The sequence below is a fragment of the Algoriphagus sp. genome (assembly GCF_029254265.1).
In the GTDB taxonomy this organism is placed as follows: Bacteria; Bacteroidota; Bacteroidia; order Cytophagales; family Cyclobacteriaceae; genus Algoriphagus.
Genome location: NZ_JAQWXX010000082.1, coordinates 57,672 through 115,342, shown reverse-complemented (window position 1 = coordinate 115,342; position 57,671 = coordinate 57,672). Strand labels below are relative to the sequence as shown.

The 57,671-nt window shown below is 40.3% G+C and carries 49 protein-coding genes (2 of these 49 cut by a window edge); 17 read left to right on the top strand and 32 right to left on the bottom strand.

Annotation, left to right across the window (positions count from 1 at the left end):
• From P8O16_RS12645 to P8O16_RS12620, 6 genes are all read right to left on the bottom strand, one after another.
• Nucleotides 1-8,584, bottom strand: partial view of a PKD-like domain-containing protein gene (locus P8O16_RS12645; RefSeq protein WP_300315450.1) — the 5' portion only. Its footprint begins 4,142 nt before the window's first position; 8,584 of the gene's 12,726 nt are visible here — the first part of the coding sequence; the start codon lies at nucleotides 8,582-8,584; its stop codon lies beyond the left edge, outside the window.
• 962 nt (nucleotides 8,585-9,546) lie between these two features.
• Nucleotides 9,547-12,471, bottom strand: a complete 2,925-nt coding sequence (locus P8O16_RS12640) for a glycine-rich domain-containing protein (RefSeq protein WP_300315447.1) — start codon at nucleotides 12,469-12,471, stop codon at nucleotides 9,547-9,549.
• A gap of 487 nt (nucleotides 12,472-12,958) precedes the next feature.
• Complete coding sequence (rho, locus tag P8O16_RS12635) at nucleotides 12,959-14,755, bottom strand: transcription termination factor Rho (RefSeq protein ID WP_300315445.1); 1,797 nt, start codon at nucleotides 14,753-14,755, stop codon at nucleotides 12,959-12,961.
• Nucleotides 14,756-14,947: 192 nt separating this feature from the next.
• Nucleotides 14,948-15,637 (bottom strand): DNA repair protein RecO, encoded by a 690-nt coding sequence (gene recO, locus P8O16_RS12630; RefSeq protein WP_300315442.1) that lies wholly within the window; start codon nucleotides 15,635-15,637, stop codon nucleotides 14,948-14,950.
• Nucleotides 15,638-15,676: 39 nt separating this feature from the next.
• On the bottom strand, nucleotides 15,677-16,261 hold the full coding sequence (locus P8O16_RS12625; protein ID WP_300315439.1) for a thymidine kinase: 585 nt from the start codon (nucleotides 16,259-16,261) through the stop codon (nucleotides 15,677-15,679).
• A 9-nt stretch (nucleotides 16,262-16,270) separates the two neighbouring features.
• The gene (locus P8O16_RS12620) at nucleotides 16,271-16,597 is read right to left on the bottom strand and encodes a 2Fe-2S iron-sulfur cluster-binding protein (RefSeq protein WP_300315436.1); all 327 of its coding nucleotides are present in this window, start codon (nucleotides 16,595-16,597) and stop codon (nucleotides 16,271-16,273) included.
• Between the two features lie 33 nt (nucleotides 16,598-16,630).
• Between P8O16_RS12620 and P8O16_RS12615 the strand changes: the two genes are divergently transcribed.
• Nucleotides 16,631-17,710 carry a hypothetical protein gene (locus P8O16_RS12615; protein ID WP_300315433.1) on the top strand — a complete coding sequence of 360 codons (1,080 nt, stop codon included), beginning with the start codon at nucleotides 16,631-16,633 and terminating at the stop codon, nucleotides 17,708-17,710.
• Nucleotides 17,711-18,011: 301 nt separating this feature from the next.
• A complete protein-coding gene (locus tag P8O16_RS12610; protein WP_300315430.1) occupies nucleotides 18,012-18,587 on the top strand; it encodes an HD domain-containing protein in 576 nt (191 codons plus the stop codon).
• Here P8O16_RS12610 and rodA read toward each other — a convergent pair.
• From rodA to P8O16_RS12585, 5 genes are read right to left on the bottom strand one after another with little or no spacing between them, the layout of a single operon-like run.
• A complete protein-coding gene (gene rodA, locus P8O16_RS12605; protein WP_300315427.1) occupies nucleotides 18,584-19,861 on the bottom strand; it encodes a rod shape-determining protein RodA in 1,278 nt (425 codons plus the stop codon). The two genes, P8O16_RS12610 and rodA, sit on opposite strands and share 4 nt — an antisense overlap.
• Nucleotides 19,861-21,663, bottom strand: a complete 1,803-nt coding sequence (gene mrdA / locus P8O16_RS12600; protein WP_300315424.1) for a penicillin-binding protein 2 — start codon at nucleotides 21,661-21,663, stop codon at nucleotides 19,861-19,863. Before mrdA ends, rodA begins: the two co-directional genes overlap by 1 nt.
• Nucleotides 21,663-22,184 (bottom strand): rod shape-determining protein MreD, encoded by a 522-nt coding sequence (locus P8O16_RS12595; protein ID WP_300315421.1) that lies wholly within the window; start codon nucleotides 22,182-22,184, stop codon nucleotides 21,663-21,665. The genes mrdA and P8O16_RS12595 overlap by 1 nt, the downstream gene beginning before the upstream one ends.
• Complete coding sequence (gene mreC, locus P8O16_RS12590) at nucleotides 22,174-23,010, bottom strand: rod shape-determining protein MreC (protein WP_300315418.1); 837 nt, start codon at nucleotides 23,008-23,010, stop codon at nucleotides 22,174-22,176. Before mreC ends, P8O16_RS12595 begins: the two co-directional genes overlap by 11 nt.
• A gap of 7 nt (nucleotides 23,011-23,017) precedes the next feature.
• On the bottom strand, nucleotides 23,018-24,046 hold the full coding sequence (locus tag P8O16_RS12585) for a rod shape-determining protein (RefSeq protein ID WP_075349030.1): 1,029 nt from the start codon (nucleotides 24,044-24,046) through the stop codon (nucleotides 23,018-23,020).
• Between the two features lie 307 nt (nucleotides 24,047-24,353).
• On the opposite strand from P8O16_RS12585, the gene rimP reads away from it, so the two are divergent.
• The 4 genes from rimP to P8O16_RS12565 all read left to right on the top strand — a co-directional run bounded on the left by rimP (nucleotide 24,354) and on the right by P8O16_RS12565 (nucleotide 29,257).
• Nucleotides 24,354-24,827, top strand: coding sequence for a ribosome maturation factor RimP (rimP, locus tag P8O16_RS12580; protein WP_300315412.1), 474 nt, complete (start codon nucleotides 24,354-24,356; stop codon nucleotides 24,825-24,827).
• 5 nt (nucleotides 24,828-24,832) lie between these two features.
• Complete coding sequence (gene nusA / locus P8O16_RS12575) at nucleotides 24,833-26,077, top strand: transcription termination factor NusA (protein ID WP_075349032.1); 1,245 nt, start codon at nucleotides 24,833-24,835, stop codon at nucleotides 26,075-26,077.
• 63 nt (nucleotides 26,078-26,140) lie between these two features.
• Nucleotides 26,141-29,002 carry a translation initiation factor IF-2 gene (gene infB / locus P8O16_RS12570; protein WP_300315408.1) on the top strand — a complete coding sequence of 954 codons (2,862 nt, stop codon included), beginning with the start codon at nucleotides 26,141-26,143 and terminating at the stop codon, nucleotides 29,000-29,002.
• Nucleotides 29,003-29,065: 63 nt separating this feature from the next.
• Nucleotides 29,066-29,257, top strand: coding sequence for a hypothetical protein (locus tag P8O16_RS12565; protein ID WP_300315405.1), 192 nt, complete (start codon nucleotides 29,066-29,068; stop codon nucleotides 29,255-29,257).
• Nucleotides 29,258-29,265: 8 nt separating this feature from the next.
• Here the strand turns inward: P8O16_RS12565 and P8O16_RS12560 are convergent, their stop codons facing one another.
• The gene (locus P8O16_RS12560; RefSeq protein ID WP_300315402.1) at nucleotides 29,266-30,903 is read right to left on the bottom strand and encodes a carbon starvation protein A; all 1,638 of its coding nucleotides are present in this window, start codon (nucleotides 30,901-30,903) and stop codon (nucleotides 29,266-29,268) included.
• 120 nt (nucleotides 30,904-31,023) lie between these two features.
• On the opposite strand from P8O16_RS12560, the gene P8O16_RS12555 reads away from it, so the two are divergent.
• From P8O16_RS12555 to P8O16_RS12520, 8 genes are all read left to right on the top strand, one after another.
• Nucleotides 31,024-31,665, top strand: coding sequence for a hypothetical protein (locus P8O16_RS12555; RefSeq protein ID WP_300315399.1), 642 nt, complete (start codon nucleotides 31,024-31,026; stop codon nucleotides 31,663-31,665).
• 209 nt (nucleotides 31,666-31,874) lie between these two features.
• Nucleotides 31,875-32,717 carry an acetyl-CoA carboxylase, carboxyltransferase subunit beta gene (gene accD, locus P8O16_RS12550; RefSeq protein ID WP_075349038.1) on the top strand — a complete coding sequence of 281 codons (843 nt, stop codon included), beginning with the start codon at nucleotides 31,875-31,877 and terminating at the stop codon, nucleotides 32,715-32,717.
• Between the two features lie 133 nt (nucleotides 32,718-32,850).
• Nucleotides 32,851-34,155, top strand: a complete 1,305-nt coding sequence (gene nqrF / locus P8O16_RS12545; RefSeq protein WP_300315395.1) for an NADH:ubiquinone reductase (Na(+)-transporting) subunit F — start codon at nucleotides 32,851-32,853, stop codon at nucleotides 34,153-34,155.
• 82 nt (nucleotides 34,156-34,237) lie between these two features.
• A complete protein-coding gene (locus P8O16_RS12540) occupies nucleotides 34,238-35,389 on the top strand; it encodes a formimidoylglutamase (protein WP_300315393.1) in 1,152 nt (383 codons plus the stop codon).
• A complete protein-coding gene (locus P8O16_RS12535) occupies nucleotides 35,389-35,616 on the top strand; it encodes a cytochrome b5 domain-containing protein (RefSeq protein WP_075349041.1) in 228 nt (75 codons plus the stop codon). Before P8O16_RS12540 ends, P8O16_RS12535 begins: the two co-directional genes overlap by 1 nt.
• On the top strand, nucleotides 35,613-36,455 hold the full coding sequence (locus tag P8O16_RS12530) for an N-acetylglucosamine kinase (RefSeq protein ID WP_300315388.1): 843 nt from the start codon (nucleotides 35,613-35,615) through the stop codon (nucleotides 36,453-36,455). Before P8O16_RS12535 ends, P8O16_RS12530 begins: the two co-directional genes overlap by 4 nt.
• Complete coding sequence (gene murQ / locus P8O16_RS12525) at nucleotides 36,452-37,264, top strand: N-acetylmuramic acid 6-phosphate etherase (protein ID WP_300315386.1); 813 nt, start codon at nucleotides 36,452-36,454, stop codon at nucleotides 37,262-37,264. Before P8O16_RS12530 ends, murQ begins: the two co-directional genes overlap by 4 nt.
• A gap of 124 nt (nucleotides 37,265-37,388) precedes the next feature.
• The gene (locus P8O16_RS12520; protein ID WP_300315381.1) at nucleotides 37,389-38,699 is read left to right on the top strand and encodes a pseudouridine synthase; all 1,311 of its coding nucleotides are present in this window, start codon (nucleotides 37,389-37,391) and stop codon (nucleotides 38,697-38,699) included.
• Between the two features lie 24 nt (nucleotides 38,700-38,723).
• On the opposite strand, the gene trxA is transcribed toward P8O16_RS12520, so the two are convergent.
• The 10 genes from trxA to P8O16_RS12470 all read right to left on the bottom strand — a co-directional run bounded on the left by trxA (nucleotide 38,724) and on the right by P8O16_RS12470 (nucleotide 48,465).
• Nucleotides 38,724-39,029: a thioredoxin gene (gene trxA / locus P8O16_RS12515; RefSeq protein WP_300315378.1), complete on the bottom strand. Its 306-nt coding sequence runs from the start codon at nucleotides 39,027-39,029 to the stop codon at nucleotides 38,724-38,726.
• 58 nt (nucleotides 39,030-39,087) lie between these two features.
• Nucleotides 39,088-39,633: an OmpH family outer membrane protein gene (locus P8O16_RS12510; protein ID WP_075349046.1), complete on the bottom strand. Its 546-nt coding sequence runs from the start codon at nucleotides 39,631-39,633 to the stop codon at nucleotides 39,088-39,090.
• Nucleotides 39,634-39,646: 13 nt separating this feature from the next.
• A complete protein-coding gene (locus tag P8O16_RS12505) occupies nucleotides 39,647-40,177 on the bottom strand; it encodes an OmpH family outer membrane protein (protein ID WP_300315374.1) in 531 nt (176 codons plus the stop codon).
• Between the two features lie 90 nt (nucleotides 40,178-40,267).
• Entirely contained in the window at nucleotides 40,268-42,964 is a 2,697-nt protein-coding gene (locus tag P8O16_RS12500) for a POTRA domain-containing protein (protein ID WP_300315369.1), read from the bottom strand.
• 7 nt (nucleotides 42,965-42,971) lie between these two features.
• Nucleotides 42,972-43,709 (bottom strand): isoprenyl transferase, encoded by a 738-nt coding sequence (locus tag P8O16_RS12495; protein WP_300315366.1) that lies wholly within the window; start codon nucleotides 43,707-43,709, stop codon nucleotides 42,972-42,974.
• 84 nt (nucleotides 43,710-43,793) lie between these two features.
• On the bottom strand, nucleotides 43,794-44,543 hold the full coding sequence (locus tag P8O16_RS12490) for a DUF6089 family protein (RefSeq protein WP_300315363.1): 750 nt from the start codon (nucleotides 44,541-44,543) through the stop codon (nucleotides 43,794-43,796).
• A gap of 105 nt (nucleotides 44,544-44,648) precedes the next feature.
• Nucleotides 44,649-45,524, bottom strand: coding sequence for an NAD kinase (locus tag P8O16_RS12485; protein WP_300315360.1), 876 nt, complete (start codon nucleotides 45,522-45,524; stop codon nucleotides 44,649-44,651).
• A 3-nt stretch (nucleotides 45,525-45,527) separates the two neighbouring features.
• Nucleotides 45,528-46,193, bottom strand: coding sequence for a CBS domain-containing protein (locus tag P8O16_RS12480; protein WP_300315357.1), 666 nt, complete (start codon nucleotides 46,191-46,193; stop codon nucleotides 45,528-45,530).
• Between the two features lie 94 nt (nucleotides 46,194-46,287).
• Nucleotides 46,288-47,484 carry a chromate efflux transporter gene (gene chrA, locus P8O16_RS12475; protein ID WP_300315354.1) on the bottom strand — a complete coding sequence of 399 codons (1,197 nt, stop codon included), beginning with the start codon at nucleotides 47,482-47,484 and terminating at the stop codon, nucleotides 46,288-46,290.
• A 3-nt stretch (nucleotides 47,485-47,487) separates the two neighbouring features.
• Nucleotides 47,488-48,465 (bottom strand): 2-oxoglutarate and iron-dependent oxygenase domain-containing protein, encoded by a 978-nt coding sequence (locus P8O16_RS12470; protein WP_300315351.1) that lies wholly within the window; start codon nucleotides 48,463-48,465, stop codon nucleotides 47,488-47,490.
• A gap of 71 nt (nucleotides 48,466-48,536) precedes the next feature.
• On the opposite strand from P8O16_RS12470, the gene P8O16_RS12465 reads away from it, so the two are divergent.
• Both P8O16_RS12465 and serS read left to right on the top strand, forming a co-directional pair.
• On the top strand, nucleotides 48,537-49,304 hold the full coding sequence (locus P8O16_RS12465) for a hypothetical protein (protein WP_300315349.1): 768 nt from the start codon (nucleotides 48,537-48,539) through the stop codon (nucleotides 49,302-49,304).
• Nucleotides 49,305-49,343: 39 nt separating this feature from the next.
• Nucleotides 49,344-50,615, top strand: a complete 1,272-nt coding sequence (gene serS, locus P8O16_RS12460) for a serine--tRNA ligase (protein WP_300315344.1) — start codon at nucleotides 49,344-49,346, stop codon at nucleotides 50,613-50,615.
• Between the two features lie 51 nt (nucleotides 50,616-50,666).
• Here serS and P8O16_RS12455 read toward each other — a convergent pair whose 3' ends face one another.
• Together P8O16_RS12455 and P8O16_RS12450 are read right to left on the bottom strand one after the other, a co-directional pair.
• On the bottom strand, nucleotides 50,667-51,050 hold the full coding sequence (locus P8O16_RS12455) for a DUF3037 domain-containing protein (protein WP_300315341.1): 384 nt from the start codon (nucleotides 51,048-51,050) through the stop codon (nucleotides 50,667-50,669).
• Nucleotides 51,028-51,822 carry a HipA family kinase gene (locus tag P8O16_RS12450; RefSeq protein WP_300315338.1) on the bottom strand — a complete coding sequence of 265 codons (795 nt, stop codon included), beginning with the start codon at nucleotides 51,820-51,822 and terminating at the stop codon, nucleotides 51,028-51,030. Before P8O16_RS12450 ends, P8O16_RS12455 begins: the two co-directional genes overlap by 23 nt.
• Nucleotides 51,823-51,969: 147 nt before the next feature.
• Here P8O16_RS12450 and P8O16_RS12445 point away from each other — a divergent pair, with 147 nt between their 5' ends.
• Nucleotides 51,970-52,395, top strand: a complete 426-nt coding sequence (locus P8O16_RS12445) for a nuclear transport factor 2 family protein (RefSeq protein WP_300315335.1) — start codon at nucleotides 51,970-51,972, stop codon at nucleotides 52,393-52,395.
• Nucleotides 52,396-52,406: 11 nt separating this feature from the next.
• On the opposite strand, the gene P8O16_RS12440 is transcribed toward P8O16_RS12445, so the two are convergent.
• The 8 genes from P8O16_RS12440 to P8O16_RS12405 form a co-directional block, all read right to left on the bottom strand.
• On the bottom strand, nucleotides 52,407-53,135 hold the full coding sequence (locus P8O16_RS12440; RefSeq protein ID WP_300315332.1) for a methyltransferase domain-containing protein: 729 nt from the start codon (nucleotides 53,133-53,135) through the stop codon (nucleotides 52,407-52,409).
• 90 nt (nucleotides 53,136-53,225) lie between these two features.
• Entirely contained in the window at nucleotides 53,226-53,831 is a 606-nt protein-coding gene (gene coaE / locus P8O16_RS12435) for a dephospho-CoA kinase (RefSeq protein WP_300315329.1), read from the bottom strand.
• The gene (locus tag P8O16_RS12430; protein WP_300315326.1) at nucleotides 53,821-54,789 is read right to left on the bottom strand and encodes a YbbR-like domain-containing protein; all 969 of its coding nucleotides are present in this window, start codon (nucleotides 54,787-54,789) and stop codon (nucleotides 53,821-53,823) included. The genes coaE and P8O16_RS12430 overlap by 11 nt, the downstream gene beginning before the upstream one ends.
• A gap of 8 nt (nucleotides 54,790-54,797) precedes the next feature.
• Complete coding sequence (yajC, locus tag P8O16_RS12425; RefSeq protein ID WP_300315323.1) at nucleotides 54,798-55,115, bottom strand: preprotein translocase subunit YajC; 318 nt, start codon at nucleotides 55,113-55,115, stop codon at nucleotides 54,798-54,800.
• 2 nt (nucleotides 55,116-55,117) lie between these two features.
• Complete coding sequence (locus tag P8O16_RS12420; RefSeq protein ID WP_300315320.1) at nucleotides 55,118-55,657, bottom strand: DUF1573 domain-containing protein; 540 nt, start codon at nucleotides 55,655-55,657, stop codon at nucleotides 55,118-55,120.
• A gap of 5 nt (nucleotides 55,658-55,662) precedes the next feature.
• Entirely contained in the window at nucleotides 55,663-55,965 is a 303-nt protein-coding gene (locus P8O16_RS12415; protein WP_075349063.1) for a YtxH domain-containing protein, read from the bottom strand.
• Between the two features lie 7 nt (nucleotides 55,966-55,972).
• A complete protein-coding gene (gene nusB, locus P8O16_RS12410) occupies nucleotides 55,973-57,157 on the bottom strand; it encodes a transcription antitermination factor NusB (RefSeq protein ID WP_300315315.1) in 1,185 nt (394 codons plus the stop codon).
• A gap of 116 nt (nucleotides 57,158-57,273) precedes the next feature.
• A protein-coding gene (locus tag P8O16_RS12405; protein ID WP_300315312.1) for a Glu/Leu/Phe/Val dehydrogenase dimerization domain-containing protein crosses the window boundary here: on the bottom strand, nucleotides 57,274-57,671 show its 3' end. 703 nt of this gene lie beyond the right edge of the window; 398 of the gene's 1,101 nt are visible here — the last part of the coding sequence; its start codon lies beyond the right edge, outside the window — the gene reads right to left on this strand; its stop codon occupies nucleotides 57,274-57,276.

The window sequence follows — 57,671 nt, the reverse complement described above, 5'->3', positions numbered from 1 at the left end:
TTACTGTTGGCGTCACAGTAATGGTTGCCGTGATCGGTCTAGCGCTCGTATTTTGAGTTACAAATGAAGGAATATTTCCAGTGCCGGATGCGGCCAATCCAATGGATGGATGACTATTTGTCCAATTATAGACTACTCCCGCAACTCCATTTCCTGTAAAATTCACAGCTGTAGTAGACTGGCCGGAACAGCCGATATCCTGATCGCTTGGGTCATTTACCGTTGGCATTGGCCGTACCAGTACATCAACTTGGAAAGTATTCCCAACACATCCCTCTGGTGAGGTAGGAGTAACAGTATAGGTCACCGTTTGATCCACCAGAGAAGTATTGTTTAAGAGTTGTGAAATACTGGTTTGAGGTGTAACCACATCAGATTCTCCGGTTACATTTCCATTAGGAGATACAGTCCAAGTGTAGGTTGTGCCCGTAGGAACTGAACCATTTGTTACATTTAGAGGGGATACATTAAAGGTAGCTCCACTGCAGATTATGGTTCCCGTAATGTTTGAGATCACAGGCGTTACATTGATATCTGTACTATTAGTAATTGCTGATACTGCAGTACATCCGCCTGCATTGCTGTAATTTACAGATACGTTCTTTGTACCACTAGTTAACCACGTTAGGGTTACAGTATGGCTGGTAGATCCTATTCCTCCACCTGTAATGGTATAATCAATTCCAGAAGTACCAGGCACTGTCCAGATATAGTTTACTTGCCCAGGTTGAGTGGTATAGGTGACCGGAGCTCCTACGCAGATATCTGTTGTAGGAGCATCTGTAAATGTTGGAACTGGGAGTTGATTGACTTCAATGGTATTGGTTAGGGCCGATACTGCTGTACAATTATTCGAGTTGCTATAATTTACCGAGACAACTTTGGTACCATTTGTCAGCCATCTTAGGGTCGCTGAGTTATCAAAAGGACCAGTTCCACCAGCAGTGATGGTATAGTCAGTTCCGGCAGTACCAGGTACCGTCCAAATGTAACTGTCCTGACCGGGTTGGGTAGTATAAGTCACTGTGGCTCCAACACAAACTTCTGCAGGTATGGAAGAAGTGAACGTTGGAGTTGGAAGTGCATTGACTATTGTAGAATTTACTACCGCAGCTACAGCCGTACAATTTGTGGCATTGGTATAATTGATAGATACATTCTTTGTGCCTGCTGTTAACCAAGTAAGCGTAACCGTATTGCTTGTAGTCGCAACGCTTCCGCCTGTAATCGTATAATCAGTTCCGGCAGTACCGGGTAACGTCCAGATATAATTCGATTGACCCGGCTGGGTGGTGTAGGTCACTGATTCACCCACGCAAACTTCACTAGGAGGTGCAGAAGTGAATGTTGGTACTGGCAGGGCGTTAACTATCGTTGAATTGACTACTGCTGCTGGCGCTGAACAATTATTCGAGTTTCTGTAATTAACTGTCACGTTTTTTGTACCAGCGGTCAACCACCTAAGCGTAACCGTATTACTGGATGTTCCAATTCCTCCTGATGTAATGGTGTAGTCAGTTCCTGCGATTCCCGGTACTGTCCAGATATAATTGGATTGACCAGGTTGAGTTGTATAGGTTACTGGAGTGCCTACGCAAACCTCAGAAGGAGGAGGAGATATGAAAGTTGGTGTAGGAAGAGCATTTACGACTGTAGAATTAATTGTTGCAGTAGCAGCTGTACAATTGTTAGCATTGGTATAATTAACCGAGACGTTTTTTGTACCATCAGTTAGCCAAGTTAGCGTTACCGAATTGTTAGTCGCACTAATTCCACCTGCCGTGATAGTATAATCTGTTCCGGCAGTTCCAGGTATAGTCCATACATAATTGGACTGACCTGTTTCGGTAGTATAGGTCACTGAGGTTCCCACACAGACTTGAGCAGGGGGAGCGGTGGTAAAGGTCGGAACCGGAAGCGCATTTACAATTGTAGAATTAACAGTTGCAGTGGATGCTGCACAATTGTTTGAGTTGTTGTAATTAATTGATACACTCTTGGTTCCGGATGTCAACCAAGTCAAGGTTACCGTATGATCAGTAGCTCCAATTCCCCCTGATGAGATGGTGTAATCAGTTCCCGCTACACCTGCCACATTCCAAACATAATTAGATTGACCTGACTCAGTCGAGTAGGTTACTGAAGTGCCTACGCAAACCTCACCTACGGGAGCAGGGGTTAATGTTGGTATTGGCAATTCGTTTACCACAAAGCCACCTGAAATACTGGAGGTTTGATCCGGTCCGCATCCTCCAGAACTGGAGACTACGACGTAATAGTATCTTGGAATACCATCAGCGATATTTGAGGGAGGTGAAAATGTATCCGAGTTGGTTCCAACCTGAGTGTCAACTCCTGTATCAATTATTCCAGTGGTATTGCTGTACCATTGGTATGACAAGGTTCCAGTTCCGGAAGCGCTAGCAGAAATAGAATTAAATGGACCTTGACCTTCACAAATTGTAGCGCTAGACAGATTCTCTGAATCAATAGACGTTAATGGATTGACTATGAAAGCCCCAGAAACCGAAGAAGTAACTGTACCGCAGCTTGGGCTGGTAGCAGTTGCATAATAATACCTAGGTAATCCATCTGCTAGACTTGCATCTGATGGAGGAGTGAAAGTAGAATTGGTTTCTCCGGTGAGTAATATACCCCCTGTATTATTAGGAGTTGTATTTTGATACCATTGGTAGTCGGCCGATATTCCACCATCACCAGTGGCAGCTATTTCAAGTTGAGAGAAAGTACCAGCTCCAAAACAGAATTCTTCATCAGGAGCCGTAGGGTCTAGGTCTAGATTAATGGAAGTACCTGATGGAGAAACGATATATGCACCTGTAAGCTCGGAAGCTTCTGAGGCCCCACAAATACCTGATACCACCACATAATAATAGGAAATACCCTCAGGAGAGGAAGGAGGAGTAAAGGTAGCTGAAGTAGCTCCAGATACTGCAGTACCCGGATTAGTACTGATGTCTGAATTATCAGGTTTGCGATACCATTGGAAAGTTAAAGCTGAGCCTGTAGCAGTAATTGTGATCGGGTCAAATCCATCACCAAAACATTCAGTATCACCCAACTGACCTGGATCAATCACAGGATCAATAGATACGGGAGTGCTTATTTCAATCGTATTCGAAGCAGGGCTGGCTATTGAACATCCATTTGCATCTGTATAATTGACCGTCACAGTTTTCGCACCAGGAGTCAGCCATTCAATGGTGACGGTATTGCTACCTGTACCAATGCCTCCTCCGGTGATGTTGTAATCAGTACCTTCCACTCCTGGAACTGTCCAGTCATAGTCAAATTGACCAACCTCTGTGGTATAGGTTACCACATCATTTAGACACACCGGATTAGATGGTTCCACCGTAAAGCTTGGATTGGGAAGTGGATCCAAATTAATGGTATTGGAAGCTGGCGAGATACCTGTACATCCATTTGCATCGGTATAATTTACTGTGACGGTTTTGGTGCCATCAGTTAACCACTGAATAGTCACCGTATTGCTACTAGTACCAATACCTCCAGCGGTAATATTGTAATCATTCCCTACTGTACCAGAAACGGTCCATATATAGTTGGATTGCCCGGATTCTGTAGTGTAAGTGACATCACTTCCAATACAAACCGGATCTGAAGGTTCAGAAGTGAAGGTAGGTACTGGAAGAGGGTCAAGATTAATTGTATTTGAAACCGGGGTTGAATTAGTACATCCGTTTGCATTAGAATAATTAACCGTTACAGTTTTATCTCCATCGGTTAACCATTCTATTGTGACGGTATTGCTACTTGTACCTATACTTCCAGCTGTGATGTTGTAATCAGTTCCTGAAACCCCCGTAACTGTCCAGATATAATTTGATTGACCCGACTCAGTAGTATATGTCACCTCATCTCCTATACAAACTGGATTTGATGGCTCAGTAGTGAAGGTAGGAACTGGGAGCGGATCTAGATTTATGGTACTAATCGCTGGTGAAACTCCTTCACAACCGCTTGAGTTTTCATAATTTACTGTTACGGTTTTTTGCCCATCAGTCAACCAAATAATGCTGATTGTTTCATCGTTACCACCTGCTGTGATGGTATAATCTACCCCTTCATCACCGGAAATTGTCCAGTCATAATCTGAAATATCTGAGCTAGACTGGGTTGTATACGTGACTTCTTGGCCTATACAAACTGGACCTGAAGGCGCCGCAGTGAATGTTGGTACTGGCAGTGAATTAATATCAATTGAATTTGAAGCAGGAGCCACTCCTGAACAACCGCTGGCGTTGTCATAATTTACAGAGACAGTTTTTGAACCTGTGGTCAACCATGCAATAGAAATTGTATTAGTGGTAGATTCACCAGCGACAATAGTGTAGTCCGTTCCTTGGACTCCCGAAATATTCCAAGTGTAGTTGGCACGGCCAGATTGGGTAGTATAGGTTACCGTCTCATTTAAACAATAATCACCGGATGGCTCAACGATAAAGGTTGGAGTTGGTAGAGGACTGACCGAAATGGGGCTACTGATAAATGAAGCGGCTTGACAGCCACTGGAATTGGAATAGCGAAGGAATACCTGTTTTGTACCCTGAGTTAACCAAGTTAGCGTAAGTGAATTATTCGTACTGCTTCCACCGGAAGTTATGGTGTAGTCCGTTCCGGCGCTTCCTGAGATCTGCCAATCGTAGTCAAATTGACCTGATTGGGTGGAATAGGTTACCTCTTCTCCAATACATACCACACCGGTAGGCGCTGAGGTAAAGTTTGGGCTGGGAAGTGGATTGATGGTAATGTTTCGGGTAGCAGTGTCATCCGTACAGCTTCCTGAACCTGCCACCGTATAGCTTATGGTAGCAGTACCGCTGGAAAGTGCGTTTACCACACCCGTTGAGCTATTTATAGAAGCCACAGCCGGGTTGCTTGAAGACCAAGTTCCTCCTAGAGTGGTAGAGCTAAAAGTGCTGCTTTCATTAACACAAAGTTCATCAGCCCCACTCAATGTTCCTGCATCTGCTAATGCCGTCACAGTAATTGAGCGAGTTTCAAAATCATCCGGACAGCCTCCTGAACCAGAAACAGTATAAGTAAGGATTGCGGAACCTGCAGATATTCCAGTTACAATTCCAGTCGATGGATCTATCGTAGCAACAGCTGGATTGCCGGATGACCAAGTACCGCCAGAAATAGTGGAAGAGAAAGTGCGGGTTCCACCCTCACAAACTTCTTGTATTCCACTCAAGGTTCCTGCATCTGGTGGTGAACTGACATTAATACTGATACTCGTTTCTGGGGCAGGACATCCTCCGCTGGCGGGAAGCCTGTAAATAATATCCACGGTACCCACAGAAACTCCTGTCACCAAGCCTGTACTTGAAACTGTGGCAACGGAAGGATTTGCTGAAGACCAGGTACCGAAGGCTGTAGAAGATAAAAGCTGGGTATCTCCTCCGATACAGATGTCCTGATTTCCACTAAGGGTACCTGGACTAATGGGCGAGTTTACAAAGATAGTTCTGGAAGAGGTGGCTACGGTACAGCCCGTTATGGTATAGCGAATAGTCGCTGCACCTGCACTTATTCCGGTAATCACTCCGGTGGAGGGATTGACTGTGGCAATAGAAGGATCAGCTGATGACCAGACTCCACCTGCCATGGTAGAGGTAAAGGTGGTGCTTCCTCCTATACAGATGGATTGAGGGCCATTAACAATACCTGCTGTTAAAGTATAGGAAATTCTGATTCGACCGGCACCACCTTCACCGCCAGTGTAATAAGTAGTACCATTCCGAGGAGATCCACCACCACCACCACCACCAGGAACTTGCCCAGGTTGTCCTATAGTATTTGAAGTATTTATTCCAGGTCCACCATTTCCTCCGTCACTTCCGGCCGGAATTGTGCCCGGTGTTAACACGCCACCGTTGTTACCATCAGAATTAGCAAAGCCGGAGGATCCACCCCCTCCGCTATTTGAATTGTTAGAATTACCTCCATTTCCTCCACGGCGGGAATCGTCATTCCCTGTACCTAATGCAGCTCCAGCGCCACCGTTTGTACTATTCTCAACACCTGATCCTCCATTAGCGAGTAAACCTCCTCCAAAAGTTGTGCTTCCTCCATTGATATTTGAGTCATTTCCGCCAGCTCCTACAGCATAACCAAAACTATCTCCAGGATTTACGGAAAGAATTGATCGGGAATAACCTCCACCTCCGCCCCCAGCAGCTGCCCAGCTTCCAGAGGTTCTTCTACCGCCTCTTCCTCCGCCTCCCCAGCCTTCGACTATAACCTCAGTAACTCCATTAGGAACAACCCAAGTGCCTGATGGATTCGTAGCATAATCAAGGGTTGCGATACAGCCACAATCTTCCACAATGATGGTTCCCGTCGCAGAGGCAACTCCGCAAGTGCCCAGTAATTCTATGCTGTAGTTGAAGGTTCCCAGCTCGGTAGCATTACCGATAATGCTAATTTGTCCCGTAGCCGAGTTAAAAGTAGCACTCACGCCAGCGGGTAGTCCATTGGCTCCGTCTACTCCATCTCCTGAGATTCCTGTAACTCCGGTTGTGGCATGGGTAAGATTAACGCTTCCAGTAAAAAAGCAAACGGTTTCTGTGGATACAGGAGTTACAGTTTTGCCCGAATTTACTCGTATGGTTTTGGTAACTACAACATTGCTACAAGATCCACCGCTCGCTGTAAGTTGTAAGGTAATGAGGCCCAAAGCACTATCATTAGGTCCTGCAGTGTAGGTAGCAGTGGCAGGATTATTGGCATTGGTCCAGGTACCTGTTCCATTTAAATTGGTCCAGACACCGCTGGTGGCTGCACCTCCTATGCTACCTCCCATAGGAGCTGAGGTATCCCCATCACAAATCTCGACTAAAGTTCCTCCTGCGTCAGCTGTTGGGCTCGTGGTGATTGTAAGCGTTTTAGTGTCTGTAGCTACTCCACAACTTCCACCAACTGTTGTTAAGGTTAAGGTAATTGTTCCTGTTTCTGTTAGTCCGGCAGTGTAGGTAGCATTTGCAGGATCTGTGGGGTTGTTCCATGTTCCGGCCCCTCCGCTCCAGATTCCTCCAGAAACCGAGCCTCCAACTGATCCACCAATGGCCAGGGTCGTTTGCCCTTGACAAATTCCAGCTAAGGCCGGACCGGCATTGGCTGTTGGAAGTTGATCAACAGTTAGCTGTACTGGAACAGTTGGGTTTTCACAACCAGCAGAACTAATGGAAACTCTTCTAAATTGGGTTGTAGAAGTCAAGCCAGCAGGGGGATCATAACTTGCTGCTGTGGCCCCGGAAATATTGGTCCAAGTCGTGAAAGGACTTACTGCACTTTCCCACCGATATGAAACTCCGCTTCCTGCTGAACTATTTGAAATAATTCCAGGATCTCCTCCACTACAGATGGTTTGCGTACCAGCTATGGAACCCGAATTAGGAGGACTTTCTACAGTAATTTGTACTGGGGTAGAGGCTGTTTCACAGCCAGCCGTGGCAATTGAGACCCTTCGATATTGAGTGGTGACTGTTAATCCAGCTGGTGGATTATACGTGGCCGAGGTAGCTCCACCAATCGGAATCCAATTAGTAAAAGGGCTTACCGCTCTTTCCCAACGGTAGGAGGTGCCAGTTCCAGCTGCTGTATTCGTTAAAACAGCAGGATCTCCTCCCTCGCAAATCGATTGTGCCCCTGAGATGGAACCAGCGTTGGGAGGTGCGATATTGTATGATATTCTTACCTCACCTCGAGCTCCATCCCCTCCAGCCCTATTTCCTCCTGATCTTTCTCCACCACCGCCACCGCCACCAGGTGCCGTACCGGATTCACCTGCGCCATTAGTCCCTCCATTTCCACCATCTCCGCCACCTGTAGGTGCAACCCCTCCTGCAGTACTGCTATTAGATCCATTAGTGCCATTTGCACCAGTACCGGCAGATGAACCACCGCCTCCCCGGCTACCACTATTTGCTCCATCTGCACCAGATCCGCCATTATACGTCCCTCCAGTACCTCCAGCACCACCATCTCCATTTCCCCCGTTTGCTCTAGTTCCCCCTGCTCCGCCATTTGCAGTAATTGTTGTGGCCCCAAAAGTTGCTGAAGAAGTGCCACCATCTTCTCCATCTCCATTTGAACCACCTCCACCTGCACCAACGGTAATTGTATAAGTGGTTCCAGGGACTACAGTAACATTTACCGCCCTGCGAAAGGCACCTCCACCTCCACCTCCCCCTTGGCGATTATTAGTTCTGGAACCTCCTCCAGCCCCTCCAGCTCCCCACATTTCTACTGTGATTGAAGTTACCCCGGCAGGAGCTGTCCATGTATCGTTACCAGCAGAGTTAAAAGTTATGGTATTGCTACACTGCCCCCTCACTTCTCCAACTCCAAAAAGCATCATGCTTAACAAAAAAACTGATAGGATAAATAGTTTGGCTTTTTCAAAAAAATCAGAAGATGCAGAAAGCCTAGGAGTACTTAAGAAAAACGAATTCTCTCCGGAAAACTTACTTTCAAGCCCGTCAGTCCAAATCCTAAAAATGACCTTTTTGAAAAGGTGTAATTGTGATCTCATAATCACTTCTTAATTTTTCAAGTTTACTAAAAGCCAGGCATTTAATTTGATTTTGACTATAAAAAAAACCATTTGAACACGTAAAAATGAATTTGATATCAAATTCAATTGGTGGACAGTTGAATATCATGTTTGGGATTTATTTATAGCAAACCTTTCTTTTTGCAACAATTTTTATTTTTCTAATTCCTTGATTAAATAAGCTTCAGAATAGTGGTAGTGATTCCTTTCAATTGTCGGGCCAAAAAATGGCCCTTTTAACTTGGGTTCAAGTTGATTTTCATTGATTTTAAGACCGGAAATTTTCAGCCTTCTTCTGCTTGAATGGAAATTCAAAATCCTGAAAATTCACCTTTTTGAAAACTTAAACTCATATTATAGATACGAGGAGCTATTGCCCCTTTCTTATTTCCCCTTTTCATAGCATATAATTAGTATTCCAAAGTAAAGAAGTGTAAAAGCAGGATCTAGATGAAATTAGCTTGTGGTAACTTAGTAAAAGTAAAGTTTATTCATAGCATAGTTTTTTGTTGAGAATTTATAGTAAATCCTGTTTATTGGTAACAGCGATAATTTATTTATCTTTTTATACAGAAAGATATATTGTATATAAATAAAAAACAAAATAATATTTTGAACCTAATAAAAAACACTTGATCCTTCTTTTTTTGAAATTCAGAACCTTGGTTACCCAAATAATTAGGTTAAAATAATCCAATTCATTAAAATAGAGATCTGTCTAGATTTAGCTTTGCTCTTTGTTAAAGCTGTAATAAAAGGAAGAAAAATTTGTGTAAGCTTCCAAGCTTTGACCAAATATGATTACTGGTTTTATCCTCCTATTCAGCAAAAAAATAAGCTAGGAGTCCACCGCCTTATAATCTGGAATTTCGCCCTAGCCTGTGAGATTTTACCCTATACAATTTGGGGTCAACCAGAATTTTTGGAAGGATTGCTGCTATTTACCTCTTCAAAATCACCTTATGGTATTCCCGCTTAGCTCCCCAAGCTATCTCAATTGTATACACTCCAGAAGCTTTTTGCTCAAAGTAGTTACTGACTTGAGCTCCCATTTCCCGGATATCATCTACTTGAATAAATTCGTATTGACCAGTAGGGGAAATCGCTCGTAAGGTAACAGGCTCATCCCGATAAGCAGATGGGTCGAGTATTTCTATATTGAATGGATATCCTGTGGTAGGATTAGGAAAGATTCTCCACTGTGTTGTACCGGGAAGTGCTTCGACTTTAATCGATTTGGTATCTGAAAAAGAAAATTCTCCATCGAAGTCGACTTGCTTCAATCTATAGAAGATATTCCCTCCAGCAACTGGAAGTTTTAAATCTTGATAATCATAATCAATTGGTCCATCGGAATAACCGGCACCATCAATTACGCCAATTTTCTCCCAAGCAGTAACATTGTTTACAGATCGCTCCACCTCAAATCGATCATTTTCCCATTCTTTGGCCGTAGCCCAAGTAAGATCACCAGAACGCAAGAAAGAATTGTACTTGGCATTGAAGTAGAGGTATTCAACTGGGAGGATTCTTGCAATTTCATAGCGCACAATAACAACACCTTTTGCACCATTGCCACCAGATAATCCATCTACATCCTCTTCGTCTCCATCACCAGTGCCTCCACCTCCAGATCCTGGACTTTGACCAGCTTGCCCTGAGGTTGCATCCTCTTCATCTCCATCACCACCATCACCTCCCCCATTTGGGGAGCTTCCTCCATCGCCTCCGTTACCGTTCCTGCCACCTCCACCTCCTCCAGCAGCATAAATTCTATTATCAAAATCAAGAATTGATAGCCCATCACCACCATCGCCACCATTTTCATTATTAGGTGCATTCTCACCATTACCATCTGCACCTCCGCCGCCACCTCCTGAATGGCTGTCTCCATTACCACCATTTGATCCATCCGGATTATCTTCATTGTGAGCAGCCCCACCATCAGAACCATTCAAAAGCATAGAATTTACAGGCTCCAAACCAGTAGTAGTTGCAATGGAAGAATTATCTCCAGGGGCACCTTCATCAATATTTCCTGAGCCATCTGAACCACCACCACCACCACCACCAGCGATGATTTCGTAGCTTTCGCCTAAGTCAAATGAAGAACGAGTTCCGTTTTCTCCTCTATTATCTCGATCTGTGGAACCATTACCTCCATCACCGACTAAAATGCTGAAGACAGAATTTGCTGGAAGACCTTCACTAAGAGTTTCTTCTACTAACGCTCGAGCATGAACAAGACCGCCACCGCCGCCACCGCCGCCAGCCTTAAGACCGCCACCGCCACCGCCGCCAACAACCAACACCTCGAATTCCAATAAGCCTTCCGGAGCTTCCCAGGTACAGTCATCGAAAAATTCTATAATTACTACTCCTGAAACAGACCCGTCATCAATATATCTCCAGCAACCACTTGGAGGAGGATTGGAATTATCGCAGGAATAAGTGATTTTAATCAAACCATTACCTCCGTTGCCACCTTGTTCTGTTTTATCGTTCTCTCCTGTTTTAGCACCACCACCACCTCCTCCAGGTGATTCGCCATCTTCTCCAGGGATTTCTTCACTATTCCCTCCATTTCCACCTAAGCCACCATTTCCACCATTCGGAGAATCGCCTCCGTCTCCACCATCTCCATTGTTTCCGTTGCCTGCATTATCTCCATTGCCTCCATCTATCTTGGTAACTCCTACTCCATCAACCGCTAGTCCTCCAGCCGCCCCTGAAGTAATATTATTTCCAGAAATAGAAGCACCTCCTTTTGCTAAAATTAATGGACTACTACCATCAGAATTTCTAGATAACCATGAATCTTGCCCAGGAGAAGCAGACGATAAACTTCCAGCGCCTGTCCGGTAGTAGAGAATTTCTCCAGGTGTTACACTTATTGCGGTGCTAGCAGAATATGCGCCAGCACCACCTCCACCAGCACCACCATCATTGCCGCTTCGGGTTCCACCTCTTCCTCCGCCTCCCCATGCTTCTGCTGAGATAGAAGTTATACCGGCAGGGACAGTGAACTGTTGTACAACTGAGGAATATGAAATACTGGGGCCACATGTAGGGCAGACATAAGATATAATTACCTGACCATCTCCTCCTGCTCCTCCAGTGTAGGTTTGATTATTATTCCTTCTTGTAGCACCGCCACCACCACCACCAGGATTTTGTCCATTAAAACCATTGCCGTCATTCGACTCTTGTCCATTTCCTCCATCACCTCCATCACCATTTGCTTGACCCCCATCAGAACCATCGTCCCCGTCTTCTCCATCTTCTCCGTCATCACTTGGGCTTCCAGAGGATCCTCCTCCTCCTCCGTCATTTCCATCCCCATCACCTCCGTCACCACCTGAAAATCGGATATCTCCTATACCATCATTTCTATTTCCTCCCTCAGCACCATCATCATCATTATTTTCTGCGGATTCGCCACCTGTTGCCAAGACTAGTGCGCCAGAAATGTTATTATTAGTTGAAAACCAAGAGTTTCCACCCCGCGACTCAGATGTGCTTCCTGCTCCTACAGAATAAAAATATGTATCACCCGAGGAAACACTAAGTGTGCTTTCGGAATAGGCACCGCCACCACCTCCACCACCTTCACCATCACTACTTCTGGTTCCTCCCCTTCCTCCAGCTCCCCAAACCTGAACCCGTACGGAAGTTACACCTGAAGGAATGATAAATGTGCCATTTCCAATAGAAGAATAGGTAACAGTTACTGTCTCTCCTGGAACGCACTGCCCATACCCTTCCACCTGGCTCAAAAAAAAGGAGCAGAATGTCAAAAAAGCGATTAAAGCAAAATTGACTTTTGACGAAAAAAGGTGAATACTTTTGAAAATAGGGTTGGGCATTAATAAACTATCAAACTTAAACCGATTTAAGGCCTTAAGGTTCAAATCATTCTCGTAAAAATAAGTCAAAAAGAATAAAGTGGCTCAAAAAAATTGGAAATAATACAATTTAATACATCGTCCATCTTTTGAAATAGGACACTGTTTTTGGATTAAACAATTTTTACACATTAATTCTATTTATAGATCAACTAGCTATTCTAATTTTATTTCCAACAGCAATTGTTTTTACTTGATAAGTTATGATCTAGGTCTAACGGCTTATAGCATCTATATGGCTCTTAGGAGAAAGTCTTATAAATTACCTTGATATTCTATTGCTCTTTTGACTTATTTATCAAAACTCGACTGATTATTTCTTCTTCATTTATCAAGGTTTAGAGTCTGTCATTTAGCAGCTCGTGGTTTACCGTCCCGAGTTGGAAATACAAAAAAATAACCCCGACTTTTCAGCCGGGGTATATATTTTTATTTCCTGAAGGAAATATTACCCATTCATGCTAATCAAAAACTCAGCATTGTCGCGGGTTCCTTTCATACGATTCAGTAAGAATTCCATAGACTCCTGAGAGTTCATGTCGCTCATCAGCTTACGAAGGATCCATACTCGCTGCATTTCTTCCTTATCCATCAAGAGATCCTCACGACGAGTACCTGAGTTAAGCACATCGATAGCAGGATAGATTCTTCTGTTGGAAAGCTTACGATCCAGAGCAAGTTCCATGTTACCAGTTCCTTTGAATTCCTCAAAGATTACTTCGTCCATTTTAGAACCTGTTTCTACAAGCGCAGTAGCGATGATAGTCAAAGAACCGCCATTCTCCACGTTACGTGCTGCACCGAAGAACCGCTTTGGCTTGTGAAGTGCATTGGCATCCACACCACCGGAAAGAATCTTTCCAGAGCTTGGTACCACGGTATTGTGTGCTCTTGCAAGTCTGGTGATAGAATCCAAAAGGATCACCACATCATGACCTACTTCTACCATACGCTTTGCTTTTTCTAAAACGATGTTAGAAACTTTCACATGTCTGTCGGCAGTCTCGTCAAATGTGGAGGAGATTACCTCTGCATTTACCGATCGAGCCATATCCGTCACTTCCTCAGGTCGCTCATCGATCAATAAGATCATCAAGTGAACTTCAGGGTGGTTTTTAGTAATTGCATTCGCAATCTGCTGAAGCAATACGGTCTTACCGGTTTTTGGCTGAGCTACAATCATTCCTCGCTGACCTTTTCCGATAGGAGCAAATAAATCGACAATTCTCGTAGAGTACTTATCTCCTGTGGTAGAGAGATTTAATCTTTCTTCTGGGAAAAGTGGAGTTAAATATTCAAAAGGAACCCGATCTCTGATTTCGTCAGTGGTTTTACCATTTACAGTGGCAATTTTCAATAGGGCAAAGTACTTCTCACCTTCTTTTGGAGGGCGAATCGAGCCTTTGATATGATCACCGGTTTTAAGTCCAAATAATTTCACCTGACTAGGCGACACATAAATATCATCTGGAGAAGCAAGGTAATTGTAATCCAATGAACGGAGGAAACCGTAACCCTCTTGCATCATTTCCAAGACGCCTTCATTTTCTATTACCCCATCAAATTCTCTTGGGTGTACAAAAGATTTTTTTCGATTGGCCTGAGGTACAACTTCAGCAGCCGGTGCCAATACCTCATCCTGTGATTTGAAATTCTTTCGTTTTGGAAGTTCAACTTCCTGCTCTGTTTTGGAATTGTTGAAATCAGGCTGAGCATCTTGAGGAGTAGCTGAAGTAGCTTCTTCTTCAAATACTTTTTTTCGAGGTCTAAAAAGTTTTGGTTCCTCTGTGGATGCTTCGGTACTGGCTTTTCGTGCTGGTCGCTCCTGAGTTTGTTCTCGTTTTGGCTTCCATTCTTTTGCTTCCTTTGGTTCTACCTCGGCTTTAGGAGCTGGATTTTCGCTAGGAGTAGGAGATGGTATCTCCGTTACATTTTGCCGCTTGAATTTTGGCTTGTATTCTGGTTCTTCGGTAGCAGCGGGTGCGGGAGCTGGTTTTTTTGGTTCTTCAGCCCTAGGTTTTGATTCTTCAGTTTTCGGTTTTGATACTTCCGGCTCAGGGCTGTTTTCTACGATGGAAGGCTTCTTTTTTGGAAGTGCTTGCTCTGGGGTGATGGCTTGCTGATCAAGAATCGCATAGACGAGGTCGTCTTTTTTGAGTGATTTATGGTTTTTTACACCTAATTCCTCAGCGATTTCCTTCAGCTCAGACAGTAGTCTGATTCTGAGTTCTTCTATGTTGTACATAAAGAGGGTATGAAATAAATAGTAATATGAAATGCTGTTTTTGGGATCGTGAATGATTTTCTGAGCAAAAAAGATCTGCAGGAAATAATCAAACCAAAGCGGGCTGGTCTGCTCATGCACGGTGATGTCACAATATTAACCTATGCTTTTGGATTTAGCAAATTTTTATTTTGTGAGAATAAAATCCACCCTTTATGCTAACACCTGTCGCAGAATACTCATCGATTTCCATTCTCCGGGATTTTCCAAATGTTGGCTGTAAAAATCAAGTAGATGGTCGAGGAGCTTTCTGCGCAAACTCAATGTCACTTTTTGTTTGCAATGAAAAGACTCAGACATCAGCGACTCCAAGTAAGATTTTGCTTCTAAGAGTTCTATTGGTGAAAAAGGCTGAGATCTACTTTCATCCAAATAACCTATGGCCTGATCTGGAGCGAATCCCAGGAAAACTGCTTTTTCTAACAAAAAGACGATTGGAAACTGGCTTAATTTTGCATTGGGGCTGTCTAATTCCAAAATCGATTCGTCCAGAAAATCAAACAAATGTTCGTTTTGATAATTTTCAAAAATTGATTTTGTAATGACTTCCGTGATAAAAAGTGCAATTCCTGTTCTGGCAAAATCGAACGAAATTAACTGATTGGCCCGCAAAAGGCGAACCTCTGAGATTCGATTTAGGCTGGCATTTGATTTATCATAAACCACAAGATCCAGCATTGTCAAAGGTTGATAGAATGCCATTTTGGAATTTTTGCTATTCACCCGAACGCCATTTACCAGATAGGACTTTAGCCCTAGCTCTCGGGTAAAAATTTTCACAATAATGCTCGTCTCTTTAAACTTCAGGGTATTTAAAACAATGCCGGTCGTTTTCTTCAACATTTTCCTTCCAGATCCAAGAGCATATTTTCAATCAACATTTCAAATCTTGTCTTCATAAAAGCACTTTCGGCATCTGGCTTCGTACGTTTCCTTTTCACCCAATACAACTTTTGTTTTGGTATCACTTAAACGAAAAGAAAAGGCTGCCAAATCCCCACATTTCATACAGATTGCATTCACCTTCGTAACGTACTCTGCAATGGCCATCAACTGCGGCATAGGCTCGAATGGGTTTCCTTCGAAATCCATATCCAATCCAGCTAAGATTACCCGCTTTCCAGAATTAGCAAGTTTACGGACCACCGAAATAATCTGCTCATCAAAAAACTGAACCTCATCGATCCCAATCACATCACAGTCACCGCTCATTAATAAGATGTCATCAGCAAAATTAACGGGAGTGGAGCGAATGGAGCTTTCATTGTGGGATACCACATCGGAATCATGATATCTTGTATCCACTTTGGGTTTGAAAATTTCAACTTTTTGCTTGGCAATCAAGGCACGGTTTAATCTCCGAATCAATTCCTCAGTTTTGCCAGAAAACATAGAGCCACAGATGACTTCAATCTGCCCTTTTCTTTCCGGATTCCTACTTCTGCCAATGGATGGTTCTATAAACATGTGATACCCTTATTCGCTGTATTTTATATGTGGAAACTTATTGACATCCGCTACTCGCCCAACTAGTTTCCCTTCTATGATTTGCACCTGGCAAGCGAGCCTTTCATTGGGCTTCAATCTTCCTTGTGTTCTAAACAGTATTTCTCGATCTGTAGGCTCAGTGAGGTTTTCAATTCCTTCCTTAATTATGATTTTACAGGTTGTACACCGACCTTTTTTGCCACAGGCATGCATCCAGTCAATGCCATTTTGATGAATTATTTCGATAACTTTACCTCCATCACGAGGCACATCAATCGTAAGATTAAATAGATTCTCTATGACGATTTGTGGCATTTGTTCGTTGACCTTTGGAAACCATATAACTCTATGACAATTCAAATTAACAGCAATTATTTAGAAAAATACGCTCAAGACTATGCCGAACTGGTCTGTGAAAAGGTTTTTGCCTCCAAACAGTTTGTCACAGGACAGGATATTATTGGGATGACAAATAGCACCCAAGTCAATTTTTTTGTAATCAAAAGACTATTTGAGCTCTGGCAATTGGAGCTAGAAAAATTAAAAAGTAATCCTTATTTCGATTATAGGGACATTACTGTGCATGAAGCCTTGACTCAATTTATGAATGCCCTCTCCCGAAGAATCAAAGTTGAGCGGACATATCTTGAGCCTTTGGTAAAAAGTTCAGTGATGAATTCCATCATCCTTGCGATTGATCCAGTTTCGTTTTACCAAGAAGAAATTGGTAAGGCGGAGGAGACAATGATCAACGAGTATTTAAAAGAAAATCGTAAATATTATAAGTGGCACCTCCCAGTAGTTTCCTTTCTGATTGACAAGGCTGGTTTTGGTCACGATCGGCAGGCCTATTTGAAAGCTGTCTCAGCTAATTTCCAAGTGATCAAGGATTCTCTTGAATCAAGTAATTTACTTTTGGCAACATTAGGTGAAATCAAAGCATTCGATTTAGATGCGCTTTTGTTGAAAAATGATACCGTAGAGGTTGAAAGTCCAAGTCCAGAAGAAAAGTCAAAAGAACCAGAAAAATCATTTTTTGAAGAAATCCCAAATCAAGAGGAACAGGAAGTTGAAAAGCTCACTCAGCCTGACCCTATGATAAAGGAGGCCTTAAATTCGGATGGAAAACTAAACGCTAAACGAATAAAAGCAAAGTTTGAAAGAGAATCTTATCGTGGGATGAAAGGGATGATCGGCGAGCTATCTGAAAGTCTGGCAATCAATCAACGGATTATGTTCAGCAAGGAATTGTTTGAAGGGAATGCAGACCTCTTGAAACATGCACTAAAGTCCATTGATGAAGCAGGAAGTTTTGTGGCAGCAATAGACTTATTAAACTCAAGATTTGTGAATGAATTGAATTGGGAAGTAGATTCTGAAGTAGTAGAGGAATTTTTGGTTTTGGTATATCGGAAGTTTGATTTGTAAAAAAGAAGCAGTTAAAGTAATCCCTTTAAAATTTCACTCCTATAAACTAAAAAATGGAATCCTCTTTAAAGGAGTAAATATTGAAATGTGAATAAAAAATATTAATTAATCAATAACTTGGCGAAGTTTTGAAATTTTAAGAAAGACTGAAATGCATTTACTTAAACGCAAAAAGAGTGGAAATACTCCTAATCGTAGGTAATTGATAGTTCAAATTCGACTTATCTTGGTCATTTGTTTATATTTATTTTGTAATCTTAAATCAGAAACCCATATTTAGGTTTCAAGCCCAGTTTACTGAATGCAAGGATATTTAAAGCTTAGAAGACATGTGTTAGCCAGATTGAAGAGCGAACTGCCTCAATACCTTGCCTATCACGGAATGAATCATACACTGGATGTGCTCAATGTTTGTGAGCAGTACATCAGAAGGGAAAATCTTTCGGAAGAAGACAGATATCTTTTAAGAATGGGTGCTATCGTTCACGATATGGGTTTTTTGATTGGTCCGGCAAACCATGAAGCAGTTGGAGCTGAGATGGCTGGGGTATTGATGAAAGATCTTGGAATGGAACAGCGAATAATTGATCAAGTAAAAGGCTTGGTCATGGCTACCAAAATTCCACAAACACCTTTAAACTATCTCCAAAAAATCATTTGTGATGCAGATTTAGACTACTTGGGGAGAGATGACTATCCTACGATTAGTGTTAAACTTTTTGCTGAATTAAAGCACATGAATATTATCACCACTGATCAGCAATGGAAAGATCTACAGATTAATTTTTTAAAGTCACATCATTTTCAGACGCCTTTTGCAATCAAAAACAGAGAGCCTAAGAAGCAATATTGGCTTAAAAAACTTTTAGATTCTTAACCTAATCTACCCAATTGGAGTGCTCTCGAACTATCCATCTTGATAAAGATAAATAGGAGCATTGTAAAAGACCACAAAGAAGAGCCTCCATAACTAAAAAACGGTAATGGTATACCTACTACTGGAAATAGTCCAATAGTCATGGCTATATTGATCATGAAATGAAATAAGAGAATGGAAACTACGCAGTAACCATAAATTCTCGAAAATCTATTTTTTTGTCGCTCGGCCATGATCACTAATCGGTAGAGTAGGCCTACGAAAAGGGAGATTACTACCAAACTTCCAAGCCAACCAAATTCTTCTCCAAGAGTGCAAAAGATAAAATCGGTGTGTTGCTCTGGTACAAAATCAAATTTTGTCTGAGTCCCCTGCAGATAGCCCTTGCCAGCTAACCCACCAGAACCAATGGCTATTTTGGATTGAGTCACATTCCATCCCACACCGAGTGGGTCGATATTCGGATCAAACAAAACCATGATCCTATTCTGCTGGTGTTCTGGTAGTTTGGAGATCACAAAATCTAAACTGTATGTATATATGATAAGTCCAATTCCGATTAGGCTAAAAGCAATGATTCGCTGAGGAGTCCTTTTCCCAAGAAAAATCAAAATAATTGTAATTAAGCTTATTCCAATGACTAGATAAATGTTGTTTTCAATGCCAAGGGCCAACAGAGTCAGAGCAATCATACCAAATCCTAAGATAAAATAGTGCTGTGGTAAGCCCTCCCGGTAAAACATAAGAAGCAATGAAAAATAGACCATTGCTGTACCCGTATCTGGCTGCAGAATAATCAAGGCAACTGGTAAAAGTAATACACCGAAAGCCTGAAGCTGGTAGTTGGATTTAGAGAGATCAAAGGTTGGCCTCTCCATGACTTTAGCAAGTGCAAGAGCGGTTGCAAATTTGGCAAATTCCCCAGCTTGGATACGGACTGAGCCAACTCCAATCGAAAGCACCTGGCCATTTACTTCTTTTCCTAAGAAAGGAGTCAGTAGCAATAATACTATGAATATCAGATAAATGGGAATGGCTAGATTTTCAAAAAGTCTATGATCAGCCGCCATGATCACGATAATGATTCCTATAGCTGTTCCAATCCAAACTAATTGCTTCCCGGAATTAATCGCAAAATCAAAAATACTTTTCTCCGCCTGACCATCGTAAACTGCAGCATAGATATTAAACCAGCCCACCATGACCAGTGAAAAGTAAATAATTACCGTTGCCCAATCGACTCGATTGATATTAATATCAGCTTCCCCTCTCATTAATAAATGAAGTTTCCTGCAAGGACGTAATCTTGAAGATCCAGTCGCTTCACTTCTCCTTGAATATATTTCTCGATCATCAATGAGGCTGTACTTGCTGCAGCTCGACCGCCCCATCCTGCATTTTCTACATAGACTGCAATTGCGATCTTGGGATCATCTTTAGGTGCAAATGCTATGAAAACGGAGTGATCCTCTCCATGATGATTTTGGGCGGTTCCAGTTTTACCTGCGATGACCAAATCTTTCATGACAGCTCTATTTGCGGTACCGTAAAGTGCCGCCGCCATTGCTTCTTGGATTAGGTCAAAATGCTTTGCATCAATGCCAACTTCATTTTTCACTAAGTACTCCTGTGGAATCAATGATTTGTCCCCATTAATAGATTTTACAAGGTGAGGAGTATAATAATAGCCTTTATTTGCAAAAATTGCTGCGAGATTAGCCATTTGCAACGGAGTCACCTGCATTTCGCCCTGACCTATCGATAAGGAATAGATGGTAGAATATTTCCATCTTCCTTCGCCATATACTTTGTCATAGTAGGCGCCAGAGGGAATTGAGCCTCCTTTTTCTCCTCTCATATCGATTCCTAACGCGGAACCAAGACCAAATTTTGCTACTTTCTCTCTCCAGTCTGTAAGACCTATTTTAGTATCTGTAAAAGTGTTTGAAGAAACTTCACGATTGATAATCTGACGAAATGCTTGATGATAATAAGGATTGCATGAGTTTCGGATTGCACCAAATAAATCGACTGGTGAAGGGTGATTGTGACATGCTACAAGTGACTTATTACAAGCAAAAGTCGTTGAGGGTAACAAGATTCCATCTTGAAGTCCAATCAAACTTTGAACGATTTTAAAAATAGACCCTGGAGGATAAGTCGCCATAATTGGTCTATTAAATAGAGGCTTACTGATATCAGAATTCAATACTCTATAATTTTTACTGAATTCCGCTCCAGTGAGGCTATTTGGATCATAAAAAGGAGCAGAAATCATGGCAAGGATTTCTCCTGTTTTAGGTTCTATTGCTACTACAGATCCTGTTTTCCCTTGCATAAGAAATTCTCCATACTTCTGGAGTTCCATGTCTAAGGTCGAGGTGATATTATTTCCTGCAACTGATGCAGTATCATATTCTCCATCCTTAAAAGGACCCTTGTCTATTCCTCGGACATTCACCATTTTATATTTCACTCCTTTGGTGCCCCGAAGATCCTTTTCGTAATAGCTTTCAAGCCCACTTAATCCCACATAATCTCCCTGAACATAATAATGGGAACTGTCTCTTTCGAGTTGTCTTCCACTAATTTCCCCAATATATCCCATGGCATGAGAAGCAATAGGGGATGGGTAAGATCGTATGGACCTAGTCATAATGAAAAGACCAGGGTAGTCGATCAGAAAATCTTGAATTCGGGCAAAGTCTTCTGTGGAAATCTGCTTAATGAAAGTAGAAGGCTTTACCCAAGAATATTTTCGAGCAGCTGTATAGGACTCGATTAAAGTTTCTTTGGAGATTTTGAAAAGTTCCAGAAATCGTGTGGTATCGCTGACCTCAAATTCTTTTGGAACGATCATTAGATCGAAAATGGGATTATTGTAAACCAGCAATTTTCCATTTCTATCATATACCAATCCTCTGTAGGGATGATCAACAACACGTTGAATCGCATTTCGCTCAGCTTTTTTCATAAAGCTGTCGTCAAGAACTTGGATGGTAAAAAGCTTAGTCAAAAGCACCGCACCAACCAAGAATATAAAAATTAGAATTACTAGTGGTCTTTGGTCGTTCATCAGATTCCTCTCCTTCTTTTGAAGAATAGAAGTTGCACAAAAATAGCCAAAATGACTGTAAAAATCGATGAGAAGAGGCTTTTGTTTAGGACATTTAAGATCCCGCCGGTGCCCCACTGATCAGCTAAAAAGAAAACCAGGCAAAAGGCAAAAACTAATGGTAGGGAGTAAGTCAAAAACCAACCTAATCCCATTTCAGAGATGGTTGGATCAATTGTATCATCGTATCCTCCTGTTGGAGAAATGATTTTCAGCCAAAAGGGTCTTATAAAAGCAAGAAATGTAGCTGCGAGTGCATGCATTCCAAGTGTATCGTAAAATACATCAATCAATAAACCAATGCCAAAGCTGACAAGAAGTAGGGGGATATTTGGGATCGTGATCGGTAAACTTAAGATAGCCAGGAGGTAAAGAAAGCAGAATGCAATACCAAAAAGAGCTAGATTCTTGAGTAGCAGTATCTGAACTAACCCGAGAATGAATACTAAAAATGAATAGGTGATTAATCTTTTAAAATTCATCCTGAATTTTTGATTGCTGATTTAAAGAATCTCGCTCACTGATTTCCGTGTTTTCTACCAAGTAGACATATTTGACTGTGCTAAAATCCGTGCTGAGATCAATTAAAATATCTAGGTAATTTGGATCACCAGTTTGATCTATACTTGAGATAGTACCTATTAATATACCTTCTGGGAATACAGCGTTAAACCCTGATGTAACTACTGTATCACCGGCTTGAGCCTTTACGTGCCTTGGCACATATAGCATTTTAGCCTGTCGTGAGTTTTTACCGTCCCAATTTATCGTCCCAAATTCACCATTTGATTTGATTTTTGAGGAAGTAAGCGATCCGGTGTTAAGTAATGAAATAACGACCGCGAAATTTGTGGATACAGACTTAACTCTCCCTACAACACCCTCCTGATTAAAGACTCCCATTCCAGGCTTGATGCCATCTTTTTCACCTTTATTGATGGTTAAATGATTCTGAGAAAAGCGAAGTGAATTACTGACAACCCTTGCGCCTTTAAATTTAAAAGTAGCACTTAAAGCAGAGTCTAATTCAATTTTAACACTATCTGGAGTAATTCTGATTGCTTTTAGCTCTTCGGTGAGTCTGGCGTTTTCTGCCAGTAGTATCTCATTTTCTTCGGCTAAAGAAAAGAAATCTACTACATCCGATTGGGTTTTGAGAACTGAGCCAATGACTGCTGAAGAACTATTAAAGAAAGCGGCACCCTGGGGAGAATTGTTTGCGACTATTAACCAGATCGCCAACACTTCGAGTAATGCGAATAAAAGAAAAGACCTTAAGCCGTAAAGGAATTGTAGGATGCGTAGCATTCAGGGTTTATGTCATCAATACTGTTCTGAAATTTTGTATGTTTTTCAAGGCAGTTCCAGTACCTCGAACAACTGCCCGAAGTGGATCTTCCGCAATGTGAATTGGTAATTTAGTCTTCTGATGAAGTCTTTTGTCCAATCCTTTCAGCAAAGCTCCACCGCCTGTCAAATGAATTCCATTGTCATAAATATCTGCAGAAAGTTCAGGAGGAGCAATTTCCAACGCTTTCAAAACTGCTTCTTCAATTTTTGAAACAGACTTGTCCAATGCAAAAGCAATCTCTGAGTAAGAAACCTTAATTACTTTAGGGATACCTGTCATCAAATCACGACCTCTAATCTCATAATCCTCTGGAGGCTCATCCAATTCAGTAAGAGCAGAACCGATTGCGATTTTTACTTTTTCAGCGGATCGCTCCCCAATCAACAAATTGTGCTGACGGCGCATATAGTCCAGAATATCTTTAGTGAAAGTATCACCAGCAACTCGAATCGATTGATCTGCAACTATACCCGATAGAGCGATCAAAGCAATTTCAGTTGTACCTCCTCCAATGTCAACGATCATGGATCCCATAGGCTTTTCGATATCAATGCCAATACCAATAGCCGCAGCAATGGGCTCAAAAATCATATAGACTTCTTTTGCGCCAGCATGCTCTGCAGAGTCTCTAACAGCTCTTTTTTCCACTTCCGTTATCCCGGAAGGGATACAAATTACCATTCGGTGAGATTGGGGGAACATTCCTTTCTTCTGGCCAGGGATCATTTTGATCAATCCTCTTATCATTTGCTCAGCAGCGTAGAAGTCGGCAATTACTCCATCTTTTAGAGGGCGGATTGTCTTGATATTTTCATGCGTTTTTTCATGCATGTTCATTGCCTCGCGTCCAACTGCGAGAACCCGATTATTGGTTTTATCAATTGCTATAATTGAAGGTTCATCTACCACTATTTTATCCTTGTGGATAATCAGCGTATTTGCTGTGCCTAAATCTATTGCGATATCACTAGAGAAAAAATCGAAGAATCCCATTTTGGAGTGTTAGTTGACTGGTATTTTGGAGTTGAATGCTTAATATACTGTCTAGAGACGTATTATTAACGGAGGTCGGCAAAATTATTATGTTATGCTGACAAATCTGAAAGAATCGGATTTTTTTTTCACTATTTAATCTTTAATAATAGAAGTTGAGATTTCGATTGTTGGTTTTGGATGGTATTTGCAATTAAATGTATGATTTTTCGCCTCCATTGTTTTTACTACAAAAATATTTTACCTTTGTCCCGTATTCGAAAGTTTCTGGAGGGGACCAAATGTCCCCTCTTTCATTATACCAATCATGACTGAGCTAAAAAGATCGATTCAAGAGATTGTTGAAAAGCATCTTCCAGATGAGAATCATTTCATTGTAGATGTAAATCTGTCTGAAAAATCTGGAAAAACATTCCTTGGTATTTTGATAGACTCTGATTCAGGGGTAACGATACAAGCATGTGCAAAACTCAGTAGAGCAGTTTCTGAGGAATTGGAAGCTAAAGAAATGATGCCGGATGCCTATGTTCTGGAAGTGTCTTCTCCGGGGGTGGATTATCCGCTGAATAGTAGAAGGCAATATCAGAAAAATATAAACCGAGAGTTAAAAATCACACTAACTAACGGTGAGGAAGTTACAGGAAAATTGCTTGAAGTAGGTGATGCCGAGATTAAACTTTCGGTAAAAAATAAAGAAAAAGGCAAAAAAGCCTCGGAAGAAGAACTTCAGATTCCTTTCGAAAAAATGAAGAAATCAATTGTACAAGTATCTTTTAAATAATTCAAATGGATGCCAAAGTCTTAATAGAATCCTTCGCAGAATTTGCGAGATCTAAAAATGTGGATCGCCCTACGATGATCCGTATCTTGGAAGATGTGTTCAGAGCGATGATTCGCAAGAAGTTTGAAACAGATGAAAACTTCGATGTGACTATTAATGCTGACCAAGGTGACTTGGAGATATTCCGTATCAGAGAGATTGTCGATGACAACTCCGAGGATATTTGGGATTTTGATAAAATCAGTTTCACTGAAGCCCGAAAAATCGAACCTGATTTTGAAATCGGAGAAGAAGTTTATGAGAAAATCGAACTGGAGGAATTTGGTAGAAGAGCTGTTCAAATGGCTCGTCAGACGCTTATTCAGCGAATCAAAGATTTAGAGAAAGATATTCTCTATAGTAAATATGAGGAACTTGTAGGAGAAATTATCACTGCCGAAGTATACCAGATTCTAGGAAGAGAGATACTATTGATGGATCAGGACGGGAATGAATTGATCTTGCCTAAGGGCGAACAGATTCCGAAAGATCGATTCCGAAAAGGCGATAGTGTTAAAGCCATCGTACACAGAGTGGACATGACAAATGGAAATCCTAAAATTATCCTTTCCAGGACTTCCCCGGTTTTCCTTGAAAGATTATTTGAGAATGAGGTTCCTGAAGTATATGATGGATTGATAACAATCATCAAGATTGTAAGAGAACCAGGAGAGCGAGCTAAGGTCGCTGTAGAATCATATGATGATCGAATTGATCCGGTAGGAGCTTGTGTTGGAATGAAAGGTTCTCGAATTCATGCAGTCGTAAGAGAATTGCAAAATGAGAATATTGATGTGATCAATTATACCGAGAACTTAGATTTGTACGTGACTCGGGCACTAAGTCCTGCAAAAGTTTCGTCCATTACGGTGAATCAGGAGACTAAGCGTATTTCAGTATTCTTGAAACCAGATCAGGTTTCATTAGCAATCGGAAAAGGTGGTTATAATATAAAACTGGCAAGCCGATTGGTTGGTTTTGAAATAGATGTTTTCCGTGAGTTGAATGAATACGAGGAGGAAGATGTGGATCTCTTGGAATTCGTAGATGAAATTGATGGTTGGATCATAGACGAATTGAAGAAAACAGGATTGGATACTGCTAGGAGTGTTTTGACTCTTACAAAAGAAGATTTAACAAGAAGAACAGAATTGGAAGAGGAAACTGTAGAAGAGATTTTCAGAATCCTCAGACAAGAATTTGAACAATAAATCGGGCTAAGGCTTCGATAATTACCTATATTTTACTTAAGATTTCGAAAGAGGTTTTTGCTTATGTCAGAAGAAAAAATGATGCGATTAGGCCAAGTAGCCAGAAAGCTCAACGTGGGTACCGCTACCATCGTGGAGACTTTGGCCAAAAAAGGCTATGAGGCGGAGAATAATCCGAATTTCAAAATAAATATGGAGCAAGTAGAGCTGCTCAATAAGGAATTCAAATCTTCTGCACTGGATAAGGAAGAGGCATCTCACCTCTCGATAGGCAAGCGGCATGAGCCGATTTCGATAGAATCTGAGACTCCAAAAGAGGAACCTAAACCTGAGCCCAAGCCAGAGCCGAAGCCTGTTGTACCTGCGGTTACTGCAAAATCAGAGCCTGCTCCAGTTCCAGCTCCTGCTCCAAAGCCTACCCCAACTCCCGTGCCTATCCCGGCTCCTGTAGCAAAAGAAGAACCTAAGGTGTCTCCTGAAGCGGAAAAAGTATCCCCTGAAGCTCCAAAATTGGAAGGGATTAAAGTCTTGGGTAAAATCGATTTGAGCAAAAATGTCGCTCCGTCACAAAAGAAAAAGTACGGGAATCAATCCCAAGGTCATAGAAAGCAAGAAAGACCAGAGCAGCCGAGAAAACAGGAAACAAAATCACCAACTCCTGCTCCTAAGCCTGTAGAGGCACAAAAGCCTCAAGAGCAAAAAGCCAAACCAGCTCCACAAATTCAAAAAGAAGCACCGACTCCAACTGCACCCGTGCAGGACCAAGTGATTTCTGCGAAAGCAGATTCGCTGAAAGGACTTACTGTACTTGGGAAAATTGAATTACCTGCCGACAGACCAAAGAAAAAAGGAGGTCCAGTAGCATCTTCTGATGAGCGAGGTAGAGATAAAAAACGTCCTAGAAAAAGAATTGATAAACCTGGATCCCCAGGGGGAAATCGTCCTGGTGGCCAAGGCCAAGGAAATCGTCCTCAGGGAGGAAGCCCAAGACCTGCTCAACAGCGAGGAGGGCAGCCTGTTAGGGTTCAAAAAGCTGAGCCTACACAGAAAGAAATTCAAGATCAAATCAAACAGACTCTTGCAAGACTTCAGGGTAAATCAGGAGGAAAAGGTAAGAGCAGAAGAGATAAAAAGACAGAACGGGTAAGAGATCCTGAGATGGAGTCTGAAGAGGCAAAAATCTTAAAGGTGACCGAATTCATCTCTGCAAATGACCTTGCTGCATTGATGGATGTTTCAGTCAACCAAATTATCTCTGCATGCATGTCTCTTGGTATGTTCGTTTCGATCAACCAACGATTGGATGCAGAAGCAATTACAATCATTGCTGATGAATTTGGATATGACGTTGAATTTACCAAATCAATTGAGGACGAATTGGAAGTTGAAGCTGAAGATTTGCCAGAAGATTTGGTCGAGCGAGCTCCAATTGTAACAATTATGGGTCACGTAGATCACGGTAAGACATCCTTACTTGATTATATTAGAATGTCCAAAGTGACGGCAGATGAGGCTGGTGGAATTACACAGCACATCGGCGCCTATGATGTGACTACCAAAACTGGTCATAAAATCGCATTTCTGGATACTCCCGGTCACGAGGCTTTTACTGCGATGAGAGCTCGTGGTGCTAAAATCACAGACGTTGCAATTATTGTGATAGCAGCAGATGACAGCATCATGCCTCAGACTAAAGAAGCGATTAATCACGCTCAAGTTGCAGGTGTACCTATGATCTTTGCGATCAACAAAATAGATAGACCAAATGCAAATCCTGCGAAGATCAAGGAAGAGCTAGCTAACATGAACCTCTTGATTGAAGAGTGGGGAGGAAAATATCAGTCACAGGATGTCTCAGCCAAAACCGGTGAAGGTGTAGACGAACTTTTAGAAAAAGTTTTGCTGGAATCTGAAGTTTTAGAACTTACAGCTAATCCTGATAAAAATGCAGCTGGAACCGTAATTGAAGCTTCTTTGGATAAAGGAAGAGGATATGTATCTACCATTATGGTTCAGGCAGGTACTTTGAAAATTGGAGATATAATTCTTGCTGGCAAGCATTACGGTAGAGTAAAGGCAATGTTTGACCATAAGGGTAAGAAGCTTAAAGAAGCTGGTCCATCTACTCCAGTTCAAGTATTAGGTCTTAGTGGTGCCCCTCAGGCAGGTGATACGATTAAGGTTTATGATACGGAAAGGGAAGCAAGAGACATTGCTAACTCAAGAGAGCAAATCCAAAGAGAACAGAGTATACGTACCAAGAAGCATATTACGCTGGATGAAATCGGACGTAGATTGGCGATCGGATCGTTTAAGGAATTGAATATCATCATCAAGGGTGACGTGGATGGATCTGTTGAAGCACTTTCCGATTCATTATTGAAACTATCTAAGGATGAGGTTAAAGTAAGTATTATTCACAAGGGAGTGGGTCAAATTTCAGAATCTGATGTCCTTTTGGCTTCAGCTTCCGATGCGATTATCATTGGTTTCCAAGTGAGACCTTCTTCGAATGCGAAGAAACTTGCTGAGCAGGAAGAGATTGAAATTCGTCATTACTCTATTATCTACGATGCGATTAACCAAATCAAGGATGCTATCGAGGGAATGCTTGAGCCAGAATTTGAAGAAGTTATCACTGGTAATATCCAAGTTAGAGAGGTCTTCAAAATCACCAAAGTGGGTACTGTTGCAGGTTCATATGTTACAGATGGCTTTATCACCAGAAAGAACAAGATTCGTGTGATCCGAGACGGTATTGTAATACATGAGGGTGAGATCGATCAATTGAAGCGATTCAAAGACGATGTGGCTGAAGTGAAAGCTGGATATGAGTGTGGTATCTCAATCAAAAACTTCAATAATATTGAAGTGGATGATACGATCGAAGGTTACGAAATGAAAGAAATTAAGCGTAAAAAGTAATAAAGCTTAAAATATACTATGAAAAAAGGAACTGAATTTCAGTTCCTTTTTTAGTTTTAACCCATGTTAGAGGCAATTCTAATTTTCTTCAAAATCACTTTTTTGATCTCACTTTTGAGTTTGATTACCGGTCTTTTTAAACCAGTTTATGTACTCTGGTTTTTGGATCGGATGAATCGACTTAAGGTAATCAAAGTCTATGGAAGCATTTGTTTGATTCTCCTCTTTTTGATCTTTGGGTTTTCTTTGTTTTGAAATAGTTTTTAAATCGTCTTTGGAGTTGTGACAGCAGCTTCCTTTTTTAAACTTTTTGTCGCTAATACCATTAATGAAATTGCTAGAACAAAGAGAAGAGCGGCGATAATTGAAAGGACATATACTTCATCTTGGAAGTTTTTCCAGGCAAATAACCCAAGCGAGGCCAGTGTCACTGTGAACATGAAAAACATGGGAATCGTCACGAAGAGCGCATTAACCTTTTTCTTGATCAACCATACTGCTATAGTGAGCAATGCTAGTGCTGCCAGCAATTGGTTTGCCGAACCAAAGATTGGCCAAAGGGTGGTGAATTCTCCAGAAAGCAAAAGAAGAATCGAAAAAACAACTACGACTCCTGTGGAAAAAAATCTGTTTTTGGCAACAAACTGAGCCGCCGGCTGGGGTACATCTTCAAAATATTCCTGAAGGGTAAACCGGGCAAGACGGGTACAGGTGTCAAGCGTTGTCAAAGCAAAAGCAGAAACTGTCAAAGCGACAAAGCCTACAGCAAAATTTTCTGAAACTCCCAAAGTGGAAATCATCCCTCCTAAACCGGTTGAAAACAATGATACTGGTCCCTCACCCGCAAGGCGGGCAGTATATTCACCTTTAGTCAAAACTATTACAGCGCCCACTGAAATGATTGCCAGGAATGATTCAATCAACATTCCCCCAAACCCAACAACTTTTGCATCACTTTCCTTATCCAGTTGCTTGGAAGTGGTACCTGAGGCAACCAATGAATGAAAACCGCTAATCGCACCACAGGCAATGGTCACAAACAGCACAGGAAAAATATAACCAAGATTCTCATTGGAAACGGTAATTTCATTGGACATTTGAATATCAGGGTTCGACACAAATACCCCTAAAACTGCGGCGATGATCATCCCGTAAAGTAAAAAGCTGTTCAAATAGTCCCTTGGTTGAAGCAACATACTGACAGGAGTGACCGAAGCCAAAAAGGCATATCCCAACAGGGCAAGAATCCAGATTTTGTAATCTAGAACAAAAGGAAGCTGCATCCCGAGATAGACAAAATAGTACATTAAGATAACTCCAACAGCAGTTAAGATGATGAATGCTACTTTTCTATTTCCCACTAATCTATTTACTACTCCGAAAGCAATCGCCAGCAAAATGAAAAGAATAGAAGCGGATGCCACACCCGGATTGCTCACAAATGTTTTAGCAATAATGTCTGAAAAAACCCCAATGACTAGAATTAATGTAGAGAAACTAAAAATGATGAAGAGCTGCTTTCCTTTTATTCCGATTTGGTTTCTTATGATTACTCCTATGGATTTACCATCTGATTTCAATGAGGAAGCCATACTTCCAAGATCGTGAACAGCACCAAAAAAAATTCCCCCAACCAAAATCCAAATTACTGCTGGAATCCAACCAAATGTCACCGCAATGATTGGTCCTACAATTGGTCCGGCCCCTGCGATGGATGCAAAGTGATGGCCGAGAACGACTATCGGTTTACTTGGTTCATAATCAATTCCATCACGATGGGTATGGGATGGCGCAGGATGATCATCATTCAATCCAAACTTTTTATATACATACTTTCCGTAAAAGCGATAGGCTAAAAGCAGGATTACTGCTGAAAGAATAAGAAGAACTGATAAATTCATGGGTTTTCCTGGGGCTATTGGGGAGTTGTGACTGATTTTCTCCAGAATCAAGATTTAATTCAAGATAAGGAAATCTAATTGTTGAAATCTCAAGTAAAAGGAATATGCTCCTCTCAATCTTTGATCACAGCCCTAAATTCAGATTTTTATCGAATCAAACAAACTATTATCCTTTGCTCGAGTTCTTTCCCTTTTTACTATGGTACATTTGCAGGACTGATGGAAATAAAAGAATTCAACTATTCCGCGAATTTTTGCGAAGAAAATATCTGGCATTTATGCCAAAATCAAGAGTTGGAAGGCTTCTCCAAAAAAGTACTTATCGTTTCCAATGCCAAAAGGAATTGCCCTTTTAAATTTCAAAAATCAATCAATGGAGATGAGGTAGTTTGGTGGAATTATCATGTGATTCTGTTGGCGGCTAATAGTGATTCAGCCTTTATTTACGATTTTGATTCAACCCTGCCGGTACCTTCAACCGCACAAGAATATTTATCTAGAACTTTTGAATTTAGCATAAATGAAGGGGTGATAGATTCTCCATATTTCAAGATTATAGATTCTGTTACTTATCTGGATTCATTTAATTCGGATAGAAGTCATATGAAAGATTCTTTTGGGAAATGGCTTTCGGATCCACCGAAATGGCAAATTATTGGCGGGGGCGGGGAACTACCACTGCCCGAATTATTGGATTTTACAGAAAGCAGTAAACACCAGATTTATAGTCTTGATGAGATTTGGTCTCATGAACTGTCTTAATCCAAAGAATTTTATCTAAGTACAAATAGTTAAAATCTGGCAACTACTTGACATAAATTCTATTGTGAGGAACTCTCAATGCTCCTATCCAAATCCACCTAAAAACTAGTTTAGAATATTTTCCAGGCTAATTTTTAGTGGATTTTATTTACCAGATATAAGGGCTAAATTTGTAACCTTTGATTTTTCAAACAAAATAAAAACTCAATATGGCTTGGTTTAAAAGAACTGATAAAGGAATTAAAACTTCGACCGCAGAGAAAAAAGACGCCCCAGATGGTCTTTGGTTTAAGACCCCAAACGGAAATATTATCCATACTCGAGAACTCAAAAACAATTCTTATGTATGCCCAGACGATGATTTTCACGTCAAAATAGGCTCCAAAGAATACTTTGAAATTCTCTTTGATGGGAACAAATTCAAAGAATTGGATCTGAATATGAAATCTGGGGATCCATTGAAATTTGTAGATACCAAACCATATGGTTCTAGAATTGAAGCGACTATCACTAAAACTGAGCTAAACGACGCAGTGAGAACAGCTGTGGGAAAGATGAATGGATTAGATTTAGTTGTGGCCTGTATGGATTTCAACTTTATAGGTGGATCAATGGGATCTGTTGTTGGAGAGAAAATCGCTCGAGCTATTGATCATTCTTTGAAAAATAAAATTCCATTCTTAATGATCTCAAAGTCAGGTGGGGCAAGAATGATGGAAGCTGGTTTTTCTTTAATGCAAATGGCAAAAACCTCCGCTAAGCTTGCGTTACTGGATCAAGCAGGAATCCCTTATATTTCTTTGCTTACAGATCCTACGACTGGTGGAGTTACAGCATCTTACGCAATGCTGGGTGATTTTAACATTGCAGAACCTGGTGCATTAATTGGCTTTGCTGGTCCTCGAGTGATTCGTGAAACTATCGGGAAAGATCTTCCAAAAGGTTTCCAGAGCTCAGAGTTTGTTTTAGAACACGGATTCCTTGATTTCATCATCGATCGGAGGCAGTTGAAATCAAGACTTACAACTTTATTAAACCTCTTGAACAATTAATCAGTTATAATTTTCAATAGTCTTAAAAATCAGGTCAAATTTGAATGATAATTTGGCCTGTATTAGTGATTAATAAATATATTTGTGCTCCCATATCGGGGTCAATCCATAAGAAAAATTAAACCAAAATTTCATGGGTTCTGTAATTATTACTTCCATTGTAGCTTTTACTGTTATCATATTGCTACTGGTTTTTATTCTCCTTTTCGCTCAGTCTAAGCTTGTAGCTTCTGGAGATGTCAACATTATTATCAATGGAGACACAAGTTCACCGATCGTTACTTCGGCTGGCACAACGCTTTTATCCACTTTAGGTGGGCAGAAGATTTTCCTTCCTTCCGCTTGTGGAGGTGGAGGTACTTGTGCAATGTGTAAGTGTATCGTTGAAGAAGGAGGAGGAGAAGTCCTTCCTACTGAAGTCGGTCACCTCAGTCGAGCTGAACAACAAAGTAATGTTCGTCTAGCTTGCCAAGTCAAGGTTAAAAGTGACATGAAGATTCGTGTTCCTGAGGAGATCTTCGGAATTAAAAAGTGGGAATGCGAGGTAGTTACAAACTACAACGTCTCTACATTTATTAAAGAATTCAAAGTGAAATTGCCTGAAGGTGAGACGCTTGATTTCGAATCAGGAGGATACATTCAGATAGATGTGCCTGCGATTACGGTCAATTTCAAAGGCATGGATATCACTCCTCATCCAGATTTGGGTCACCCAGCGGATGTATATCAGAGTGATTGGGATAAATTTGGATTGTGGGATCTGGTCATGAAAAATGATGAGGAACTCTTCAGAGCATATTCCATGGCTAATCACCCAGCAGAAGGTAATATTGTCATGTTGACGATTCGTATTGCAACTCCACCTTGGGATCGTGCTAATAACAGATGGATGGATGTGAATCCAGGAGTTTGTTCTTCATATGTATTCTCAAGAAAGCCTGGTGATAAAGTGATGATCTCTGGTCCTTATGGAGAATTCCATATCAATCCAACTCAGAGAGAAATGATCTATATTGGAGGAGGAGCAGGAATGGCACCTTTAAGATCTCATATTTTCCATCTTTTCCACACGGAAAAAACAGACAGAAAAGTGTCTTATTGGTACGGTGGAAGATCTAAAAAAGAATTATTCTACACACCTCAGTTCAGAGATATTGAGAAGGATTTCCCTAATTTCCAATTTAATATTGGTCTTTCAGAACCCCTTCCAGAGGACAATTGGAAAATAAAGAAATCACTTGACGATAAAGAAGCTGATGGTTACGTAGGCTTTATTCACCAAGTTCTTTATGATAACTATTTGAAAAATCATCCTGAGCCAGATGAGGTAGAATATTACCTTTGCGGTCCTCCTTTGATGAATGCTGCGGTATTAAAACTGTTAGATGATCTAGGAATTCCACAGGAAAACATCAGATTTGATGATTTCGGAGGTTAATAAAAATTTAAAATCCCGCTTCGGCGGGATTTTTTATTTAAGAACCATTTTTGATTATTTTTACCTCACACCATAGCCTAGTATGACAATTCAATCCTATTTTGATCCTGTAGCGGAATTCCTTTGGCAAAAAAAATATCCTGACAGCTCGTTCTTTAAACAAATCCATTTCTACGGAGAAGAATTTCCCGATCTAAAGGGAGTACAAATTGCCCTTGTCGGTTTAAAGGAAAATCGTGGAGCGCTGAAAGTAGAAAGTGCGAATCGTGGCAGCACAGAAATCCGTGAAAAACTTTATGAATTAAAGCGTGGTCTTGGATCCTATCGGGTAGCAGATTTGGGGGATTTGATTTCTGGCGAGACAATCCAGGAAACCTACTCAAAAATGCAAGAAGTAGGAGAGTACTTAATGAAGAATCAGATTCTTCCAGTCTATTTTGGTGGTTCACATGATATGGACTATGGGCAATATTTGTCCTACGAGAAGATGAAGAAACTGGTCAGCCTCTTGACAGTAGATGCCAAAATTGATATGGAGGAAGAAGGTCCTAAGGTAGATCAGCATACTCAAGACATCATATTACATCAGCCAAATTTCCTCTTTTCTTATTCTCATCTCGGTTATCAGAGTTTTCTGGTTGATCCTACTCTGATTAATGTTTTGGAGAAACTGTATTTTGAGCATGTGCGATTAGGAGCTTTGCGGTCTGAGTTTAAAGAAGTAGAGCCACTGATTCGAAATGCTGATTTGATGAGTTTTGATATCAGCGCTATCCAATCTGCAGATGCTCCTGGGGCATTGGATGCTCAGCCTTTTGGTCTTACAGGAGAGGAGGCATGTCAGATTTGTTGGTTTGCAGGCACGAATGAAAAGCTTTCCTCCATAGGTATTTATGGCTACGAGCCTTATTACGATGATGCGCCTAATAAAACCGCTAAAGTAATTGCTGTGATGATTTGGTATTTTCTTGAGGGATTTTATTCAAGAAAAGACAGCCTTTCATTTAAAAGTAGTGATTATATTAAATACACGGTCTCTCTCGATACAAAACCAAACAATCTAGTCTTCTATAAAAGCAAACGAAGTGGCAAATGGTGGTTGGAAATTCCGGTTAGCGATACAGAAAAATTTGATCGAATGAGCATCGTGCCTTGTAGCTATGCTGATTATCAACTCGCTCAAAAAGGAGAGATTCCAGAGCGATGGATCAATGCCCAGATTAAATTGCTTTGATGAAAGTCTTTAGTAAGCAGCAACTGGCTTTGAGAAATGGGCAAGACAAACCTGAGATTTGGGTGGCTTACAAAGGAATAATCTACGATGTTTCTGACTCAAGACTCTGGCGAAATGGAAAACATTATGAGCATTGGGCTGGTCAGGATTTGACCGAGGAACTTTCAGATGCTCCTCACACAGAAAAAGTTTTTGAAAAATTTGAGCCCATTGGGCAATTAGCATGATATTAATAGCAGATAGTGGCTCTAGTAAAACAGATTGGAGAGTTATCCATCAAGATGGGCGAGTAAGCCAACATAGAGGTGTCGGTTTTAATCCCTATTATCAAACCTCGGAGGAAATGGCTATTCAAATGCGGCATGATTTCCTTGTTAACCTGGAAAGTGAGATTAAGGAAATTTATTATTACGGAGCTGGATGCTCTAGTCCTAACCGAAAGGCTGAAGTTGTAGCCGCTTTGAGGACTATTTTTCCAAATTCAATGATATTAGTAGATCATGATCTAGCAGCCGCAGCCAAAGCTACTTGTGGTCATCAGCCCGGGATTGCATGTATTCTGGGTACGGGTTCAAATAGCTGTGACTACGACGGGAAATCCATCATAGATACCAAACCAGCACCGGGATATATACTTGGGGATGAAGGAGGAGGAGGATATGTGGGAAGAAAATTTCTAAGTGATTTTATTCATGATGAAATGCCAATTCACATCAAAGATGAGCTTTTAGATAAATTCTCTCTCACTGCCACAACGATTCAAGAGCATGTGTATCAGAAACCTTTTCCAAATCGATACATGGCTAGCTTTTGTAGATTTATTTCTGAACATAAATCTGATCCTTATTGCTATATGCTTTACTATAATTCCTTTCAGGATTTTTTCAAAAAGCATGTTATGAAATATTCAAACTATCAGGAGAAGCCCGTAAATTTTGTAGGATCGATAGCTTATTATAATAGTGACATTCTCCGCAAAGCTGCATTTGATGCTAAGATTTCAGTCAATTTAATCATTGAAAGCCCAATTGCAGGTTTGACACTTTACCATCAAGAAGCCCTATGAAAGTAACTGAAAGTACCTCTCTTTATGATAACCTTGAGCTTATGGAAGTAATTGAACTGCTTCAAAATATCAATCAGGAAGATCAAAAAGTGCCTTTGGCGGTAAAGGAAGTTATTCCAGTCATCGCAAAATTGGTTGAAGCTATTGTTCCTCGAATGGAGCGAGGTGGAAGATTGATTTATATCGGAGCGGGGACGAGTGGCAGACTAGGTATTTTAGATGCCTCTGAATGTCCCCCTACTTACGGAGTACCATTTGACTGGGTGATAGGTTTGATCGCTGGAGGAGATAAGGCTATTCGAAAAGCTGTTGAAAATGCCGAGGATGATTCAGAACAAGCCTGGAAGGATATTTTAGAATATGGTTTCAATGTAGATGATACGATTATCGGAATTGCAGCTTCTGGATCAACTCCCTATGTAATCGGCGGTGTGAAAACTGCAAGGAAAAATGGACTTCTGACCGCAAGTATCACCTGTAACCCAAATTCGCTTTTATCTAAAGAAGTGGATTATGCAATCGAAGCCGTGGTTGGACCTGAATTTGTTACAGGAAGCACGCGAATGAAAGCAGGAACTGCTCAAAAGCTTGTTTTGAATATGATCTCCACAACTGTCATGATTAAGCTTGGACGGGTTAAAGGAAATAAAATGGTGGATATGCAGCTTTCAAATGCCAAACTAGTTCAGCGTGGAACAAATATGATCATGGAAGCTACTGGAGTGGATGAAGCTACCGCCAAAAGCCTTTTGCTAAGCGAAGGGTCTGTCAGAAAAGCAACGGCCTATTTTTACAGTAAAAAGCACTAATTGAATTTTTGTAAGCCATAGTATTTTATCTGATGATTGAGTGTATCTTTGCAGCCCAATTAAGGGGTTGAAAACCAATCCTTTATTAATTCACTATTAAATCCAGCAGTGATGCTGCAATTCCATGAAAAAGAACAATTCTAAAAAACCATTTTTCAACGAGGATAAGAAAGATTCCAAATCATTTAAAGGAGGTTTTAAGAAAAAAGCCACAGATTCTGATTTTGATAAATCCGGATCAAATCGTAAATCATTTGGTAAAAAGGACGACTCATTTGACAAACCTGCATTTGGAAAGAAGGCAGGTTTTGGGGCCAAAAAAGCGAGTTTTAAGCCCAAGTTTGAGCGAAATGATTCTGAAAAGAAATTCAATAAAACTGAAGATTCAACTACAGGAAAGAAAAAATTCTTTCAGAAGAAAGATGAATCTGGATCAGAAAGTAAAAGATTCCCTCCAAGAGGTGAGAAGCGTCCAGGAAAGTCTTTTGACAAAGATTTCAAATCAGACAAATCTTCTGGGAAAGAGGATGGGTTAATTTATCGAGGTAGAGGAAAAGATCAGAAGCCAGTTTTTGAACCGGGAAGACCAGTTTATAAAAAAGAGAATAAGGAAGTTCGCGGATTTGGTAAGAAGCGATATGTGGATCAGGATACTAACCTAGAGCGACCGGATTATAAATTTGACGCATTACCTTCTAAAAAGAAGAAGTTGGATGAAGCGGAAGGAGGTTTGATCAGATTAAATAAATTCATCTCAAACTCTGGTATTTGTGGAAGGAGAGAGGCAGACCAGTTGATTTCACAAGGACTGATTACTGTGAATGGAGAGATTTGCACTGAGATGGGTCGAAAAGTTAAGCGTACCGACCGAGTAGTTTATCAAGGAAGAAAGATCAATCCTGAAAAGCCAGTCTATGTATTATTAAATAAACCAAAGGATTTTATTACTACGACAGATGATCCAATGGATCGTAAGACGGTGATGAATCTTGTTGGGAATGCTTGTGAGGAAAGAATTTTCCCTGTTGGAAGACTCGATCGGAATACAACAGGTTTATTACTTTTTACCAATGATGGAGAATTGGCCGCAAAGCTTTCGCATCCTTCCAATGAAATCAAAAAGATTTATCAGGTCACTTTGGATAAACCTCTGACTAAAAATGACGAGGAAGCAATAATCGAAGGATTAACTTTGGAAGATGGGCCTGCTGCTGTGGATGATTTACAGGTGCTTTCCTTGGATCGAAAGATTATGGGATTAGAGATTCATATTGGAAGAAACCGAATTGTAAGAAGGATTTTTGCCCACCTAGGCTATGAAGTTACTGCATTGGATCGTGTGATGTATGCAGGATTGGATAAGAAAGACTTGAAGCGAGGACATTACCGATTTCTTTCTGAGCAGGAAGTCATTCGGCTAAAGTTCTTTGTATAAAAAAAGCTCCTTTTGGAGCTTTTTTTATACAAATCCTTTCAGTGCCTTTTCCAGATCCCGCTTGGTTATTATTCCACCTTTTCGCCAAAGGATTTTACCTTTTTTAAAAAGAATATAGTGGGGGATAGATCGGACTCCAAATTGTTGGGAGAGTTGTGGGTTTTTGTCCACGTTCAATTTTAGCAGTTTGATGCTTCCTCCCAATTCTTCCAGCACATCTTCAATAATCGGATTCATAGTCTGGCATGGTCCGCACCAGTCAGCATAGAAATCGACTAAGATAGGCTCTTGGCTTTTAGAGATAGTTTCTTTTGGGTTTTTCTTGGGCATACTTCAAAAAAAAGACCTTCTGAATTTTCAGAAGGCCTTAAATTACGTTTTGTTTTTTTTAGTTACCGGCTGGAGGGGTAGGAAGCTTAATATTTAGCTTCGCAAGGACAAGTTCTGTAAACTTATCTTCCTCTTTGGTATAAAGTAATATCGGAGCTTGGCCTGCAGTCTCAGCAAAGATATGTGTGTAGTTGTTTTCAGCTGCAACAGCATTGATCGCATTCACTACTTTTGTTTGAACTGGCTCCAAAAGTTCTCCTAACTTTCTTTGATAAGAAACCTGAGCATCTTGCTCATATTTCTGAAGGTCACCTTGGATTTTAGTAAGTTCAGCTTCTTTTGCCGCTCTAGCCTCGTCAGTCATGCTTTGAGCAGCCTGCTGATAAGTTTGTACTTGGCGCTGAAAATCTGCTGCCTTAGTTTGGATATTAGTTTGTAATTGGGTCTGATAGTCTTGGATATCAGCACCGATCTGCTCCATCTCTGGCATCAAGTCCATGATAAACTCCACATTTGTGTACCCGATTTTAATTTCTTGCGCCTGAGCGACAAATCCTGCGCAAAGCATCACCACTGCGGAAAGGATAACTTTTACTTTCATCATTTTTTGGTTCTTTTTATTTGTTGTCTTCTATTCCTAATTCTTCCAGAACAAATTCCGAATAATCATGTCTAGGATCTGTGTAGATAATGGCAGATGGTTCTGCAGCTTTATCAAACAGGGTAGCAAGATTATTTCTTCTGGATACCTTTACTATTGCATCGTAGATTTTGGATTGTAGGGGCTGCATAAGTTCAGATTGTTTCTGAAAATACTGCCCGTTGATTCCAAAGATTCTATTGTAATATTCCTGTGAGTTTTTCTCTTTCAATTTTATCTGTTCCAGCCTTTGCTGATACATCTCCTCCGTCAATAAAACCTCTTCAGCTTTTAACTGTACGTAGAGTTCTTTTATCTCTTGGTCCAAATCTTGTGCCTGTTTCCTCCATTCAGCACTGATATTTTCAAGCTCTTGCTGAATGACCTTATAATCTGGATGCTTATTCAGGATGTATTCTGAATCGATATATCCAAACTTTTGGGCCATTAAATGCTCGCTAGAGCCCATAAGGAGCAGCAAAAATACAATTTTCAATGATTTATTCATGGCCTGAATGCAGTTTCTGTGGGTTATTTCCTTCCAACGGCTTGATTCAAGATTTAGCATAAATTAACCATTTAAACTATATAGGTTCTATTACCTGAATTGTTGTCCAATTGTAAAGTGGAATTGAGCTCCACTTGGTCTAAGCTGTCCAGGAATAGCGTCAAATCCATATCCCCAGTCAATTCCAAGCAATCCAAATGCTGGCATGAAGATTCTAGCTCCCATACCTGCTGACTTTTTCAAATCATATGGGTTAAAGTCTGCATAAGAACCCCAGTTATTTCCAGCCTCAGCAAATGCCAATACGAAAATGGTTGCAGAAGGATTTGGTGAAACCAAATATCTAACTTCCATCACATACTTATTATAGACAATACCTCCATAAGGATCTGGGTCAGCAGTTCCTCTAGTATCTCTCCCTGGAGTGATCGATTGGTTTTCGTATCCTCTTAGACCAATGATTTCCTGACCCAAAGCAAAGTTGTTGAATGTCATTCCGTCCCCGCCCATTACAAATCGTTCTAGTGGAATAATTCCAATTTTATTACCATATGAACCTAAGAAGCCCATATGTGCTCTTGCACTTGCCACTAGTTTAGTAGATCCAAAGAGTGGGGTATAAATAGATGCATCAAACATCCACTTGTGGTATTCCAACCACTTGTATTTTTCTTCGTCCGGGGATTCTCTATCAATATTTTTATTTAACGAGGAATAAGGAGGAGTTGCAGAGATGGCAAGCATGATATTGGACCCGAATCTAGGATAGATAGGGTTATCCACGTTATTTCTTGCAATCGTGGTATTTAACGTGATACTGTTGGAGGTACCGGTCGGATAGCTCAGTCCAAAGGAAGTTCCGAACTGGTCAAATTCATAGACTTGAAACTGCAGGGAGTTACTGATACTGAAATAATCATCCGGCCAAGTTACTCGTTTGGCCAAACCAAGTGTAACACCTGTGATTTTAAAGAAACCAAGTTCATTACCAAAATTGGCCTGGTTAAAGAAATCAACCTGACGCTGTACTGAGTGATTAAAAGCAAAACTTAATGCATTTGGTTTTTTACCTCCAAACCAAGGTTCCGTAAGAGAAACGGAATAATTTTGGAAAGAACGGCCATTAGCCTGTACTCTTAGAGATAGCTTTTGTCCGTCTCCTACAGGTAGCGGATCCCACTTGTCGAAATCACCAATGTTTTTGATTGAGAAGTTATTAAAGGACAAGCCAACTGTTCCCACAAATCCATAGAATCCACCCCATCCACCAGAAAGTTCAATCTGATCATTGGGACGCTCTTCCAATTCGAAAGTAATATCCACTGTAGCAGCTTCAAAATTTGGTCTTAGATCTGGATTGATTTTTTCCGGGTCAAAATAACCTAATTGAGAAAGTTCACGGATAGTACGAACCAATAATGCACGGTTAAACTTTTGCCCGGGAAGAATTCGGATCTCTCGCATCACCACATGATCAGAAGTCCGTTCATTGCCTTTAATGTTGACGCTATTTACTGTTACCTGAGGTCCCTCGAAAATTCTCATTTCGAGGTCAATCGAGTCACCTGAAACATTGATTTCGACTGGGTCAATGTTGAAAAAGAGATATCCGTTGTCTTGATAAAGTGAACTGACATCATCTCCTTTAGCAGGATCATAATTCAGACGTTTATCCAGCTTTTCCTTATCGTAAACATCGCCTTTCTTGATGCCCAACTTTGTAAGTAAAACTTGATCTGGGTGAATAAAATTACCGTTGAAAGTGATATTTCTATAATAGTATTTTCGACCTTCTTCGAGGGCAATATCGATATTGATTTTATCCTGACCATAATCATAGATAGAATCAGCTACGATTTTGGCGTCTCTAAAGCCCCTACTTTGGTAGAAATTGATAATATTATCTTTATCATTTCGATATTCTCTAGGAATGTATTTGGAACCGCTGAAGAAGTTGAGCTTGAAATTTTTGTTGATATAATTTTTTGCATCTTCAGATGAAGCACTGTCAGTGTAGAATAGTGTGTTTTTCACATCTGTAGGAGTGGCAGATTCTAATCTCGTATAGGCATCTTTGAAGATGCTTACCCTAGCGTGTTCTTTGGTCTTTTTTAATTTGCCTTTAAGTTTCGAATCTGCAATTTCATTATTGCCGTAAAAATCAATTTCGTTGATTCGGACTTTCGAATTCTGGGTTACGTCAAATCGTAGTTTTACAGAGTTTGGTAGGGTTGTATCTCGCTCCTGAATGATTTTGACTTCTGAGTTTAAAAAGCCCTTATCGATGTAGTATTTCTCGATATTTCTTTTCGCATTATTTAATACGTCATCACGAACTACCCTGCCTCGGATATTTACTTTGTCCCTAAGTTCACTTTCCTGAGTTTTGTTCATGCCCGAAAATTCCACTCTTGAGAATCTTGGTCGCTCAGTTAAATCCAAGAGGAGGTAAATATCTTCCCCTTCGATTTTAGTAACTAGAATTTTTACATCTCCAATTATTCCCTGTCCCCAAAGCTTTTTCAAAGCATTGGAAATCGCATCTCCAGGCACTTCAATACGATCATCCACCTTCAGTCCAGAAAGGGATAGAATGGCAATTTCATCGAGCGTAGAAAGCCCAACAGCCTTTATTTCTGCAATTCTGTAAGTTTCGGGCTTCGCATAGTTTAGCTCCAAAATATCTATTGGCTTGCTCGAGGCATAGCGACTTTGACCCAAACGAATTTGTGCCATTGCTGAACTTGCCCAAATCAGACAAAACAGAATAAGTAAACTTCTTTTCATCAATTACTTAAGATTTAACTTGCTCACCTGTCATTCCAAATCTCCTTTCCCTTGATTGGAAATCTGAGACTGCGGCATTGAGGTGCTCTTTTCTAAAATCTGGCCATAATACTGGGCTAAAATATAGCTCCGTATAGGCCAGTTGCCAAAGTAGGAAATTGCTTAACCTGAATTCTCCACTGGTTCGGATCATTAGTTCAGGATCAGGTATCCCTGCGGTATCCAGGTGATCGGCCATCACTTGTTGGGTGATTTCCGATGGTTTCAATTTCCCTTCTGAGATTTTTTGAGCAATGCGCTTTGTTGCTTGAGTGAGTTCCCATTGGCCACTGTAACTAAGAGCTAATATTACCTGGAGTCCAGTATTCGTGGAAGTAGTCTCTTTTGCTTCTTTCAATTTAGAATAAGCAGAAGGAGGAAGACTGTCTACATCACCAATAGATAAGAGTCGGATGTTGTTTTTCATCATCATTGGAACTTCATCAGTGATGGTTTTTACCAACAGTTCCATAAGTCCATTGATTTCGTCTTGGGGACGAGACCAATTTTCTGTAGAAAATGAAAAGAGGGTAAGATATTCTACTCCAAGGTCTTCCGCACCTTCAATCGCATCCTTCACTGCTTGAATCGCATGTCTGTGACCAAAAATCCGCATGGCGCCTTTTTTCTTAGCCCATCGGCCATTGCCATCCATGATAATCGCGATATGTCGGGGGATTCTGTTACGGTCTTGTGTTTCCTTCATTCCAGTCGTTTCCGAAAGCCTACATTTTTTGGAGGTACAAAAATGCTATTTCTTTTTCAATAATCTACCCTAGGGTTCAATTAATTAATAAGCATAGCACCTTGTAGTCGCGAAAGTGTAGCTAATCGTCACACCAAAGAAGTAATACCAATCCTTATCGTTTGGATTTCCAAAGTTGATCCCATAGGGTTCAGCTTGATTTGAGGGATTTACAAACCGTGGAATTGGTGGCTGTTTACTGTCAATTTTATCTAAGTAATCAGTTAAAGTAGGTCTAAAACCGATTTCAGATGCCAAAGTCCAACGATCATTAAGTCTGTATTTTACTCCACCTCCAAAAGGTATGGTAAATGTTCCCAATGAATATTTTGTGGATTTATTGAAAGTAAAAGTATTTCCTTTTGCTGTAAAGAATGAATAGCCAATACCAAAGAAAGCATATGGGGAGAATCTGAATTCAGAACCACTTCTTAGAAAGTCAAGAAAGTTAAATTCCATTACTGCGGACCCTTCAATAACTCCTCCTCGGAATCGTGCATCTCTTACCCGAGCCAATCGATCTATTGGTTTAATGCTATCGGCTGCCTGTAGTATCCCGGAACTAATCCCCACTCTAAGCGTCCAAACATTGTCAAAATTTCTCTTGCCAAACAACGTGACTTGGGGTCCTAATTGGCCCAAGTCAATTTTTCTGATTATATCTCCGGAATAAGCCGCTACGCCTATCCCTCCTCCCAGTTCATATTCCTGAGCTTTTAACTCTTGAGAAAAACTCAAAAGTAATAGACAGAGGATGAATAAGTGATTGAAAATCTGAAAATTGACCTTTTTCAAGACGATGCAAGTTATGAAGTACCTAACGTATAAAAAACGACTTCTCGTATTTAACGGGTTAATAATTGTTAAGCCAAAATTGAGATAATTTTCCCGAAAAGAAAATCAATTCCTCATATCGAAGCCCCAATTCAGTTTCTGACGAAGCGTATCGAAGAAATGATAATTTGGCAGTTTCACCAGCTTTGCTTCAAATACTTCCTTTTTGACAGAAAGTTTTACTTCTGAGGATACCGAGGTAGACCTAGAATCCAAAGAGATTAGAAATTTCTCTGTTCTTCCTTCAATTGTAAAACTAATTTCGCTTTCATCAGATACTATTATTGGTCTGACATTGAGATTATGGGGACTTACTGGAGTGATCACGAGATTTTTTGCTTCAGGGGAAATTAAAGGTCCACCGCAACTCAGAGAGTATCCTGTTGAACCGGTTGGGGTTGCCACAATTAATCCATCTGCCCAATAGCTGTTTAAATATTTTCCATCAATGTAGGTATGAACTGTAATCATTGAAGAGGTATCTCGCTTATGAATAGTGAATTCATTTAGCGCAAAATTTAATCCGTTAAAAAGCTTTTTATTTTGCTGAAGGGAAATCAGTGATCTAGATTCAATTTGATAGTTATGATCTGCCAGATGTCCTATTGCTTGGTCAATTGAATCTGTGGCAACTGTAGCTAAAAAGCCCATTCTACCTGTATTAAGACCCAAAATGGGAATTTCTAAATTTCCAACTTGGCATACCGCATCTAATAAAGTACCATCACCTCCAATGGAAATCATGAAATCCATCTTTGCCATTTCCTGCTTGTTCTCAAGAACCCAATAGGGAGAAACTAAATCCGAATGTGCTCTAATTTGCTTGTCAAACTGTTTAGTGACGAAGATTTCAAAATTATGCTTGGCTAAAGCTAGGAAGAGTGATTTGACTTCTAAAAAAAACTCCTTTTTTAAAGCCAAGCCATGGAGGGCGACTTTCATAATTTATATATCTAAAAATCTAAGCAAGTTTCCGATACGCTCCTCTTCACTGCTCGCCTCTTCGACTTGTTGGTATTGGTCCAGAATCCGATATCCAAATCTCTCTAAAGTGGCTTTAATATGGCGAAGTTCAGGCTTGTCGATTTTAAGGGTCAGCTTGATTTTATTATTATCTAGTGGATCTGTTGAAATAAAAGAACTGAGAACTTTTCCATTTTCACTTTCAATGATTCTGGAGATTTCTGCAAGGCTGTATTCATTCATATTCATGGACAAAATCATCACACTACCATGGGATTGAATGGATAGGCTTTCAGCGAAAGCAGAAATTGAATCCTCCATAGTCACCACTCCTAGGTAGGTGGAATTTCTGTCCAAAATAGCGACTAAATTAGAGTGATGCTCTGAACTTACCCTAAGCACATCATAAATATGCTGATCTGCAAAAACCCAGCAACCGGAGTTTTCTAAAGTCAGTTCTGAAATCAGAGTTTCCGGATTGTTCAAGTCAAAAATCAAGTCTCCATTTACCAGTCCCACGAAAACCCCATTGTCTACCACCGGTAGATTGTTGATTCGGATTTCTTCCATCCAAGACAACGCCTTACCAGTTTTGTCGCTTAGCTTTAATGGGGGAATGAGATTGTTTATGAATTCGTATGCTTGCATTTAAGAGAAAGATAGGGAATGATTTCAGATTTTAAAACGCGCGAATTCGGTTTCTTGTTCCAATTGCCGAATCTGAGGGGTTTTTGTTCGCCTTTTAAAAGAGGAAATTGTAACCTATTCCTAGTATTATTCCACCCGCAATTATGGCTGGAGAAGATATTTTGGTGAATTGCAACAAAAGATAAGTTCCCAAAATGAAAAATATGTTGATACCGTTTGCCTCAAGCGGTTCGAATAGTAAATAGGCAGCCGAAATCAACATTCCACATGATACTGCATTGATTCCTTCCAAGGCTGCTCTAATTGGACGATATTTTTTCAACTGATCCCAAAATCGAATAACAAAGAAAATCAGAAAAATTCCAGGTAGAAAAATCCCTGCTGCAGCAATAAGTCCCCCTGCAAAGAAGCCTGCAGTGCCAAATTCTCTCATTGAAAGAGCTCCTACGAATGAGGAAATACTAAAGGTAGGTCCAGGGATACCTTGCGAAATAGCATATCCTGTCAAGAACTCTTCGGAACTTAAGAAATGTTTGAAGTCTACGAACTCAGTGTATAAGTATGGTACCAAAACTTGTCCTCCTCCAAAAATCAAACTTCCGTTTCTATAGAAATTTTCAAAGAGTAGGATAGACTGATCCTTAGTAAGTGCACCTAAAATCGCTGCTAAAGCTAATGTCCCTGCCCAGAGATAGAAATTGGACCATTCTATTTTAAGTGGCGCATCCTTCTCCAATTTGGGCTGCTTCTTATATTTGATTGATGTACTCAATCCACCGGCGATCAATAATAAGGGGAAGATGTATGGGGAATTGTAAAAGAAAGAAATAAAGGTCGATATTAAAACTAGAACCATCGCCTCTGTTGTCTGAACCATTTTGCCTATGGTTTTTTGCGCAGCAAAAATTATAAATCCTATTGCCATAGGCTGGATAAAGCGTGCAAAATTCAAAGCTCCAGGGGTATTTTCTTGCAGAAAGAAAATCAAAATAGCTGCAAAAATCATGAACAAGGTTGCTGGAAGAATCCAAACAATCAATGCAAGATAAGCTAAGTTTGGTCCACCCACCCGAAAGCCAATTGCTGATATCAACTGAGTTGAAGAAGGGCCTGGGAGCATATTACATAATGCATTTAGCTCCCAGAGTTCCTCTTCAGAGATGTAGACCCTTTGTTTGACCATTCGCTCTAAGAGCATCGCCAAAAATGCTTGGGGCCCTCCAAATGCTGTCAAGCTAAGTATCAGGGTATCTTTCAGGAAAAGGTAATAACGAACCCGCTTGACAGACATTTTTTATTTTTTTAGACCTAATTCACGAAGTCTCTCGTCAAGAAATTCTCCCGCAGTAATGTCTTCGAATTGCTTTGGATTCTGAGCAGTCACACAGCTCTCAAGGCAAGTCAAATCCATCTCAGATCTAGGATGCATAAAGAACGGAATCGAATATCTGCTAGAATTCATCTTTTCCCTAGGCGGATTGACTACACGGTGAATCGTTGATTTTAGTTTTTTATTTGTCAAACGCTCTAACATGTCTCCCACATTTACTACCAATTGATCAGGAAGCGCAGTAATTGGAATCCACTTGCCATCTCTTCGCAGTACCTGAAGGCCATCAGCACTAGCTCCCATTAGAAGTGTTATTAAATTAATATCTCCATGCTCAGCAGCACGAACAGCATCAGCAGGAACTTCATCCGGGTTTTCGATCGGGAAGTAATGTATCTGTCTCAGGATCGAATTTCCGTAGGCTACCTTTTCTTCAAAATAATCTTCTTCCAAATCCAATGAAAGTGCAATTGCCCTCAACATTGCTTTACCTGCGTTTTCTAAAGTCCGATAGGCTTCATTGGCATCATTTTTAAATTCGGAGATCTCTGAAGGCCAAACGTTTTCAGGATACTCAACTTTTATAGGATCTGAATCAGGAATATTGGAAAGTTCTTGACCTACATGGTAAAATTCTTTTAAATCACCAGTATTTCGTCCTTTTGCATGTTCTTTACCCTTTCCAGTATAGCCTCTTTGAAAACCAATTTCCGGTTTTTCATATTTTGCTTTTATATCATCTGGGAGTGAAAAAAAGTCTTTAATCGACCCATAAAGACGATCTTGAAGGTCCTGAGATAGTCCATGGTTTTTGATGGCTACGAAACCAATGTTTTGATATGCCTCAGCAAGTTTAGCGACAAAGGCCGCTTTTTGACTTGCAGAGCCACTTGTAAAGTCTGCTAAATCGAGGCTTGGGATTTCCTCAAATAAGATGTCCATGAGTTTGCTTTTTTATTGAAGAGCCAAATTTATCTTTAAATTAAATATCTTTATTCCAAATCGCCTCCCCCATGAAAAAAATCCTTACTATCCTCATCATTTTAGGGTTCATTTCAGCATGCAACTCTGAAAAGAAAAAGATTAATGAAGAAGTTGTTAATCTGCAGGAAGGTGAAATAGTAACCTCTCCCGAGATTCCGAAGATTAGCTTTTACCAGTATGAGGATTCATCTGCATTTCCAGATGCAATTTTGGAATTATTTACTCCTTTGGGTAATCAGATTTTCAAACCTGGAAAGGTTCCATTTGAATTTAACATCAAAAACTTCCCTTTTGAGTTAAATGAAAACCAAGAATTTAAACTTTTCAATATTCTCAACGGGGGAGATCCCGTAGGTTTTTATTCTCCCATTTTCCAAAGAGAGTTGGCAGAGGGAAGCTATCGTGTAGTTGCATATCTTGTAGATGAGGAGGGTCTTGCCCTAAAGAATTTTGGAAACTACATTGACAGAGACTTTCAAGTAGGAGATTCCAGACCATTTCCCTATTCTGCTGAACCATACCTTGCACTTAATTTGCCAAGATCAAACCAAATTTTTGATTCAGGCTCTGAATTGATTATTGATTTTTTAGTAGTAGGAGGCGATATGAAGCTGGATGGTCTTAAGGTTAAAATTCAGGTCAATGAGTTGACTTATGAGATTGATCATATGGCTCCTGTACGTGTAGTAAATTTGCCGATTGGGACTTATCAAGTGAAAGTTCAACTGCTACGATCTGATGGAAAAGAACTTGAAGGACCATTTTCGAGTGTCAGTAAATCCATCATTGTTCGATAACATGATTATCTTTGGGACTTTCATTCCTTAGATTTTATCATGCTGTTAGTTAATCAAATCAGAGAAAATTTTGCCAGGGTTCTTGCCGGTCTTCAAAAGCGAAATTTCCCCAATGCCGAAGCTGTTTTAAATCAGGCAGTTTCACTGGATGAATTGAGGAAATCTACTCAAACTGAACGAGATCAAATTCAAGCAGAATCAAATGCGATTTCCAAAGAAATTGGGATTTTGATGCGAGAGGGAAAAGCAGAAGAGGCAGTCAAAATCCGCGAAAAAACTGCGGAACTCAAGGTCCAGATCAAAGATCTGGAAGATCAATACTCCTCCGCAGAGGAAGAATTGAGGCTGCTACTTTATACCATCCCAAATGTACCACATACCTCGGTACCTGCCGGGAAGTCTGCCGAAGACAATGAAATAGTGCTCGAAAGTGGAATAATTCCAACTCTTTTTGAGGGTAAACTTCCACACTGGGAACTAATCAAGAAATATGACATAATCGATTTTGACCTCGGTGTAAAAATTACAGGAGCTGGTTTTCCGGTTTACAAAGGAAAAGGAGCAAGGCTTCAACGTGCACTGATCAACTTTTTTCTTGACGAAGCGCTAGCGGCAGGCTATATGGAAGTACAGCCACCAATCTTGGTAAATGAAGAATCTGGATATGGAACCGGTCAGTTGCCGGATAAAGAAGGGCAAATGTATTTTGCAGCTGCTGATAATCTTTATCTCATCCCCACCGCAGAAGTACCGATTACGAATCTCTATCGTGATGTGATTGTAGCAGAACAAGATCTTCCAATTAAAAATGTCGCTTATACCCCATGTTTCCGAAGAGAAGCAGGGAGCTGGGGCGCGCATGTAAGAGGATTGAATCGCTTGCATCAGTTTGATAAAGTAGAAATCGTACAAATAACACATCCGGATCAATCCTATCAGACACTAGAATCGATGAGTGACTATGTTCAGGGCCTTTTGAAAAAGCTTGAGTTGCCTTATAGGGTGCTTAGACTTTGTGGAGGAGATATGGGATTCACTTCTGCTTTGACTTATGATATGGAAGTGTATTCTGCTGCGCAAGAGAGATGGCTTGAAGTAAGCTCAGTTTCAAATTTTGAAACCTATCAGTCTAATCGCCTCAAACTTCGATTCAAAGGAGAGGATAAGAAAACCCAATTGGCACATTCTCTTAACGGGAGTGCCTTAGCTTTACCGAGAATCGTGGCTTCTATTTTGGAAAATAACCAAACACCTGATGGTATTTTAATGCCAAAAGTACTCCACTCGTATTTAGGGTTTGATAAAATTTAATTGTAGCAAAAAAGGCTTAAGAAAGCGTGAGGATTGACTTCTCACGCTTTTTTATTTTACATTTTCTTCAAAAAGCTTTTCCAATGTTTTTTCCAATTCAGCACTGAATCCCATGTGGGGTCTCGAAGTCTGAATGATAGAACTTCTCACTGCAGTAAGCCAACGGAATCTTGATGCCAAATCCATAGCTGCGATTTTTCCACCATTTGATTTTCCCAAGCAGATTTTTTCGAAGGAGTTGAGATTTAATTGGATCATCTCACAATCGGCAAGTGGATCCAAAGCCAATAATTTTGACTCATTCAATTCAATTTTACAACCTAAAAAACCTGATTTAGCGTCACCTAGGATTACTCCCACATTAATGAATTCCTCTCGCTCCACCCTAGGCACCACCCGGATTATGGCGTACTCATATAAGTGTTTCCCTTGCATCTTGAGCTTCTTTGGTGAATTGATCAGAATATGATAGTCGTAGATTCAGAAAATCAGTGTAGACTTGGCGCAATTCCTGAATGTCATCAGAATCTCTACCTGCGAGGAGCCACTCATCAGGTAGCTCAGCGACTAGATTTCTGAGTATTGTGGGATTTAGTTTTTGTTTGAATTCTTCATTTACAACTTCCAGTAGGCTCGCCTGTGGCAATAGCACATGATTTTGAATAATTGGAAATGGACCTGTGGCATTTCTTTTCCAATTAGTCCAAGCGTGCTGAAACAAAAATGCGGCACCATGATCGATAAGCCAAAGTTCCCTGTTCCAGATCAGCATATTCGTATTCCGAAAAGTTCGATCCACATTGGTGATGAACATATCCAACCAAACGATTTTTGAAGCTAACAATGGATCTACAGGCTTAGCCACAGGATCATAATTAATTGCTCCTGAAAGGAAATGCAATGCGAGATTTAGTCCTTGACTTCCTTTGAGCAAATCTTGAATCTCCTCATCGCCTTCAGATCTCCCAAAAGCGGGGTCTAAGTTCGCAAAAACCAATTCAGGTACATTTAAGCCTAGGAGTCTGGCAATTTCTCCCCCTAGAAATTCGGAGATTAGTGCTTTTTCCCGCTGACCTGCTCCACGAAATTTTAAGACATATTTGAACCCATCATCCGCATCTGCCAACGCAGGAAGGGAGCCACCTTCCCGAAGAGGCAATATGTATCGAGTGACATTGACGGTACGAAGTTTGAAGGATTGATTCATGGTTTTAAAGTTGAAAAATAAGCTATTTCAGGATTAAGTATCTTAAACACCTCGTAAAAGTTCTAAGTTAAAATTAAAAGATTTACACCAAAGTCGATTTAAGGACTTAGATTAACTAGTCAAAATTATTTTCAAAATATCTCTCAAATGAAGCGTTTTCTTATTCTATTTCTTCTTTTAGTCACTTTTCATTTTAATGTAAAAGGTCAAACAACTTCCGAGCGAGAGGCTATTATCCAGACGGTTCAGCTTTATTTTGATGGTATGATGGATCGAGATCGCACTAAGCTAGACCAAGCATTTCTTTCCGAAGCCAGATTAATTGGGTTCAGAGGAGATGAACTCACGATTACTTCGTATGATGCCTGGGCTACTGGTACTTCAAAAGGCGAACCCCGAAATCGGGATCAGTATAAAAATGAGATTGTTTCAATTCGAGTTCAAGGAAACACAGCAGTAGCAGAAACTGAGTTGTATTGGCCTGGAATCTATTACTATGATTTCCTGACCTTGATTAAGATTGATGGCCAATGGAAAATCGTAAATAAGAGTTGGTCAGAGAAGAAGTTGTAGGGATTTGGCTTCTAATTATCCTTTCCAAAAACCAAAAAGTGCTGAATTTTCAAGAATTTACCATTTTGGATTAGTTTAAATCCATTTGCATTCAACTCCTTTTCAACCTGAGATACGGTCATTTTATGAAGTGGCTTGATCGGTATACTCGGATCCTCACCCCGATATTCCAGAAGTAAAATTTTTCCATCTGGTTTTAAGGACTCACGAATGGAGGCAAGCATTTCTTTTGGATAGGCAAGTTCGTGATAGACATCGACCATTATTACAAGGTCGATTGAATTCTTGGGAAGATTTGGGTTTTGTTCACTTCCCTTTACGGTGGATACATTTGAAAGCCCCAATTCCTTACTTCTCGCATTCAGATAGTTGATTGCATCTTGTTGGATCTCTACTGCGTAAACTTTTCCATCTGGAACTTTAGGCGCAATTCGAAAAGTATAATATCCTGAGCCAGCTCCTATATCTGCAACAACGCTTTCTGAGGTGATCGGAAGATTTTTAAGAGCTATAGAAATTCCCTCCTCACGTTCTCGGCTTGCACGCTCAAGCCAATCCTTTCCCTGGAATCCCATCACTTGAGAAATCTCCCGGCCAAGATAAACCTTGCCGGTACCATCTCTAGTCGGAGTGACATAAGTATATGTAGAGTTTTCAAGTTTGGTGCTTTTTTGTGCTTGACATGAAAAAATGAAAGTCAAGGTTACGAGTAAGAATAGCTGATATTTTAGAGATTTCATGGAATAGCTTTATGATTTAACCTAAAAGAGCTATTCATGTTTAAAACAGTATGTTAGTTTTTACAAAACTCCATAGAGGTTCGATAATGATTAATTTCTCCGGGCTTTTAATTGTTCGTGAACCTTCAAAATTTGAGGAATTAGCAGTTTGTTATCCACATTCTTAATCACAAAGTCAGCTAATTCATTTTTTGTTTCATCAGGCAACTGCTGATCAATAATATGGTTGATTTGTTCCTCAGAACGGTGAGGATCTCGCATCATTATTCTGGAAATGCGGACTTTGAGTGGAGAGCTGACATTGATTACAGCATCTAAATGTTTATGACCTTCAGTTTCAAAAATCAAAGCAGCTTCCTTTAATACGTAAGGGCTTTTTTGCTCAATAGCCCATTCTTTAAAGTCAAGCGCTACAACTGGATGGACAAGACTATTGATTTTAGCCACTTTTTCGGAGTCGGAAAAAACGGTTTGTGCCAAATAGGATCGATTTAAAATCCCATTTAAATAACTCTGGCTACCAAATGCTTTCGAGATTGCGGACTTCAATTCCGGATTATTGCTCATCAACCACTTAGCTCTGTCGTCAGCATAGTAGACAGGGATTCCCAAAATTCCGAAGACTTTTGCAACGGTTGATTTTCCTGATCCGATTCCTCCTGTGATTCCAACCAGCAGAGGAGGATTAGTTCCCATAGCGAAGTTTCAATTTAGGAGGGGTTACTCGTACTTGATCCAAAAATGAAGGCAAAGGTTTCACTTCGACTGTGATCGTACTATCCTCTTTATTTCGCTTATAATAATCGACAACCCCCTCAAATTCTAATTCTTTGAGTTGGTCCGAACTGCGTTCATCAACAAGATAGTCCATCATCAACGGTTCTTCCTCATTCTCCAAAGTTACTGATCGGGGAAAGTTGATCTTTTTGATCCTTAGTCGCTTGTTTCCCTCCAGAAATGCTACTACATCTAATTTTACAGTGACCGTTTTTTCTTTAATCGACACCAAAGATGCCATATCCTTGGGCAGATTTAATTTCACTTCTTTGGACAAGTCTTTATTGATTTTATTTTCATTAAGATTGACTGTAAAAGTCTTTTTTAATGAGTCTAAAAGTGAACTGGGACCAGTAAAGGTTAACTGTGGAGGTTCAAATTCTGGGGTGCCCAGAAGTTTAAAATTTTTATATAGACTAAAACTAGTACTGTCCAGCTTTGGTGTGATCTTAATAGTCTGAATCCTATTGATATTATATTTAATTGAGTCATCCAGGATAGAGATAACTTGGGTAGGTCCTAAAAAATCACTCAGTCCTCGCTTAAGGTCCGATGTTAAAATATAATCTCTTGAAGATGGATTTGAGATTTCAACAAGGAAACTCTGGCTATTAAAATTGAAATACTTTCGGAGTAAATCCCATCCATTTCCTGATATTTCGATTTGAATGTTTTCCGGCTCCTCTGCCACGGAAACATACCTTTCCCTGTCATATACCAACTCGATTGGAAAATCTACCACAGTGGTATAATCGTCCTTATTGAGGGCATTTAAAATCCAAAAAGTGGTAGCCGCTGCGATGCAGAGTACTACCACTTTAAGATTAGAGAGTTTTTTAGCAGAAATCCTTGAAGAGGATTTTTTAGTTTCCGGCAAAATTCAATTTATTTGGTTGTTGCGGGTTTCTTGGAGAAATCTAGAGAAATTGCAGACTTTTCTACTTTGACCTTTAGACCTCTGTCAAGTTCGAGAATCACGGTATCAGTATCAGTACTGTAAACCTTTCCGTGAAGGCCTCCAATAGTTACAACATCATCCCCTTTCTTGATTTCCTCAATAAACTTTTTCGAGTCTTTCTGTTTTTTTTGCTGTGGCCTGATCATGAAGAAATACATGATTAAGATAATTGAGCCAAATAAGAATACCTGGCCCAAGATGCCACCACCGCCTACTGAGGCCTGAGCTAATACAATTGAAAGCATATTTATTTCTTCACAGGTCCAACTGCTACAGAACCTGAATTTTTAGGATTAACTGTTCCTTTAAGACGAAGTCTTGTCACAGTTGGGTTTGTATTTGCTTGAATAGTCACTGTAGGAGCTTGAGATCCGGATTTTGCAGTAGAATTAAATACTACTTTCACAAAACCTTCTTCACCTGGTTTTACTGGTGTCTTAGTCCAGTCAGGGCTAGTACATCCGCAAGAAGCAGTAATATTTGAAATCACCAATGGAGCCTGTCCGTTGTTGGTGAAATTAAATACGTGCTCCACTACTTGACCTTCATTGATAGTGCCAAAGTCATATTCCATTGCTGGAAATTCAAACTGGCCTAAAGAAGATGGATCTGCTGCCTGAGTTGACTGAACATTTACAGGTGTTACCGCAGTATTTTGAGTCTCTAGTGCCGCAATTTTATCTTCCAATGCCTTGATTTTAGCATCTTGGGACTCTTTTGGATTACATGCTAACCCTAGGGATAGCAGCATAGCGAAAGCGCCTACTTTGATTGAATTGATTTTCATAACGATTAGTTGTTACCTTGATTGATTTGATCTATTAATTTATTGACGTCACTTAGAAGGTTTTCAGCTTTATTTTTTGCATCGGATATTACTCTTTTACCTTCTGTTTTTGCTTCATTAAGATGAGTTTCTTTTCCTTCTACCAAGTCTTCTATTAGGTCTTCGAGTTCCTTTTTATACTTTGATAGTTTGAAAGAAAGTTTATCTCTGGTATTATTTCCTGCATCAGGTGCGAATAAAATCCCTAATGTAGCACCTACTCCAGCTCCTATTAAGAATGCGATGAGTGAATTACTGTTTTTGCTCATGATTATATTATTTATTGTCTAAAAGTCCTCTACCACTCTTACGGATATCTCCTTTTTCGGTTAGCTCTTTCGCCATTACATCTAGTAACCCATTTACAAACTGCTTACTTTTAGGAGTACTGTAAGTCTTAGAAATATCTATGTATTCATTGATACTCACTTTAACCGGGATGCTTGGAAAATTCTTCATCTCGGCAAGAGCCATCGAAATAATGATTTTATCCGTGTAGGCCAATCTATCAATATCCCAATTTTTGGTTTTTTGAGAGATTAGTACCTTACTCTCAGCATCATTTTGAATCGTGAAGTTAAAGATATTTTCAAAAAACTCCTTATCCTCATCCCAGTTGATTGCGATCTCTGGCATTTGACCATCGCTTTCTTGATCTAGATTTGCGGCATTTTTCAATACTTTAGAAGCAAGACTTCTAACGACAGATTTATTTTCTGTCCAGTTAAGATCTTTCTCAGAAAAATAATTGAGGATAACTTCATTTTTGAAAATGATCTTTTTCAATAAGCTATCTGCGGCTTCTAGATCTTCTTCAAGACTTGGGTTTTCAATTTTAAGGTAATCTTGATAAATCTCTGAGGTTTTGATATAATCTCTAAACCACTCTTTAACCTCCAACTCTAGGTCATCAAGATTTACGTTGTTTCGAGCCAAAGCCGCCAAATAAGTTTCTGATTCACCGAGTGAATTAAGTACTTTGTTATTTGCTAAGTTTAGTTCATTCCCAAAACCAATAGGCGTATTTCCTGCAAGCTTTTTCTTTTTTTCTACTTCCTTTTCGACATGCTTTCCAAAGGACCGGAGAAGTTCGATTGCTGAAAGGTAAAGTTGGGGGATTCGCTCAGCTGAGATGACCATGTTTTTCAGAAGAAACTGATGATCTTTCTCATTTGCTTGATGATATTGTTTTAGAGCTTCTAAAACTGTTTTTTTTACTTTTGCACTGGCCTCACTAGCTTTCAGTAACTCCTTTGATTCAAGATTTTGATCAAACAGCTTAATTGCTTCTTCAGCCTCCTTGGTGAGAGCTACTTTATCCTGCACCTCCATACTGTTAAGGTCTGGCAGAAAAGCGGCTTTGATATAATCTTTGGCAAGGTTGAGGTTAGAACCTTTGCACTGCTCATAGGCATATAGGTTTTGGAAAGCCTTGACCCTGAGAATTCTTCTATTTAGCATAATGTTGGAAAGGAGCTGTAAATATAGTCAATTTGGCTTGGCTAATCCCAAGTTAGACAAGACAAAAAAACCACCGGAAATACTTTCCCGGTGGCCATTTATTGGATTGTGGTATTTTAAAAAGGCAATTTAACTCTGCCAATAGACTCTATTCTTGCTTTTGCTGTCTCAATGGCAGCTTGTTGTGCAGGGATATTTTCTTTTTCTGATTTTGCAAATATCGTCATACAGGTCTCATAGATTTTTTCAGTTTGTTGAAAAACTATCTCTCTGTTGTAATCTCCCAAATACTCCATTCCAACATTGATTACACCTCCTGCATTAATCAAGAAATCCGGAGCATAAACAATGCCTTTCTTGATCAAAATTTTGCCATGTTTATCCTCGTCTTTAAGTTGATTATTAGCTCCACCAGCGATTACTGCACACTTCAATCGGTCAATGGTTTCATCGTTGATTGTTGCACCCAAAGCATTCGGTGAGTAAATGTCCATTGGAAGGTCATAAATAACAT

Coding starts and splice junctions, on each gene's coding strand:
- P8O16_RS12520 (WP_300315381.1), top strand. CDS start 37,389: ATGAAAAAGAACAATTCTAAAAAACCATTTTTCAACGAGGATAAGAAA.
- P8O16_RS12595 (WP_300315421.1), bottom strand. CDS start 22,184: ATGAATTTTAAAAGATTAATCACCTATTCATTTTTAGTATTCATTCTC.
- chrA (WP_300315354.1), bottom strand. CDS start 47,484: ATGTCTGTCAAGCGGGTTCGTTATTACCTTTTCCTGAAAGATACCCTG.
- mreC (WP_300315418.1), bottom strand. CDS start 23,010: ATGCTACGCATCCTACAATTCCTTTACGGCTTAAGGTCTTTTCTTTTA.
- recO (WP_300315442.1), bottom strand. CDS start 15,637: ATGTTGAAGAAAACGACCGGCATTGTTTTAAATACCCTGAAGTTTAAA.
- P8O16_RS12565 (WP_300315405.1), top strand. CDS start 29,066: ATGTTAGAGGCAATTCTAATTTTCTTCAAAATCACTTTTTTGATCTCA.
- yajC (WP_300315323.1), bottom strand. CDS start 55,115: ATGCTTTCAATTGTATTAGCTCAGGCCTCAGTAGGCGGTGGTGGCATC.
- P8O16_RS12485 (WP_300315360.1), bottom strand. CDS start 45,524: ATGAAAGTCGCCCTCCATGGCTTGGCTTTAAAAAAGGAGTTTTTTTTA.
- coaE (WP_300315329.1), bottom strand. CDS start 53,831: ATGGGAACTAATCCTCCTCTGCTGGTTGGAATCACAGGAGGAATCGGA.
- P8O16_RS12465 (WP_300315349.1), top strand. CDS start 48,537: ATGAAAAAAATCCTTACTATCCTCATCATTTTAGGGTTCATTTCAGCA.
- P8O16_RS12480 (WP_300315357.1), bottom strand. CDS start 46,193: ATGCAAGCATACGAATTCATAAACAATCTCATTCCCCCATTAAAGCTA.
- P8O16_RS12495 (WP_300315366.1), bottom strand. CDS start 43,709: ATGAAGGAAACACAAGACCGTAACAGAATCCCCCGACATATCGCGATT.
- P8O16_RS12505 (WP_300315374.1), bottom strand. CDS start 40,177: ATGAATAAATCATTGAAAATTGTATTTTTGCTGCTCCTTATGGGCTCT.
- P8O16_RS12450 (WP_300315338.1), bottom strand. CDS start 51,822: ATGAATCAATCCTTCAAACTTCGTACCGTCAATGTCACTCGATACATA.
- P8O16_RS12500 (WP_300315369.1), bottom strand. CDS start 42,964: ATGAAAAGAAGTTTACTTATTCTGTTTTGTCTGATTTGGGCAAGTTCA.
- P8O16_RS12625 (WP_300315439.1), bottom strand. CDS start 16,261: ATGTTTATAGAACCATCCATTGGCAGAAGTAGGAATCCGGAAAGAAAA.
- P8O16_RS12530 (WP_300315388.1), top strand. CDS start 35,613: ATGATATTAATAGCAGATAGTGGCTCTAGTAAAACAGATTGGAGAGTT.
- P8O16_RS12415 (WP_075349063.1), bottom strand. CDS start 55,965: ATGAGCAAAAACAGTAATTCACTCATCGCATTCTTAATAGGAGCTGGA.
- rho (WP_300315445.1), bottom strand. CDS start 14,755: ATGTACAACATAGAAGAACTCAGAATCAGACTACTGTCTGAGCTGAAG.
- P8O16_RS12455 (WP_300315341.1), bottom strand. CDS start 51,050: ATGCAAGGGAAACACTTATATGAGTACGCCATAATCCGGGTGGTGCCT.
- P8O16_RS12640 (WP_300315447.1), bottom strand. CDS start 12,471: ATGCCCAACCCTATTTTCAAAAGTATTCACCTTTTTTCGTCAAAAGTC.
- P8O16_RS12440 (WP_300315332.1), bottom strand. CDS start 53,135: ATGAAATCTCTAAAATATCAGCTATTCTTACTCGTAACCTTGACTTTC.
- P8O16_RS12585 (WP_075349030.1), bottom strand. CDS start 24,046: ATGGGATTCTTCGATTTTTTCTCTAGTGATATCGCAATAGATTTAGGC.
- P8O16_RS12540 (WP_300315393.1), top strand. CDS start 34,238: ATGACAATTCAATCCTATTTTGATCCTGTAGCGGAATTCCTTTGGCAA.
- P8O16_RS12470 (WP_300315351.1), bottom strand. CDS start 48,465: ATGGACATCTTATTTGAGGAAATCCCAAGCCTCGATTTAGCAGACTTT.
- P8O16_RS12510 (WP_075349046.1), bottom strand. CDS start 39,633: ATGATGAAAGTAAAAGTTATCCTTTCCGCAGTGGTGATGCTTTGCGCA.
- P8O16_RS12535 (WP_075349041.1), top strand. CDS start 35,389: ATGAAAGTCTTTAGTAAGCAGCAACTGGCTTTGAGAAATGGGCAAGAC.
- P8O16_RS12610 (WP_300315430.1), top strand. CDS start 18,012: ATGCAAGGATATTTAAAGCTTAGAAGACATGTGTTAGCCAGATTGAAG.
- nusB (WP_300315315.1), bottom strand. CDS start 57,157: ATGCTAAATAGAAGAATTCTCAGGGTCAAGGCTTTCCAAAACCTATAT.
- trxA (WP_300315378.1), bottom strand. CDS start 39,029: ATGCCCAAGAAAAACCCAAAAGAAACTATCTCTAAAAGCCAAGAGCCT.
- rimP (WP_300315412.1), top strand. CDS start 24,354: ATGACTGAGCTAAAAAGATCGATTCAAGAGATTGTTGAAAAGCATCTT.
- P8O16_RS12560 (WP_300315402.1), bottom strand. CDS start 30,903: ATGAATTTATCAGTTCTTCTTATTCTTTCAGCAGTAATCCTGCTTTTA.
- infB (WP_300315408.1), top strand. CDS start 26,141: ATGTCAGAAGAAAAAATGATGCGATTAGGCCAAGTAGCCAGAAAGCTC.
- accD (WP_075349038.1), top strand. CDS start 31,875: ATGGCTTGGTTTAAAAGAACTGATAAAGGAATTAAAACTTCGACCGCA.
- murQ (WP_300315386.1), top strand. CDS start 36,452: ATGAAAGTAACTGAAAGTACCTCTCTTTATGATAACCTTGAGCTTATG.
- nusA (WP_075349032.1), top strand. CDS start 24,833: ATGGATGCCAAAGTCTTAATAGAATCCTTCGCAGAATTTGCGAGATCT.
- nqrF (WP_300315395.1), top strand. CDS start 32,851: ATGGGTTCTGTAATTATTACTTCCATTGTAGCTTTTACTGTTATCATA.
- P8O16_RS12620 (WP_300315436.1), bottom strand. CDS start 16,597: ATGCCACAAATCGTCATAGAGAATCTATTTAATCTTACGATTGATGTG.
- P8O16_RS12420 (WP_300315320.1), bottom strand. CDS start 55,657: ATGAAAATCAATTCAATCAAAGTAGGCGCTTTCGCTATGCTGCTATCC.
- serS (WP_300315344.1), top strand. CDS start 49,344: ATGCTGTTAGTTAATCAAATCAGAGAAAATTTTGCCAGGGTTCTTGCC.
- rodA (WP_300315427.1), bottom strand. CDS start 19,861: ATGAGAGGGGAAGCTGATATTAATATCAATCGAGTCGATTGGGCAACG.
- P8O16_RS12445 (WP_300315335.1), top strand. CDS start 51,970: ATGAAGCGTTTTCTTATTCTATTTCTTCTTTTAGTCACTTTTCATTTT.
- P8O16_RS12615 (WP_300315433.1), top strand. CDS start 16,631: ATGACAATTCAAATTAACAGCAATTATTTAGAAAAATACGCTCAAGAC.
- mrdA (WP_300315424.1), bottom strand. CDS start 21,663: ATGAACGACCAAAGACCACTAGTAATTCTAATTTTTATATTCTTGGTT.